At 69.2% G+C, this 55,144-nt stretch carries 57 protein-coding genes and 1 tRNA gene (1 of these 58 cut by a window edge); 35 read left to right on the top strand and 23 right to left on the bottom strand.

What is annotated here, in order from left to right; all coding sequences use genetic code 11:
- Both ABTU82_RS12460 and ABTU82_RS12455 read right to left on the bottom strand, forming a co-directional pair.
- Positions 1–15, bottom strand: the 5' portion of a protein-coding gene (locus ABTU82_RS12460; RefSeq protein ID WP_116646697.1) for a DUF3099 domain-containing protein. The gene continues 351 nt to the left of window position 1, outside the view; only the first 15 of its 366 coding nucleotides appear in the window; it begins with the start codon at positions 13–15; its stop codon lies off the left edge, out of view.
- Between the two features lie 57 nt (positions 16–72).
- The gene (locus ABTU82_RS12455) at positions 73–516 is read right to left on the bottom strand and encodes a DUF4190 domain-containing protein (RefSeq protein WP_407173697.1); all 444 of its coding nucleotides are present in this window, start codon (positions 514–516) and stop codon (positions 73–75) included.
- Between the two features lie 124 nt (positions 517–640).
- Here ABTU82_RS12455 and fabG point away from each other — a divergent pair, with 124 nt between their 5' ends.
- A complete protein-coding gene (gene fabG / locus ABTU82_RS12450; RefSeq protein WP_116646696.1) occupies positions 641–1,351 on the top strand; it encodes a 3-oxoacyl-ACP reductase FabG in 711 nt (236 codons plus the stop codon).
- 79 nt (positions 1,352–1,430) lie between these two features.
- Here the strand turns inward: fabG and serB are convergent, their stop codons facing one another.
- Positions 1,431–2,066: a phosphoserine phosphatase SerB gene (serB, locus tag ABTU82_RS12445; protein WP_116646695.1), complete on the bottom strand. Its 636-nt coding sequence runs from the start codon at positions 2,064–2,066 to the stop codon at positions 1,431–1,433.
- Between the two features lie 94 nt (positions 2,067–2,160).
- On the opposite strand from serB, the gene ABTU82_RS12440 reads away from it, so the two are divergent.
- Entirely contained in the window at positions 2,161–2,634 is a 474-nt protein-coding gene (locus tag ABTU82_RS12440; protein ID WP_116646694.1) for an S-ribosylhomocysteine lyase, read from the top strand.
- An 18-nt stretch (positions 2,635–2,652) separates the two neighbouring features.
- On the opposite strand, the gene glgC is transcribed toward ABTU82_RS12440, so the two are convergent.
- Entirely contained in the window at positions 2,653–3,897 is a 1,245-nt protein-coding gene (gene glgC / locus ABTU82_RS12435; RefSeq protein WP_116646693.1) for a glucose-1-phosphate adenylyltransferase, read from the bottom strand.
- Between the two features lie 75 nt (positions 3,898–3,972).
- On the opposite strand from glgC, the gene glgA reads away from it, so the two are divergent.
- The 3 genes from glgA to ABTU82_RS12420 all read left to right on the top strand — a co-directional run bounded on the left by glgA (position 3,973) and on the right by ABTU82_RS12420 (position 6,318).
- Positions 3,973–5,160 carry a glycogen synthase gene (gene glgA, locus ABTU82_RS12430; protein ID WP_407173696.1) on the top strand — a complete coding sequence of 396 codons (1,188 nt, stop codon included), beginning with the start codon at positions 3,973–3,975 and terminating at the stop codon, positions 5,158–5,160.
- 9 nt (positions 5,161–5,169) lie between these two features.
- Positions 5,170–5,955 (top strand): ABC transporter ATP-binding protein, encoded by a 786-nt coding sequence (locus tag ABTU82_RS12425; RefSeq protein WP_116646691.1) that lies wholly within the window; start codon positions 5,170–5,172, stop codon positions 5,953–5,955.
- A gap of 111 nt (positions 5,956–6,066) precedes the next feature.
- Positions 6,067–6,318 carry a type B 50S ribosomal protein L31 gene (locus ABTU82_RS12420; RefSeq protein WP_116646690.1) on the top strand — a complete coding sequence of 84 codons (252 nt, stop codon included), beginning with the start codon at positions 6,067–6,069 and terminating at the stop codon, positions 6,316–6,318.
- 48 nt (positions 6,319–6,366) lie between these two features.
- Here ABTU82_RS12420 and ABTU82_RS12415 read toward each other — a convergent pair whose 3' ends face one another.
- On the bottom strand, positions 6,367–7,089 hold the full coding sequence (locus ABTU82_RS12415) for a 3'-5' exonuclease (protein ID WP_407173695.1): 723 nt from the start codon (positions 7,087–7,089) through the stop codon (positions 6,367–6,369).
- A 75-nt stretch (positions 7,090–7,164) separates the two neighbouring features.
- Between ABTU82_RS12415 and ABTU82_RS12410 the strand changes: the two genes are divergently transcribed.
- Positions 7,165–8,058 (top strand): alpha/beta fold hydrolase, encoded by an 894-nt coding sequence (locus ABTU82_RS12410; protein WP_407173694.1) that lies wholly within the window; start codon positions 7,165–7,167, stop codon positions 8,056–8,058.
- Here ABTU82_RS12410 and ABTU82_RS12405 read toward each other — a convergent pair.
- Positions 8,018–8,581 carry a CGNR zinc finger domain-containing protein gene (locus tag ABTU82_RS12405; RefSeq protein ID WP_116646687.1) on the bottom strand — a complete coding sequence of 188 codons (564 nt, stop codon included), beginning with the start codon at positions 8,579–8,581 and terminating at the stop codon, positions 8,018–8,020. The genes ABTU82_RS12410 and ABTU82_RS12405 overlap by 41 nt on opposite strands.
- A 71-nt stretch (positions 8,582–8,652) precedes the next feature.
- Here ABTU82_RS12405 and ABTU82_RS12400 point away from each other — a divergent pair, with 71 nt between their 5' ends.
- Positions 8,653–9,639, top strand: coding sequence for an EamA family transporter (locus ABTU82_RS12400; RefSeq protein ID WP_407173693.1), 987 nt, complete (start codon positions 8,653–8,655; stop codon positions 9,637–9,639).
- On the opposite strand, the gene ABTU82_RS12395 is transcribed toward ABTU82_RS12400, so the two are convergent.
- Genes ABTU82_RS12395 through ABTU82_RS12385 form a run of 3 tightly spaced genes read right to left on the bottom strand, consistent with a single transcriptional unit; the run spans position 9,611 to position 11,603 of the window.
- Complete coding sequence (locus tag ABTU82_RS12395) at positions 9,611–10,084, bottom strand: Lrp/AsnC family transcriptional regulator (protein WP_116646685.1); 474 nt, start codon at positions 10,082–10,084, stop codon at positions 9,611–9,613. The two genes, ABTU82_RS12400 and ABTU82_RS12395, sit on opposite strands and share 29 nt — an antisense overlap.
- 49 nt (positions 10,085–10,133) lie before the next feature.
- Positions 10,134–10,739: a histidine phosphatase family protein gene (locus ABTU82_RS12390; protein ID WP_407173692.1), complete on the bottom strand. Its 606-nt coding sequence runs from the start codon at positions 10,737–10,739 to the stop codon at positions 10,134–10,136.
- Positions 10,740–10,748: 9 nt separating this feature from the next.
- A complete protein-coding gene (locus ABTU82_RS12385) occupies positions 10,749–11,603 on the bottom strand; it encodes a Sir2 family NAD-dependent protein deacetylase (RefSeq protein WP_116646683.1) in 855 nt (284 codons plus the stop codon).
- A 76-nt stretch (positions 11,604–11,679) separates the two neighbouring features.
- Between ABTU82_RS12385 and ABTU82_RS12380 the strand changes: the two genes are divergently transcribed.
- On the top strand, positions 11,680–12,480 hold the full coding sequence (locus tag ABTU82_RS12380; RefSeq protein ID WP_116646682.1) for a TrmH family RNA methyltransferase: 801 nt from the start codon (positions 11,680–11,682) through the stop codon (positions 12,478–12,480).
- Here the strand turns inward: ABTU82_RS12380 and ABTU82_RS12375 are convergent.
- Positions 12,477–13,325, bottom strand: a complete 849-nt coding sequence (locus ABTU82_RS12375) for an SGNH/GDSL hydrolase family protein (RefSeq protein WP_116646681.1) — start codon at positions 13,323–13,325, stop codon at positions 12,477–12,479. The two genes, ABTU82_RS12380 and ABTU82_RS12375, sit on opposite strands and share 4 nt — an antisense overlap.
- A gap of 125 nt (positions 13,326–13,450) precedes the next feature.
- Here ABTU82_RS12375 and ABTU82_RS12370 point away from each other — a divergent pair, with 125 nt between their 5' ends.
- Both ABTU82_RS12370 and ABTU82_RS12365 read left to right on the top strand, forming a co-directional pair.
- Positions 13,451–15,313: a DEAD/DEAH box helicase gene (locus ABTU82_RS12370; RefSeq protein WP_240606797.1), complete on the top strand. Its 1,863-nt coding sequence runs from the start codon at positions 13,451–13,453 to the stop codon at positions 15,311–15,313.
- 90 nt (positions 15,314–15,403) lie between these two features.
- A complete protein-coding gene (locus ABTU82_RS12365) occupies positions 15,404–16,504 on the top strand; it encodes a VIT1/CCC1 transporter family protein (protein WP_407173691.1) in 1,101 nt (366 codons plus the stop codon).
- Positions 16,505–16,616: 112 nt separating this feature from the next.
- Here ABTU82_RS12365 and ABTU82_RS12360 read toward each other — a convergent pair.
- Positions 16,617–16,702 (bottom strand) — tRNA-Leu (locus tag ABTU82_RS12360).
- Between the two features lie 222 nt (positions 16,703–16,924).
- Between ABTU82_RS12360 and ABTU82_RS12355 the strand changes: the two genes are divergently transcribed.
- The 3 genes from ABTU82_RS12355 (at position 16,925) to ABTU82_RS12345 (ending at position 20,651) form a co-directional block, all read left to right on the top strand.
- Positions 16,925–18,229: a M20/M25/M40 family metallo-hydrolase gene (locus ABTU82_RS12355; RefSeq protein ID WP_116646678.1), complete on the top strand. Its 1,305-nt coding sequence runs from the start codon at positions 16,925–16,927 to the stop codon at positions 18,227–18,229.
- Positions 18,230–18,237: 8 nt separating this feature from the next.
- Positions 18,238–19,068 carry an undecaprenyl-diphosphate phosphatase gene (locus ABTU82_RS12350; RefSeq protein ID WP_407173690.1) on the top strand — a complete coding sequence of 277 codons (831 nt, stop codon included), beginning with the start codon at positions 18,238–18,240 and terminating at the stop codon, positions 19,066–19,068.
- A 122-nt stretch (positions 19,069–19,190) separates the two neighbouring features.
- Positions 19,191–20,651, top strand: a complete 1,461-nt coding sequence (locus ABTU82_RS12345) for a serine/threonine-protein kinase (protein ID WP_407173689.1) — start codon at positions 19,191–19,193, stop codon at positions 20,649–20,651.
- A gap of 19 nt (positions 20,652–20,670) precedes the next feature.
- Here the strand turns inward: ABTU82_RS12345 and ABTU82_RS12340 are convergent, their stop codons facing one another.
- A complete protein-coding gene (locus tag ABTU82_RS12340) occupies positions 20,671–21,540 on the bottom strand; it encodes a PAC2 family protein (RefSeq protein WP_116646675.1) in 870 nt (289 codons plus the stop codon).
- Between the two features lie 103 nt (positions 21,541–21,643).
- Here ABTU82_RS12340 and ABTU82_RS12335 point away from each other — a divergent pair, with 103 nt between their 5' ends.
- From ABTU82_RS12335 to ABTU82_RS12325, 3 genes are read left to right on the top strand one after another with little or no spacing between them, the layout of a single operon-like run.
- Entirely contained in the window at positions 21,644–22,327 is a 684-nt protein-coding gene (locus ABTU82_RS12335; protein ID WP_116646674.1) for an HAD family hydrolase, read from the top strand.
- The gene (locus tag ABTU82_RS12330) at positions 22,324–23,331 is read left to right on the top strand and encodes a tRNA (adenine-N1)-methyltransferase (protein ID WP_407173688.1); all 1,008 of its coding nucleotides are present in this window, start codon (positions 22,324–22,326) and stop codon (positions 23,329–23,331) included. Before ABTU82_RS12335 ends, ABTU82_RS12330 begins: the two co-directional genes overlap by 4 nt.
- Positions 23,332–23,340: 9 nt before the next feature.
- Positions 23,341–24,273, top strand: a complete 933-nt coding sequence (locus tag ABTU82_RS12325) for an FKBP-type peptidyl-prolyl cis-trans isomerase (RefSeq protein WP_133241698.1) — start codon at positions 23,341–23,343, stop codon at positions 24,271–24,273.
- 26 nt (positions 24,274–24,299) lie between these two features.
- On the opposite strand, the gene ABTU82_RS12320 is transcribed toward ABTU82_RS12325, so the two are convergent.
- The gene (locus tag ABTU82_RS12320) at positions 24,300–25,310 is read right to left on the bottom strand and encodes a linear amide C-N hydrolase (protein WP_407173687.1); all 1,011 of its coding nucleotides are present in this window, start codon (positions 25,308–25,310) and stop codon (positions 24,300–24,302) included.
- Between the two features lie 97 nt (positions 25,311–25,407).
- Between ABTU82_RS12320 and ABTU82_RS12315 the strand changes: the two genes are divergently transcribed.
- The 6 genes from ABTU82_RS12315 to lnt all read left to right on the top strand — a co-directional run bounded on the left by ABTU82_RS12315 (position 25,408) and on the right by lnt (position 32,584).
- Positions 25,408–26,400 carry a helix-turn-helix transcriptional regulator gene (locus ABTU82_RS12315; RefSeq protein WP_116646836.1) on the top strand — a complete coding sequence of 331 codons (993 nt, stop codon included), beginning with the start codon at positions 25,408–25,410 and terminating at the stop codon, positions 26,398–26,400.
- Entirely contained in the window at positions 26,397–27,371 is a 975-nt protein-coding gene (locus ABTU82_RS12310) for a helix-turn-helix transcriptional regulator (RefSeq protein WP_407173686.1), read from the top strand. The genes ABTU82_RS12315 and ABTU82_RS12310 overlap by 4 nt, the downstream gene beginning before the upstream one ends.
- 75 nt (positions 27,372–27,446) lie before the next feature.
- Complete coding sequence (gene tatA / locus ABTU82_RS12305) at positions 27,447–27,704, top strand: Sec-independent protein translocase subunit TatA (RefSeq protein WP_407173859.1); 258 nt, start codon at positions 27,447–27,449, stop codon at positions 27,702–27,704.
- 63 nt (positions 27,705–27,767) lie between these two features.
- Positions 27,768–28,526: a twin-arginine translocase subunit TatC gene (gene tatC / locus ABTU82_RS12300; protein WP_407173685.1), complete on the top strand. Its 759-nt coding sequence runs from the start codon at positions 27,768–27,770 to the stop codon at positions 28,524–28,526.
- Complete coding sequence (locus tag ABTU82_RS12295; protein WP_407173684.1) at positions 28,523–31,006, top strand: DEAD/DEAH box helicase; 2,484 nt, start codon at positions 28,523–28,525, stop codon at positions 31,004–31,006. Before tatC ends, ABTU82_RS12295 begins: the two co-directional genes overlap by 4 nt.
- 45 nt (positions 31,007–31,051) lie before the next feature.
- Positions 31,052–32,584 (top strand): apolipoprotein N-acyltransferase, encoded by a 1,533-nt coding sequence (lnt, locus tag ABTU82_RS12290; protein WP_407173683.1) that lies wholly within the window; start codon positions 31,052–31,054, stop codon positions 32,582–32,584.
- A 44-nt stretch (positions 32,585–32,628) separates the two neighbouring features.
- Here the strand turns inward: lnt and ABTU82_RS12285 are convergent, their stop codons facing one another.
- The 4 genes from ABTU82_RS12285 to ABTU82_RS12270 all read right to left on the bottom strand — a co-directional run bounded on the left by ABTU82_RS12285 (position 32,629) and on the right by ABTU82_RS12270 (position 35,481).
- Complete coding sequence (locus ABTU82_RS12285; protein ID WP_116646666.1) at positions 32,629–33,003, bottom strand: RNA polymerase-binding protein RbpA; 375 nt, start codon at positions 33,001–33,003, stop codon at positions 32,629–32,631.
- A gap of 93 nt (positions 33,004–33,096) precedes the next feature.
- A complete protein-coding gene (locus ABTU82_RS12280; RefSeq protein WP_407173682.1) occupies positions 33,097–33,885 on the bottom strand; it encodes a glycerophosphodiester phosphodiesterase family protein in 789 nt (262 codons plus the stop codon).
- Positions 33,882–34,985 carry an SPFH domain-containing protein gene (locus ABTU82_RS12275; protein WP_116646664.1) on the bottom strand — a complete coding sequence of 368 codons (1,104 nt, stop codon included), beginning with the start codon at positions 34,983–34,985 and terminating at the stop codon, positions 33,882–33,884. Before ABTU82_RS12275 ends, ABTU82_RS12280 begins: the two co-directional genes overlap by 4 nt.
- Entirely contained in the window at positions 34,978–35,481 is a 504-nt protein-coding gene (locus ABTU82_RS12270; protein WP_116646663.1) for an NfeD family protein, read from the bottom strand. The genes ABTU82_RS12275 and ABTU82_RS12270 overlap by 8 nt, the downstream gene beginning before the upstream one ends.
- A gap of 121 nt (positions 35,482–35,602) precedes the next feature.
- Here ABTU82_RS12270 and ABTU82_RS12265 point away from each other — a divergent pair, with 121 nt between their 5' ends.
- Positions 35,603–36,367 carry an SDR family oxidoreductase gene (locus ABTU82_RS12265; RefSeq protein WP_407173681.1) on the top strand — a complete coding sequence of 255 codons (765 nt, stop codon included), beginning with the start codon at positions 35,603–35,605 and terminating at the stop codon, positions 36,365–36,367.
- A gap of 2 nt (positions 36,368–36,369) precedes the next feature.
- Positions 36,370–38,364, top strand: a complete 1,995-nt coding sequence (locus tag ABTU82_RS12260; protein WP_407173680.1) for a S9 family peptidase — start codon at positions 36,370–36,372, stop codon at positions 38,362–38,364.
- A gap of 49 nt (positions 38,365–38,413) precedes the next feature.
- Here the strand turns inward: ABTU82_RS12260 and ABTU82_RS12255 are convergent, their stop codons facing one another.
- The 4 genes from ABTU82_RS12255 to ABTU82_RS12240 form a co-directional block, all read right to left on the bottom strand.
- Positions 38,414–38,971 (bottom strand): HdeD family acid-resistance protein, encoded by a 558-nt coding sequence (locus tag ABTU82_RS12255; protein WP_116646661.1) that lies wholly within the window; start codon positions 38,969–38,971, stop codon positions 38,414–38,416.
- 102 nt (positions 38,972–39,073) lie between these two features.
- Positions 39,074–39,991: an AEC family transporter gene (locus tag ABTU82_RS12250; protein WP_407173679.1), complete on the bottom strand. Its 918-nt coding sequence runs from the start codon at positions 39,989–39,991 to the stop codon at positions 39,074–39,076.
- 4 nt (positions 39,992–39,995) lie between these two features.
- Entirely contained in the window at positions 39,996–40,463 is a 468-nt protein-coding gene (locus tag ABTU82_RS12245; RefSeq protein ID WP_407173678.1) for a hypothetical protein, read from the bottom strand.
- Complete coding sequence (locus ABTU82_RS12240) at positions 40,460–41,620, bottom strand: serine/threonine-protein kinase (protein ID WP_407173677.1); 1,161 nt, start codon at positions 41,618–41,620, stop codon at positions 40,460–40,462. The genes ABTU82_RS12245 and ABTU82_RS12240 overlap by 4 nt, the downstream gene beginning before the upstream one ends.
- Positions 41,621–41,876: 256 nt before the next feature.
- Between ABTU82_RS12240 and ABTU82_RS12235 the strand changes: the two genes are divergently transcribed.
- From ABTU82_RS12235 to ABTU82_RS12200, 8 genes are read left to right on the top strand one after another with little or no spacing between them, the layout of a single operon-like run.
- On the top strand, positions 41,877–42,779 hold the full coding sequence (locus ABTU82_RS12235) for a transporter substrate-binding domain-containing protein (RefSeq protein ID WP_407173676.1): 903 nt from the start codon (positions 41,877–41,879) through the stop codon (positions 42,777–42,779).
- A gap of 17 nt (positions 42,780–42,796) precedes the next feature.
- Positions 42,797–43,711: an amino acid ABC transporter permease gene (locus ABTU82_RS12230; RefSeq protein ID WP_407173675.1), complete on the top strand. Its 915-nt coding sequence runs from the start codon at positions 42,797–42,799 to the stop codon at positions 43,709–43,711.
- 8 nt (positions 43,712–43,719) lie between these two features.
- Positions 43,720–44,505, top strand: a complete 786-nt coding sequence (locus tag ABTU82_RS12225; protein WP_276308330.1) for an amino acid ABC transporter ATP-binding protein — start codon at positions 43,720–43,722, stop codon at positions 44,503–44,505.
- Positions 44,502–45,635, top strand: coding sequence for a CapA family protein (locus ABTU82_RS12220; RefSeq protein WP_407173674.1), 1,134 nt, complete (start codon positions 44,502–44,504; stop codon positions 45,633–45,635). Before ABTU82_RS12225 ends, ABTU82_RS12220 begins: the two co-directional genes overlap by 4 nt.
- Entirely contained in the window at positions 45,632–46,876 is a 1,245-nt protein-coding gene (locus tag ABTU82_RS12215) for a CaiB/BaiF CoA transferase family protein (RefSeq protein WP_116646653.1), read from the top strand. The genes ABTU82_RS12220 and ABTU82_RS12215 overlap by 4 nt, the downstream gene beginning before the upstream one ends.
- Positions 46,873–47,916 (top strand): 2-hydroxyacyl-CoA dehydratase, encoded by a 1,044-nt coding sequence (locus tag ABTU82_RS12210; protein ID WP_407173673.1) that lies wholly within the window; start codon positions 46,873–46,875, stop codon positions 47,914–47,916. The genes ABTU82_RS12215 and ABTU82_RS12210 overlap by 4 nt, the downstream gene beginning before the upstream one ends.
- Positions 47,913–49,163 (top strand): 2-hydroxyacyl-CoA dehydratase, encoded by a 1,251-nt coding sequence (locus ABTU82_RS12205; RefSeq protein ID WP_407173672.1) that lies wholly within the window; start codon positions 47,913–47,915, stop codon positions 49,161–49,163. The genes ABTU82_RS12210 and ABTU82_RS12205 overlap by 4 nt, the downstream gene beginning before the upstream one ends.
- 4 nt (positions 49,164–49,167) lie before the next feature.
- Positions 49,168–50,358 (top strand): MFS transporter, encoded by a 1,191-nt coding sequence (locus ABTU82_RS12200; protein WP_407173671.1) that lies wholly within the window; start codon positions 49,168–49,170, stop codon positions 50,356–50,358.
- A 1-nt stretch (position 50,359) separates the two neighbouring features.
- Here ABTU82_RS12200 and ABTU82_RS12195 read toward each other — a convergent pair whose 3' ends face one another.
- Entirely contained in the window at positions 50,360–50,896 is a 537-nt protein-coding gene (locus ABTU82_RS12195) for a MarR family winged helix-turn-helix transcriptional regulator (protein ID WP_407173670.1), read from the bottom strand.
- A gap of 173 nt (positions 50,897–51,069) precedes the next feature.
- On the opposite strand from ABTU82_RS12195, the gene ABTU82_RS12190 reads away from it, so the two are divergent.
- The 3 genes from ABTU82_RS12190 to ABTU82_RS12180 all read left to right on the top strand — a co-directional run bounded on the left by ABTU82_RS12190 (position 51,070) and on the right by ABTU82_RS12180 (position 54,051).
- Positions 51,070–52,440, top strand: a complete 1,371-nt coding sequence (locus ABTU82_RS12190) for a hypothetical protein (RefSeq protein WP_407173669.1) — start codon at positions 51,070–51,072, stop codon at positions 52,438–52,440.
- A 103-nt stretch (positions 52,441–52,543) separates the two neighbouring features.
- Positions 52,544–53,080 (top strand): transporter substrate-binding domain-containing protein, encoded by a 537-nt coding sequence (locus ABTU82_RS12185; protein WP_407173668.1) that lies wholly within the window; start codon positions 52,544–52,546, stop codon positions 53,078–53,080.
- Complete coding sequence (locus tag ABTU82_RS12180) at positions 53,077–54,051, top strand: cation diffusion facilitator family transporter (protein ID WP_407173667.1); 975 nt, start codon at positions 53,077–53,079, stop codon at positions 54,049–54,051. The genes ABTU82_RS12185 and ABTU82_RS12180 overlap by 4 nt, the downstream gene beginning before the upstream one ends.
- 259 nt (positions 54,052–54,310) lie before the next feature.
- Here the strand turns inward: ABTU82_RS12180 and ABTU82_RS12175 are convergent, their stop codons facing one another.
- A complete protein-coding gene (locus ABTU82_RS12175; RefSeq protein WP_407173666.1) occupies positions 54,311–55,078 on the bottom strand; it encodes a hypothetical protein in 768 nt (255 codons plus the stop codon).
- Positions 55,079–55,144 lie beyond the last annotated feature (66 nt).

Genomic DNA, 55,144 nt, shown 5'->3' with positions numbered 1-55,144 from the left:
AGTGGTCGTTTTCACGATCCCTCAAGATTACGCCTGCGAACCGCGCGCGGCGCCGGAACAACGTCAGATAGTTCAGGAGTAGTCGTAATACGACGTGCCGCTCGAGGCGACCCCGACGATGAACATGACCCAGATGACGAGCAAGATGATGCCGATCACGGCGAAGCCGATGCCGACCCAGCCGAGAATGGTGCCGGCGAGGGCCATGCCGCGACCGGCCTCGCCGTTGGTCTTCAGCTGCTTGAGCGACATGTGACCGGTGATCACGGCGACGATCGACGCGATCAGCGGCAGGACCACGAACGCGGCGATGCCCGAGACGAGGGAGACGATCGCGAGCGAGTTGGTCTTCGGGGCGTAGCCATAGGGCGCTCCGTAACCGTACGGCTGCTGCTGCTGCGGGGGGTACGCCGGCGCTCCGTAGGGAGCCTGCGGGGCGGCAGCCCCGGGATAACCGGGAGGCGGTGGGCTCGAGGGTGCACCTGCGGGGGAGCCGTTCGGGTTCTCGTCGCTCACGTCAAGCCTCTCTGTCGCTGAGACCAGAGTTCCAGCGGGCGGATGCGGTGTCAAACCCGCTCGGGCATGCGTGGCCCGGTCGCCTAGGCTGGGGCAGTTCCGTCCACCGGCCAGGGAGTGTGCCATGTCCACCGAACGCGTCGTCCTCGTCACCGGAGGCAACCGCGGCATCGGCCGCGCCATCGCCGAGAGGTTCGTGGCAGAGGGCTACCGGGTCGCCGTCACCGCCCGTTCGGGGGAGGGCCCCGAGGGCACCCTCACGGTGCGCGCGGACGTGACCGACGCCGCGGCCGTCGACGCGGCCTTCACCGAGGTCGAGGCGGCCCTCGGCCCCATCGAGATCGTCGTCGCCAACGCCGGCGTCACGAAGGACACCCTCCTCATGCGCATGACGGAGGACGACTTCGATTCGGTCGTCGCGACGAACCTCGGCGGCGCCTTCCGGGTCGTCAAGCGCGCGTCGAAGGGGATGCTGCGGGCCCGGTGGGGTCGCGTGATCCTCATCTCGAGTGTCGTCGGCCTCTACGGATCCGCCGGCCAGGTGAACTATGCAGCCTCCAAGAGCGGACTCGTCGGCTTCGCCCGATCGCTGACGCGCGAGCTCGGTGCCCGCGGCATCACGACGAATGTCGTGGCACCCGGCTTCATCGAGACCGACATGACCGCCGCTCTCCCCGAAGACACGCAGGCCGAGTACAAGCGCAGCATCCCGGCGGGCCGCTTCGCGACTCCCGACGAGGTCGCCGGCGTCGTCACCTGGGTGGCGTCGGATGCTGCCGCTTACATCTCCGGCGCAGTGATCCCCGTCGATGGCGGTCTCGGAATGGGGCACTGACGCCCGCGACCCACTCCGTGCGCGGCGACCACATCACCGCCCTCGACCGGATGACGGCCCTCTACCGGATGACGGTTCTCTAGGGGAGGAGAGGCAGCACCTCGCGCAGGTCGACGCGACCGATCACGAGATCGGCGTTCGCGCGCACCGTCGGCTTGGCGTTGAAGGCGAGGCCGAGACCAGCGTCGGCCAGCATGGGGAGGTCGTTCGCGCCATCGCCGATCGCGATGGTCGCCCCGCGCGGCAGGGCGGCCTCCGATGCCCATTCCCGCAGCGCTACGACCTTGGCCGCGCCGTCGACGATCGTGCCGTCGACTCTTCCGGTGAGCGTCCCGTCAGCCGTCTCGAGTCGGTTGGCGCGCCAGACGTCGACACCGAGTGCGGGCGCGATCACGTCGAGGATCTCGTGGAATCCGCCCGAGACCACGCCGACGCGTCCACCGCGATCGTGCACGCCGGCGATCAGTTCGCGGACCCCGGGGGTCGGCTCGATGCGCGCGACGACCCGTTCGAACGCCGCCGTGGGTACACCGGCCAGCGCGGCGACCCGGGTTCGCAGGCTCGTGGCGAAATCGACCTCGCCCCGCATGGCGGCCTCCGTCGCCGCGGCGACCTCGGCACCGCGGCCGGCTTCGTCGGCGAGGAGTTCGATGACCTCGTTGCGGATGAGCGTGGAATCGGCGTCGAGAACGACGAGGAACCGGGCGGCAGACACGCGCTCGACCCTAGCGTGACCTGTCGTGACGTGCGTCGCGCCAGGGCTCTGAGCGACGGTCCACAATGGGAGTGCACTCCGAGGAAGGAACCCCATGGCAGACGTCGAGAGCTTCACCCTGGACCACACCGCCGTCAAGGCGCCGTACGTGCGGCTGATCGGCACCGAAGTCGGACCGCGCGGCGACGTCATCGCGAATTTCGATGTGCGTTTCGTTCAGCCGAACGAGGGGGAGATCCCCACCGCCGGCCTCCACACCATCGAGCACATGCTCGCCAGCCTCCTGCGCGACCGGCTCGACGGGGTCATCGACATCTCGCCCTTCGGCTGCCGCACCGGTTTCCACCTCATCACGTGGGGAGAGCCGGCCGTCGCCGACGTCGTCACCGCGATCGGTGAGGGTCTGCGATTCATCGCCGAGGACGCCGAATGGTCCGACGTGCCGGGTGTGGACGCCTTCAGCTGCGGCAACTACCGCGACCACAGCCTGCACTCCGCGCGCGAGTGGTCGGCCGAGATCCTTCGTCAGGGCATCAGCCGGGACGCCTTCGAGCGCGTCGGCGTCTGAACGCCGCGTCGGCCCCGATCAGGGGTCGACGCGGGCGTTCTTGGCGACGATCGTGATGCCGGTGTCGGTGACGGTGAAGCCCCGGGCGAGATCGCGTTCGCGGTCGACCCCGACGGTCGCTCCATCGGCGAGAACCACGTTTTTATCGAGGATCGCGCGGTGGATGCGGGCACCGGCTCCGACGCGCACGTAGTCGAATAGCACCGAGTCGGTGATCGTCGACCCGCCCCCGGCGAGAGTCCACGGCCCGACGACGCTGCGCTCGAGGTGCGTGCCCGAGAGCACGGATCCGAGCGAGACGACCGAGTCGATCGCGTTGCCGATGCGCCCGACCGAGTCGCGCACGAACTTCGCCGGCGGCGAGTTGACGGTCTGCGAGAAGATCGGCCAGTCGGTGTTGTAGAGGTTGAACACCGGGAGCGTGGAGATCAGATCCATGTGCGCGTCGTAGAACGACTCGATCGTTCCCACGTCGCGCCAGTAATCGCGATCGCGATCGGTCGAGCCGGGGACGTCGTTGCGCTTGAAGTCGTAGACGGCCGCTTCGCCGCGATCGACGAAGTAGGGGACGATGTCGCCGCCCATGTCGTGGTTCGACGTGGGGAGTTCTCCGTCGTACTCCACCGCCTCGATGAGGGCATCGGCGTCGAAGATGTAGTTGCCCATCGACGCGAGCACCTCGTGCGGCGCATCGGCGAGCCCGGTCGGGGACTGCGGCTTCTCGAGGAACTGCCTGATGCGCGTCGGGTCGGTCGGATCGACGTCGATCACACCGAACTGGTTCGCCAGCTCGATGGGCTGCCGGATGCCGGCGACGGTCGCGCGCGCATCGGAGTTGATGTGCGCGTCGAGCATCTGCGTGAAGTCCATGCGGTAGACGTGGTCCGCGCCGATCACGGCGACGATGTCGGGCTTCTCGTCGAGGATCAGGTTCATGCTCTGCAGGATCGCGTCGGCCGAACCCGAGAACCAGCGCTTTCCGAGGCGCTGCTGAGCGGGCACCGACGCCACGTACGCGCCGAGCATCGGAGACATCCGCCATGTCTGGGAGACGTGGCGGTCGAGGCTGTGCGATTTGTACTGCGTCAGCACGACGAGCTGGCGCAGGCCGGAATTCACGAGGTTCGAGATCGCGAAATCGATCAGGCGGTACTGACCTCCGAACGGCACGGCGGGCTTGGCGCGATCGGCGGTGAGGGGCATGAGCCGCTTGCCCTCACCACCCGCGAGGATGATTCCGAAGACCTTCGGCGCTGCAGGCATGGCACCACACTAGGCCCGTCCGCGATGTGGGGACCACAGCTTTCCGCCCCTTGACAGCTGTACTAGCGTTCGAGCATGCGCGTGGACATCGTCACCAAGGAATATCCGCCCGAGATCTACGGGGGCGCGGGGGTGCACGTCACCGAGCTGGTTCGTGCCCTGCGCCGATCGATAGACGTCGAGGTGCGCGCCTTCGGCGCGCCTCGCGACGAGGCGCAGACCACGTCGTACGCGGTCCCCTCCGAGCTCGCATCGGCGAACGGGGCGATCCAGACGCTCGGCACCGACCTCGAGATCGTCGGCGATGTCGCCGGGGCGGACCTCGTGCACAGTCACACCTGGTACGCGAACTTCGCCGGTCACCTGGCGTCGCTCCTCCACGGCATCCCGCACGTCGTCAGCGCCCACAGCCTGGAGCCCCTTCGTCCGTGGAAGGCCGAGCAGCTCGGCGGCGGCTACGCCGTCTCGAGCTACATCGAGAAGACCGCCTACGAGGGCGCCGCCGCGATCATCGCCGTCAGCGACGGCATGCGCCGCGACATCCTGCGCAGCTATCCCGACCTCGACCCGGCGAAGGTGCGCGTCATCTACAACGGCATCGACGTCGATGCGTGGCGCCCCGTCGTCGACGCCGACTTCCTCGCCGCCAACGGGATCGATCCGGCTCGTCCGTCGGTCGTGTTCGTCGGCCGCATCACGCGGCAGAAGGGGCTCCCCTACCTCCTTCGCGCCGCCGAGCAGCTGCCCCCCGAGGTTCAGGTGATCCTGTGCGCCGGCGCTCCCGACACCCCCGAGATCATGGCCGAGGTGGAGGAGCTGGTGCGCGGTCTCCAGTCGACGCGGGAGGGCGTCGTCTGGATCGATCGGCACCTGTCGCGCCACGACCTCTGCGCCGTGCTCACCGCGGCGACCGCATTCGTCTGCCCGTCCGTCTACGAACCTCTCGGCATCGTGAACCTCGAGGCCATGGCGTGCGGCGCGGCCGTCGTCGGCACCGCCACCGGCGGAATTCCGGAGGTCGTGGCCGACGGGGTGACCGGTCGCCTCGTCCCGATCGAGCAGGCCCAGGACGGCACGGGCACGCCCGTCGATCCCGAACGCTTCGTGAACGATCTCGCGCGTGTGCTGATCGAGGTCGTCGGCGACCGCGAGAAGGCCGCGGAGTACGGTCGGGCCGGCCGGACGCGCGCGGCGGAGGAGTTCAGCTGGCAGAAGATCGCCGACACGACCGAGGAGCTCTACCGCGAGCTGACCGGCCGATAGGCTGGGGGGATGCCGCAAGTCTTGGAGTTCTCCGACGTCGTCGTCCGCCGGAACGCCCGAGAGATCGTGTCGCACCTCGACTGGTCGGTCGACGACGATCAACGCTGGGTGGTCCTCGGACCCAACGGAGCGGGGAAGACCACCCTGCTCCAGCTCGCCGACACGCTGCTGCACCCCACCTCGGGCACGGTCACGATCCTCGGCGAGCAGCTGGGGCGCACCGACGTCTTCGAGTTGCGCCCGCGGATCGGGTTCGCCTCGTCGGCGATGGCTCGCCGCATCCCGCCCGAGGAGTCGGTGCTGAACGTCGTGCTGACCGCGGCGTTCTCCGTGCTCGGGCGCTGGCGCGAGGACTACGAAGACATCGACGAGCGTCGGGCCCTACGCGTGCTGGCCGAGTGGAAGCTCGACCACCTCGCCGACCGCACGTTCGGAACGCTCTCGGATGGGGAGCAGAAGCGCGTCCAGATCGCCCGCGCGGTCATGACCGACCCCGAGCTGCTGCTGCTCGACGAACCGACGGCCAGCCTCGACCTCGGCGCGCGAGAAGAGCTGCTCACGCTGCTGTCCGAGTATGCGCAGGCGCCCACCACGCCCGCGATGGTCATGGTCACCCACCACGTCGAGGAGATCCCCGTCGGCTTCACCCACGTGATGCTGCTGCGCGACGGTGCTGTGGCGGCTGCGGGCCCCATCCCCGAGACGCTGACGTCGGCCAACCTCGAGGCCACATTCGGCGTGCCGATCGTGCTGACCGAAGACGCCGGCCGCTACGCGGCACGTGCCGCGTCCTGACAGTGTTTCGTCGCCCGCCCTCGGGCTGGTAGACTTGGTCGCTGGTGCATTCGCGCCGCCGACTTTGACGGTCCTGGCCAAATCCAGGGCACCTCATCTCAAAGGACCCCCATGAAGACTGACATCCACCCGGACTACCGCGCCGTCGTGTTCCGCGACCTCGGCTCCGGCGAGACCTTCCTCACCCGTTCGACGGTGACCAGCGACAAGACGATCGAGCTCGACGGTGTCGAGTACCCGGTCATCGACGTCGAGATCTCGTCCGCGTCGCACCCGTTCTACACGGGCAAGCAGCGCATCATGGACTCGGCCGGTCGCGTCGAGAAGTTCAACCAGCGCTTCAAGGGCTTCGGCGGCAGCTGAACCCGATCTCCGTGCAACGGCCTCGCTTCGGCGGGGCCGTTTCTCGTTTCACCGGATGGGCCACGACCCGTCGAGGGGCTCGTCGGGGTCGAGGCGGCCGATGCTGACGAAGTACTCGGTCAGGCTCGCCGCCTGCGCGCGTGCCCACGAGATCTGACGCGTGTGCAGTTCTTCGATCGTGGGCGGCAGCCAGGCGGCATAGCGCTCCGCGAGGGCCTGCGCGACACGCCCGGCGGCAACGGCGTCGGCGGATGCTTCGTGGGCGTCGTCGAGGCGCACGCGGTAGTGCTCGGCGACCACCGAGAGGGTGCGCTTGCCGCGACGCCAACGGTCGTAGGCCTTGTCGACCACCAGTGGGTCGATGACGGGTGAGGGGTTCTCGATCGGGGGGATGCCGTGGCGGACGGCTTCGTTCTTCAGGAGCGAGAAGTCGAACGGCGCGTTGTACGCGACGACCGGGATCCCCGCGGTGAACAGCGCGCGCAACGCGTCGACCACCTCGGTGACCACGAGGTGCGCGGGACGCCCGTCGGCGCGCGCCCGCGCCGTCGTGATGCCGTGGATCGCGGCCGCACCCGTGGGGATCTCGACGCCCGGGTCGGCCAGCCAGTCGCGCGCGGCGAGCACCCCGCCCTGCTGGTCGAGGAGGCCGACATGGGCCGTGACGATGCGGTCGGACGTCACGTCGACACCCGTCGTCTCCAGGTCGAAGACCCCGACGACCTGTGCCCATTCCGGAGACCGGAAGAGGGGGAGCGGATCCGGCTGCATGCCTCACACGGTATGCGGCGGCCCGGACATCGCCGCGACGGCACTCCGGGCGGGGGCTGCTCGTAGACTCGACGGGTGCCGAACCCGTATGCCGCCCTTCTCGACCGAGTACCCGCGCGGCGGCACGAGGTCGACGTGCTCGGTGCGACGACGGCCTACTGGGAGTACGGCGCGGCGGACGCTGCGACGACGATCGTCGCCGTCCACGGCTTCCGTGGCGAGCACCACGGCCTCGAGCCGGTCGTCGCCCACCTCGAGGGCTTCCGGGTGATCTCGCCCGACCTGCCCGGGTTCGGAGAGACGCCGCCGATCCCGGATCGTCGCCATGACCTCGTGCTCTACGTGGACTGGCTGTCGTCGTTCGTCGACCGCGTCGCCCCCGGTTCCGTGGTGCTCGGGCACTCGTTCGGTTCCATCGTCTCGGCCGCGGCCGTGGCCGACGGGCTCCAGACCCCGTCTCTCGTGCTGGTCAACCCGATCGGTGCTCCGGCGCTCGAGGGCCCCCGCGGCATCCTGACCCGCCTGGCCGTCTTCTACTACTGGGCCGGCGCACGTCTGCCCGCGCGGCTCGGTGACGCGCTGCTGCGCAACCGGCTGGTCGTTCGGGGGATGAGCCTCGCGATGGTCAAGACGCGCGACAAGGGGCTGCGCCGGTTCGTGCACGAGCAGCACGACGCCTACTTCTCGCGGTTCGCCGATCGCGACGTGCTGCACGATGCGTTCCTGACCTCGGTCTCGAACGATGTTCGGGCCTTCGCGCCGCGCATCGGGACCCGGACGCTCCTGGTGGCGGCCCAGAAGGACGACATCACGCCGATCGAAGCCGAGCGGACCCTGGCGACCCTCTTCGCAGATGCCCAGCTCGTCGAGATCGAGGACGTCGGTCACCTGATCCACTACGAGACGCCGGCGGTCGCCGCCGGCGCGATCACGCGTTTTCTTTCGCCTTCCGACGCCGGTACGCGTTGACGTTCATGCGATTGCCGCAGTTGCCGGTGTCGCAGTAGCGCTTGGACTTGTTCCGCGAGTAATCGATGAACACCGAGGCGCAGTCGTCTGCCTCGCAGACCTGCACCCGGTCGTACTCGTCGGCGCGGATGACGTCGACGAACGCCATCGCGGTCTCGACCAGCACGCGGGTCACGAGCGGCTCCTGGTCGTCGGTGGCGTGGATGTGCCATTGCTCGAACCCGTCGTGCGAGACGAGCTGCGGCAGCGCTCGGCCGTCGCTCAGCATCGCGTTCACGAGCGGCACGGCTCCGTCGCGACCGACGGTCCAGAGGGCGTGCAAACGGGGGCGGATGCTTCGCATGGCCGCGAGTTCCTCCGCGTCGCGCTGCAGGCGCCCCGAGTAGGGGCGCTCGTCGAGGAATCGGTCGAGATCCGTCAGATCGACCAGTCCGTCGATGCCCTCCGACGACCTTTCCGGGGCGGTGTTGACGAGGTCGACGGCGGCCTCGAGGGCGAGCTGGGTGTCATGGATGAAAACCATGTTGACTCCTGACATCGGCAAACGCTAGTGTCACCATCGTAATCACTCGACACTCCTGACAGTCGGAACCCATGACCGCTTCGCTCACCGCTCCCGTTCCGACCGTCCGCGCCACGGGCGCCGGCGGACTGCTCCTCGGCCTCATCTCCGCCGTCGCTTTCGCGTCGAGCGGAGCGGTCATGAAACCGCTGCTGGAGGCGGGCTGGTCGCTGGGAGCGGCGTTGCTCCTGCGTATATCGGGCGCCGCGCTCGTCCTCGCCTACCCGTTCCTTCGGGCGGTTCTCCGCGAGCGCGGCTTCCTCCGTCGCCACTGGCCGCTCATCGTCGGATTCGGACTGACCGGCGTCGCGGGGTGCCAGTTGTTCTACTTCGCGGCCATGCAGCGCATCCCGGTCGGTGTAGCGCTGCTCATCCAGTACTTCGCGCCGGTGCTCCTCGTCGGGCTCGCCTGGCTGCGTACCCGTCGCGCTCCGTCGCGCGTGGTCGTGATCGGGTCGGTCGCCTCGATCGTAGGGCTTCTGCTCATGGTCGACCTGACCGGTGGGTCCTTCGATCTGATCGGCACGCTGTGCGCGCTCGGGGCCGCGGTCTGTCTCGGCGCTTACTTCCTCATCGCGGAGCGCACGGGCGACTCCATCCCGCCCCTGGCCCTGGCCGGCGGCGGGCTCCTGACCGGTGCGCTCCTCCTCGCGATACTCGTCGTCACGGGTGTGCTGCCGTTCGTCGCGCCGCCCGTCGACGTCGTGCTGGCCGGTGTCACCGTGCCCTGGATCGTGCCGGTCGTCTGGGTCGTGCTCATCGCGACGGTGTGCGGATACGCGTTCGGTGTGATCGCCGTGTCGAAGATCGGGTCGCGCCTGGCGTCGTTCGTCGGGCTCACCGAGGCGCTTTTCGCCGGCGCGATCGCCTGGCTGCTCATCGGCGAGGCGCCGACGCTCGTGCAGGCGATCGGCGGCGCGCTGATCCTGGCGGGCGTGGTGTGCGTGAGGCTCGACGCGCGCGGTGCGGGAACGCCGAAGGGGGAGGCGGCTATCGTGCCGGTCGTGCCAGCCCCATGAGCGGCGCGACGCGGTAGGAGATGACCTCGCCCATCGCGAGCGAGGTCTCGGTGCGCTCGACGCCGTCGATCGCGAGGATGCGCGCATCCGTGTCGAAGAGGTGCTGCGCGTCGCGGCACGCGACGCGCACGAGCAGATCGACCTGTCCGCTCAGCCCGTGGGCCTGCAGGACTTCGGGGACGCGGGCGAGCTCGGCCTTGATGCGGGGGAGTTCTGCCTGGCGCACCGTCACGTTGATGAACGCGTCGATCGGGAAACCGAGCGCCTCGGTCGAGAACGTGCGTTCGAACGAGTGGAAGACGCCGGAGCGCTCGAGTCGGCTCATCCGCGTCTGCACGGTGTTGCGCGACAGTCCGAGCCGATCGGCCAGGGCGACGACCGTCGCGCGGGGGTCGTCGACGAGGGCACGGAGCAGCTCGAGATCGACGGAGTCGAGAGCGGTCATGAGCGAAAACGGTAGCAGGGAACGCGGACCCCGCGATCCGCGGGGCGCGTCAGACCGGTGCGGCGACGTAGGACAGCAGCTGCAATCGGTCGCGCTCCACGAGGAACGTGTGCGCGGATCCGTTGGGCAGCCGCTCTCCGGGGATGGGCAGCTCGCCCCCGGTCGCGTGGCGGATCACTTCGCGGATCAGAGCGCCGTGGGCCACCGCGACGAGGGCGGGAGCGGCGGGGGACGTTGCGCGACGCGCATCCTGGACGGCGCGGCGGAGCGTCTCGAGTGCGCGCACGCGCAGGTCGTCCCAGGTCTCGGCTCCGGGGACGTCGGCCGTGTACCAGTCGCCCCACCGGATGCGGAAGTCGGTCGCCGTCATCCCCTCGGCCTCGCCGTAGGCCCGCTCGCGCAGACCGCGGTAGCGCCGGGGCTCGTCGGCGCCGAGCTCTTGGGCGATGAGGTCTGCGGTCTCCGCGGCGCGGAGGAGGTCGCTGGAGGCGACCACGGTCGCAGCATCCGCGTCGATGACCTCTCGGAGGGCCCGTCCTGCCTCCCGGGCCTGCTGCCGTCCGGTGTCGTTGAGGGGGATGTCGGTCGATCCCTGGACGCGTCCGTCGCGGTTCCAGTCGGTCTCGCCGTGGCGCACAAGGGTGAGGATCGTCACCCTTCGAGCCTACCGAGCCGGCGGCCGCAGCAGCTCCGCGAGGGTCGTGAGCACCTCGCTCGCGCCGGCATCGATCTTCACCGTGGCGCGCGCGTCGACCTTGGTCTCGCCGCGGTTGACGATCACCACGGGCAGGCGCCGGCGCCGCGCGCGCTCGACCAGCCGGATACCGGAGTTCACGACCAGCGACGAGCCGGCCACGACCAGGGCGTCGCTCTGCGCGACCAACTGCTCGGCCTCTCGGAACTTCGCCGGCGGGATGTACTCACCGAAGAAGACGACGTCGGGTTTCAGGACCCCGCCGCACACGCTGCAGGAGGGCACGCGGAATCCCTCGACGCTCTCGGGGCGGACGTCGCCGTCAGGGCCGAGGAGGACGTCTTCGTCGATCGTGAGCCAGGGGTTCTCGGCCTCGACCCGCTCGGCCAGATCGCGGCGGTCGAAGACCTGCCCGCACTGCAGGCAGAACACCCGCCGCATCGTCCCGTGCAGCTCGACGACGCGCCTGCTGCCGGCGCGCAGGTGCAGGCCGTCGACGTTCTGGGTGATGACCCCGGCGGCGACGCCGTCATCTTCGAGCTTGGCGAGTGCCCGGTGACCGTCGTTCGGCCTGGCCGCCGCGAACGTCCGCCACCCGAGATGGCTGCCCACCCAGTAGCGGCGGCGTGCGTCCTCGCTCGAGAGGAAGTGCGTGACGGTCATGGGCGTGCGCACGGGTGCGCCCTTGCCGCGGTAGTCGGGGATGCCGGAATCGGTCGAGACGCCGGCCCCGGTGAGCACCGCGATCCTACGGCCGGACAGGGCCTTCACGGCCGCCTCGATCGCCGCGGTCGTCGCCGCATCCGCCTGCGTCTCCGCCGTCATGCGCCCACCTCCGTCACCGATTCGAGTGTAGGCCGCGCGGGCGGGTGTCCGGTCGGTGGCAGAGTGGGGAGGAATCATGCCCATCATCCCCGTCGACGACCCGCGCGATCCGCGCCTGTCGGACTATCGAGACCTGACCGACGTCGCCCTACGGCGAGTGATCGAACCGCAGGGCGGGTTGTACATCGCCGAGTCGGCGAAGGTGCTCGCCCGCGCGTTGCGTGCCGGGCACCGCCCCCGCTCCGTCTTAGTGCAGGAGAAGTGGGTCGCCGAGACCGTCGACATCGTCGACACCGATGCGGTCGACGTCTTCGTGGTGCCGGCCGCCCTCGCCGAGGACGTCACGGGGTACGCCGTTCATCGCGGCGTGCTGGCGGCCATGCACCGCCCGCCCGAACGCCCCGTCGCCGAGGTCGTGCGCGACGCACGGCTCGTCGTCGTGCTCGAGGACATCGTCGATCACACGAACGTCGGCGCGGTGTTCCGCAGCGTCGCCGCGCTCGGCGCGGACGCCGTGCTGGTGTCGGCGCGCTGCGCCGATCCGCTCTACCGACGCAGCGTGCGCGTGAGCATGGGCACGGTGTTCCAGGTGCCGTGGACGCGGCTGCCGGAAGGACCGGCGGCAACGGCCGCCCTCCACGACGCCGGGCTGCACATCGCCGCGCTGGCGCTGTCCGACGGTGCGGTCACGCTCGACGCGTTCGCCGCCGATCGTCCCGAGCGCATCGCGCTGATGCTCGGCGCCGAGGGCGACGGGCTGAGCCGGCGCGCACTGGCCGGGGCCGATACGGTCGTCACCATCCCGATGGGCGGGGGAGTGGACTCCCTCAACGTCGCCGCCGCATCGGCCGTCGCGATCTGGGCGCTGCGCCGTTAGAGCTGGCCGGGCTGTGCGCCGCTGTTCGCGGCATCCGACTCCACCGCGCGGACGAAGATCGGCGTCGGCTCCGGGCGTTTGGCCTGGATCAGATCGCCCGACGACTGGTGCCGCAGCCGCCGCAGCACCCACGGCACGAGGTGCGTGCGGGCCCAGACGAAGTCCTTCTCGCGCGCTTCACGCCAGGTCGTCACGCCCAGCGGATCGGGCTGCATGGGTTGAAGGTCGTTCGGGACGTTCAACGCGCGCAGCACCATCCGGGCCACCTCGTGGTGGCCGAGCGGGTTCATGTGCAGACGGTCGTCGTCGAAGAACCGCATGTCCTGGATCTCCTTGAGACCCCACTGGTCGGCGACGACGCAGTCGTACCTGTCGGCGATGGCGCGGATGTTCTCGTTGTAAATCGCGACCTTTCCGCGGATGTTGCGGAACACCGGGGTGAAGTGCGTGTCGATCCCGGTGAAGACGACGATCGTGGCTCCGCCCGCGGAGAGCCGCACGATGGCGTCTTCGAACTGCTGCGCGACCTGGTCGGGGTCGGTGCCCGGGCGGATCACGTCGTTGCCACCCGCCGAGATCGTGATGAGGTCGGGCTGGAGCGCGAGGGCCGGTTCGATCTGGTCGGCGACGATCTGCGCGATCAGCTTTCCGCGCACCGCGAGGTTGGCGTAGGCGAAGTCATCGACCTGGGTGGCGAGCACCTCCGCGACCCGGTCGGCCCAGCCGCGGTGTCCGCCCGGCACGGGGTCTCCGATGCCCTCGGTGAACGAGTCGCCGAGGGCGACGTACCGGCGCCACGGGTGGGGGCCGGCGTTGTCTTGGTGCAGTTTCTCGGACTCGATCATCAGCAGGACCTCCGTTTCCAGGCTAGCGGGGAGGCCGCACTCCCTCCATCGTCGTCGGCGGAGTCGGATGTCGGCGCGACGACCTATCGTTGATGTTTGCGCTCGACGCATCGGAAAGGAGGAACGTGGAAGACGGAACGCTCACGAACCCTCCCGGAACAGACGAGAACGACCCGCATTTCGGCAGCTTCGCCGCCGAGCACCTCTCTCCCACCTACCCGCAACGCGCCCCCTGGGGCACCGCCCAGCGCCTTCGCGCCTGGCAGGCCGAAGCCCTCGACATCTACTTCGGCGCCGACGGTCCCGACGGGGTCGGAAAGGGACCGCGCGACTTCCTCGCGGCGGCCACCCCCGGCGCCGGCAAGACGACGTTCGCACTGAGGCTCGCCAGTGAGCTGCTGCGTCGCAACGTCGTCGACCGCATCGTCGTCGTCGCGCCCACGGAGCACCTGAAGACGCAGTGGGCGGATGCTGCGGCCCGCGTCTCGATCCGCCTCGACCCGTTCTTCAGCAACCGCCACTCGGTGCCGTCCAGGCAGTACCACGGCGTCGCCGTCACCTACGCGCAGGTCGCGACGAAAGCATCCGTCCATCACGACCTCATCATGAACGCCCGCACCCTCGTCATCCTCGACGAGGTGCACCACGGCGGCGACGCGCTCAGCTGGGGCGATGCGCTTCGCGAGGCCTACGGTCGCGCGACCCGCCGCCTGCTGCTGTCGGGAACACCGTTCCGCAGCGATACCGCGCCGATCCCGTTCGTCGAGTACCACCCCGACGCCAACAACATCCGCATCTCGCGCACCGATTACAGCTACGGCTACAAGCGCGCGCTCGAGGACGGCGTCGTCCGACCGGTGCTCTTCCTGGTCTACGCCGGCTCGATGCGCTGGCGCACGAAGGCCGGCGAAGAGATGGAGGCCCAGCTCGGGCAGGACAACACCAAAGACATCACGTCGCAGGCGTGGCGCACCGCGCTCGACCCCAACGGCGAGTGGATCCCGGCCGTGCTGCGCTCGGCCGATCGCCGACTCACCGAGGTGCGCGAGCAGGTGCCCGACGCGGGCGGGCTCGTCATCGCCACCGACCAGACCGCCGCGCGCGCGTACGCCGCCATCCTCGAGGGGCTGACGGGCGAGGCGCCGACCGTCGTGCTCTCGGACGAGGCGGAGGCGTCATCGCGCATCGAGAGGTTCTCGAACGACGACAGCCGGTGGATGGTCGCCGTGCGCATGGTGTCGGAGGGTGTCGACGTGCCACGTCTGGCGGTGGGCGTCTACGCGACCTCGGCATCGACGCCGCTGTTCTTCGCCCAGGCGATCGGCCGTTTCGTGCGAGCCCGGCGTCGCGGCGAGACGGCGAGCGTGTTCCTGCCCCACGTGCCGAACCTGCTCGCCCTCGCCGGCGAGATGGAGCGCCAGCGCGACCACGCCCTCGACCGCGACAGCGACGGCGACGACTGGAACGCCGAAGAAGACATGATGAACGCCGCCGAGCGCGAGGACAAAGCCTCCGACGCGCTCGAGCAGGAGTTCCAGTTCCAGGCCATGGGCTCGCTCGCGCACTTCGACCGAGTGCTGTTCGACGGCAAGGAGTTCGGCCAGCTGGCTGTTCCCGGAACCCTGGAGGAGGAGGAGTTCCTCGGTATTCCAGGACTGCTCGAACCCGAGCATGTGCACGAGGTGCTGATGGCGCGGCAGGCCAAGCAGGGGCGCCACCGCTCGGCTCGCGAGGCGAAGGAGCGCGAGGCGCCCGCGGGTGACGCGGCCCCCGTCGACGCACCTCCTGCGGCACTTCATCGCACGCTCAAAGAACAGCGGCAACTGCTCAACAGCCTGGTCGGGCTGTACGCGCGCCAGAGCGGCGAGGCCCACGGACTCGTTCACGCGGAGCTGCGGCGCATCTGCGGCGGCCCGGCGGTCTCGCACGCGACCGTGGCGCAGTTGCAGGCGCGCATCGAGGTACTGCGCAAGCGCGTGCACTCCTGAGCCCCCGGTTCGGAGCCCCGAAATGCTGGCAATCCCGGGCTTTCGAGGAGGCGCCGTCGTGCGCGCCGTTAGCGTGAGGTGAGTTTCCGGATGAATGAAGAGGACCGAACGACCGTGACGGCTGCGCCCACTCCCCGAGACCGACGGCGGTGGGCGAGATACCTCGTCGAAGAGCGTGCCGAGGCGAAGATCTACCGACGGCTCGCCGCCCGCCGCTCGGGAGAGGAGCGCGCAATCCTGCTCGCTCTCGCCGATGCCGAGGGGCGTCACGAGGCGCACTGGCTCGAGCTCATCGGCGGCGAACCGGCACGCGTGCCGCGGCCCGGGCTGGGCGGGCGGATGCTGGGATGGATGGCGCAGCGATTCGGTTCGATCTTCGTGCTCGCCCTGGCCCAGAACGCCGAGGCGCGGTCGCCCTACGACGACGAGCCGTACGCGACCGCGGCGATGGCCGCCGACGAGAAGGTGCACCACGAGGTGGTGCGGGGCCTGGCCGCGCGCGGGCGTCGACGGCTCTCGGGCACTTTCCGGGCCGCCGTCTTCGGCGCGAACGACGGACTCGTCTCCAACCTCGCGCTGGTGATGGGGATCGGGGCGACCGGGGTCGCGCCCGGGTTCGTGCTCTTCAGCGGCATCGCGGGTCTTCTCGCCGGCGCCCTGTCGATGGGCGCGGGGGAGTTCGTCTCGGTCCGCTCGCAGCGCGAGCTGCTCGCCTCGACCGAGCCGAGCGATTTCGCCGACGCGGCGATCCCGCACCTCGACATCGACGCGAACGAGCTGGCACTCGTCTACCGCGCACGGGGGATGGATCCCGAGGAGGCTCTCGAGAACGCCCGCCGCGTCGTCGAGGATTCGCGCCGGCCCGGGCTCCCGAACCCGCGCGCCCACGAAGCATCCGGCGAGCACGAGATCGTGGGCGGCGCCTGGGGTGCGTCGATCTCGAGCTTCCTGTTCTTCGCCTCGGGCGCGATCATCCCGGTGCTGCCGTGGATCTTCGGGCTCTCCGGCCTCGCGGCCGTCGTGCTCGCCCTCGCCCTCGTCGGCATCGCGCTGTTCGTCACGGGCGCGATGGTCGGGCTGCTCTCGGGCGGACCACCCCTGCGCCGCGCCCTCCGGCAGCTGCTCATCGGCTACGGCGCCGCCGCCGTCACCTACGCGCTCGGTCTGCTCTTCGGCGTCTCCGCCGGCTGACACACCCACGATCGGCCGAGACGCGCCGCCTGGCGCGATGTCTCGGCCGGTCGTGATGTCTGGGCGCACAACGACGAACGGCCCCCCTGTCGGGGAGCCGTTCGTCATTCTGTGCGCGAGGGGGGACTTGAACCCCCACGCCCTAATACGGGCACTAGCACCTCAAGCTAGCGCGTCTACCTATTCCGCCACCCGCGCAGTGGGTGTTTTTCGGTTTCGCAACCGAGGAACGACACTACCATGCACCGGAACGCACGGCGAACCACGCCGGGCTCCCACGCGCGAATCCACACCCGGGCGGGCGAACCCGCACGGCGGATCGACCCGTCGATGTCGATTCGAGCGGGCCCGTGCGGATTCGCGACGCGCACGCATTGCGCCGAAACAAGACCGACGCGGCGGCGCGATAACCTAGCCCTCATGCCCACGCCTGACGACGGCCTTCCCGAGGTCGCCCGGATCGCCGCGGACCTCATCCGGTTCGACACCTCGAACTTCGGCGGGGGGACGGCGCACGGCGAGCGCGAAGCCGCCGAGTACGTCGGGGCCTACCTCGAGGGGCTCGGGCTGACCACCGAGTACTACGAACCCATTCCGCGACGCACCAACGTCGTCGCGCGGGTGGCGGGGCGCAACCAGGACAAGCCCGCGCTGATCCTGCACGGCCACCTCGACGTCGTTCCGGCGATCGCCGAAGACTGGAGCGTCGACCCGTTCGCGGGCGAGATCCGCGACGGGATGCTGTGGGGCCGGGGCGCCGTCGACATGAAGAACATGAACGCCATGATCCTCACCGCCGTCGCCGACCTGCTGCGCGCGGGCGAGCAGCCCGAACGCGACCTCATCCTGGCGTTCTTCGCCGACGAGGAGAACGGGGGAGTGGAGGGCTCGGCTCTCGTGGTCCGCGATCGTCCCGAGTGGTTCGCCGGCGCCACCGAGGCCATCAGCGAGGTCGGCGGCTACTCGATCTCGTTCGACGACCGCCGCGCCTACCTGCTCCAGGTGGGCGAGAAGGCCCTCATCTGGATGAAGCTCGTCGCCCGGGGTCGTGCCGGCCACGGCAGCAGGCTCCACCCCGACAACGCCGTCACGAAGCTCGCCGAGGCCGTCGCACGTCTGGGCCGGGCCGCCTGGCCGGTGCGCCTCACCGACACGACCACCGAGTTCCTGGATGCGGTCACCCGCCTCACGGGCGATTCCGCCGGGGGCGACCCCGATGCCCTCGCCGAGCGGGCGGGAGCAGCATCCGCCTTCCTCCGCTCGACACTGCGGACGACGACCAACCCGACCGGCCTGACCGCGGGGTACAAGCACAACGTGATCCCCGATCGTGCCGAAGCGCTCATCGACGTGCGTGTGCTCCCGGGCACCGAGGCGGAGTCGCTCGAGGAGATCCGCCACATCGTCGGCGACGAGGTCGACATCGAGATCGTGCACCAGGACATCGGCCTCGAGGTGCCGTTCCGGGGTGACCTGGTGGAGGCGATGGTGTCGTCGCTCGGCCGCCACGACCCCGGCGTCCCCGTGATCCCGTACCTGCTGGGCGCCGGCACCGACAACAAGGCGCTGGCCGCCCTCGGCATCGCCGGCTACGGATTCGCTCCGCTGCGCCTGCCGGCCGACCTCGACTTCACCGGCATGTTCCACGGCGTCGACGAGCGCGTGCCCGTCGACGCACTCGTGTTCGGCCAGCGGGTGCTGACCGACCTCATCCGGACCTACTAGGAGCGCACATGCAGTTCATCGAGGCCATCGTCCTCGGTCTGGTCCAGGGACTGACCGAGTTCTTGCCGATCTCCTCCAGCGCGCACCTGCGCATCGTGGGGGAGTTCCTGCCGTCGGCCACCGATCCGGGGGCGACCTTCACCGCGATCACCCAGATCGGCACCGAACTGGCGGTGTTGCTCTACTTCTGGAAGACGATCGTGCGCATCATCACGCGATGGGCGCAGTCGCTGACGGGGAAGGTGCCGCGCAACGACCCCGATGCGCGCCTGGGCTGGCTGATCATCGTCGGAACGCTGCCGATCGGTGTGCTGGGTTTCGCGTTCCAGAGCGTGATCCGCGACACGTTCCGCAACCTCTGGCTGGTCGCGATCGTGCTCATCGTGTTCGGCCTGCTTCTCGGAGCCGCCGACCGCTGGGGCGCTCGGCGCCGCGAGATGGAGCAGATGACCTTCCCGCACGGCCTCGGCCTCGGCTTCGCGCAGGCTCTCGCACTCGTCCCTGGCGTGTCGCGGTCGGGCGCCACCACCACCCTCGGGCTGGCGCTGGGCTACACACGCCCGGCCGCGGCGGAGTACGCGTTCCTCCTCGCCGTACCCGCCGTGTTCGGCAGCGGCTTCTATGAGCTGTACCAGAGCTTCGAAGCGCCCGGCGGGCCCTACGGTGCCGGTGAGACGGCCATCGCGACGGTGGTCGCCTTCGCCGTCGGACTCGCGGTGATCGCCTTCCTCATGCAGTACATCAAGAAGCGCAGCTTCCTGCCCTTCGTGGTCTACCGCGTGGTGCTCGGCGTGGTGCTGATCGTGCTGCTGTCGACCGGGGTGCTCCAGGCCTACTGATCGTCGAGCTCGGGCACAAGCGTATTCCGGCCGGTTCGTCAAGAGCGGATGTCGTCGGCTTTCGTACGGATAGGTTCGGCGATGGCGCGTGCCACCCGTCGCGACGCCGTGAAGGGCCATCGATGACACCCGACGACGACGCCCCGACCGAGGCGCTGCTGGATGCTCGCTACCAACTGCAGGAGTGCATCGGCGAGGGCGGTATGGCGCGCGTTCATCGCGGCTTCGACCACGCGCTCGGTCGCTCGGTCGCGATCAAGGTCATGCGAGACGGCACCGAGAACGCGTCTGCGCTCGAGCGTGCGCGCGGTGAGATGGGGCTGCTCGCCTCTCTGAGTCATCCCTCACTCGTGACGTTGTTCGATGCGCGGATCGCGCCGGGACGCGTGAGCTACCTCGTCATGGAGCTCGTCGACGGGCCCACCCTCAGCGGCGTGCTGCACGACGGACCACTCGCCCCGCGCGACGCCGCGCGGCTCGTCGTCGAGCTCGCCGATGCTCTCCATGTCGTGCACGCGGCCGGGATCGTGCACCGCGACGTCAAGCCCTCGAACGTGCTCCTTTCGCCTCCCACCCTGCCGGGGCGGCCGCGCCGGGCGCGCCTGGCGGACTTCGGCATCGCCTACCTCGCCGACAGCTCGCGACTGACGACGCCCGGGGTCGTGGTGGGAACCATGGCCTACCTCGCCCCGGAGCAGGTGAAAGGCGAGCCCCCGGCTCCCCCCGCCGACATCTACGCGCTCGGGCTGCTCGTGATCGAAGCGCTCACCGGCCAACGCCCCTTCGGCGCGATCGGCGGCGTCGAGTCCCTCGTCACCCGGGTGACCTCCGCGCCCGAGGTCCCGAGCTCGCTCGGCGACGAATGGGGCGGGCTGCTGCGACGGATGACCGCCCTCGACCCCGCGCAGAGGCCGACCGCATCGGAAGTCGCAACGGCGGCCGCAGCTCTCGAGCTCGTCGAGAATCAGCCGTCGACGGCGGTCACCGCCGTCACGCCGGTCGACACGTCCGTCCCGGCATCCGCGGCGCGGACAACAGAGCTCGAACCGCCTGTCTCTCGCGCTGCGCGTCGACGATCCCGCCGCCCGTTGCACCGGCACGGCCTCGCCATCGCCGGGGGAGCGACCGCGGCCGCCGCGGTGATCGTTCTCGGGGCTTGGCTCTTCGGGGGCCCCGGGGCCGCGGTCCCTTCGCCCGCCGAGACGGTCGCGGTCGATGGCGTCCCCTCCGATGCGCCCACGGCGGAGCCCGATCTGGACGTCGAGACGGTCGAAGCCGAGACGGGTAACGTCCCGGCGGCTCCTGTCGAGAGCGTCGTGGTCGAGCCGCAGCCGAACGAGCCGGAGGCCCCGAGCGGCGATCAGGAGGGCGTCGAGCAACCACCCGGTCCGGACGATGCCGCTCCGGTAGACGCGCCGGGCACCGCACCCGGTGTGTCGAACGGAGCCGACCGTTCGACGGAGGTCGCGGCCGACAACGACCGCAAGGCCGAGCAGCGCGACGCGGCCAAAGCCGCGGCCGAGGCTCAGCGGGCCGCCGAGAAAGCAGCCAAGGAAGAAAGCAGACCCGGGGCGAAGCCGTAACGGCGGGGCGACCCCCGGCTCAGCGTCGGGGTGTGTCGTCCCTGCCGGGTTTCGTCGGTCCGTCGCCGCCTCGGCGCAGGTAGCGCTCGAACTCCTGCGCGATGGCGTCTCCCGACGCCTCGGGCGAGTCCCATGTGTCGCGGGTCTGCTCGAGCTGCCGGATGTAGTCGGTCATCTCCTCGTCGTCGGCCGCGGCCGCGTCGATGGACGCCTCCCACGCGGCGGCGTCGGCGGCGAGGGTTGCGCGCGGCACCTCGGCGCCGGTGACGTCTTCGAGTCGGTCGAGGAGCGCGAGGGTCGCCTTCGGCGAGGGGGTGTGTCCGGCGACGTAGTGGGGGATGCTGGCCCACAGGCTCGCCGACGGGATGCCCGCGGCATCCGCGGCGCTGCCGAGCACCGACAGGATTCCGACGGGCCCCTCGTAGGTGCTGCGCTCGAGACCCAGCTGATCGCGGACGCTCTCGTTGTCGCTGCCCGCGAAGATCGAGATCGGCCGCGTGTGCGGAACGTCCGACATCATCGAGCCCAGCGAGACGAAGCCCGTGATGTCCTCGCGCAGGGCGACGTCGACGAACTCGCTGGCGAACGCCTGCCACGCGCGGGCGGGCTCGACGCCGGTGAGCACCCAGAGCTGCGTCGCGCCGCGCTGGGTGCGGGTGGGCCGGTAGAGCGTGGCCTCGGGCCAGCGCAGGCTCCGCCCGCCGTCGCCGTCGGCGACCATGTGGGGGCGGGTGTACTGGTAATCGAAGTACAGCTCGGGGTCGGCGGAGAAGACGGGCTCGTACTCGCCCTGTTCGCGCAGGAGCGAGACGGCGGCGGATGCCGCTTCGCCCGCGTCGTTCCATCCGTCGAACGCGCAGACGATGATTCGGCGACCCAGTGCTTCCACGCAACCTCCTCTGCCGGGACGGGATGCATCAAGGATAGGTGCTTCTCCCGTCGGAGCGGCCCGCGGACCCGAGTGCGAGGGTCGTCACGGTTACGATGGACGGATGACCAGAACCATGCCCGCGGCCGTCCTGTGGGACATGGACGGCACGCTCGTCGATACCGAGCCGTACTGGATGGCGGCCGAGACGCCGCTTGTGGAGAGCTACGGCGGAACCTGGTCGCACGAGCAGGCGCTGGGCCTCGTCGGCCTGGGCCTCGAAGACTCCGCGCGGATCTTCCAGGCCGCCGGGGTACGTATGAGCGTCACGGAGATCATCGATCACCTGACCGACTCGGTCATGGCGCGCCTCGCCGAGACCGGTGTGCCCTTCCGCCCGGGCGCGCGCGAGTTGCTCGCCGACCTCAAGGCGCAGGGCGTGAAGACCGCCCTCGTGACCATGTCCATGCGGCGGATGGCCGATACGGTCGTCGACCTGATCGACTTCGATGCCTTCGACGTCGTCATCGCGGGCGATGACGCCCGCCGCCCGAAGCCCTTCCCCGACCCCTACCTCCAGGCGTGCGAAGCGCTCGGAGTCGACGTCGCCGACGCGGTCGCGATCGAGGACTCCCCGAACGGCCTGCGATCGGCCGTGGCGAGCGGAGCCGTCAGCCTGGGCGTTCCCCTGATGCTGCCGCTCGAGGGCGTGGGTGCGCACGAGCTGTGGCCGAGTCTCGAGGGCCGCACCGCGGCCGATCTCGCCGCCCTGCACACCGCCCACGCGCGAGCGGTGGACGCACGATGAGCGAGATTCCCCGGCTGAGCGGCCCCTTCCGCGTCGGTGATCGTGTGCAGCTGACGGGCCCCAAGGGCCGACTGTCGACCATCACCCTCCGCGACGGCGGAGAACTCCACACGCACCACGGCGTGCTCCGTCACGAGGCGCTCGTCGGGCAGCCCGACGGGAGCGTGGTGGTGAACAGCTCCGGTCACGAGTACCTCGCGCTCCGGCCGCTCCTGCGCGACTTCGTGATGTCGATGCCCCGCGGTGCCGCGATCGTCTACCCGAAGGATGCCGCGCAGATCCTCTCCCAGGCCGATATCTTCCCCGGCGCCGTCGTCGTCGAGGCGGGCGTCGGTTCGGGGGCGCTCTCGCTCTGGCTCCTGCGGGCGATCGGAGCGACCGGCCGGCTCGTCTCGTTCGAACGCCGCGAGGAGTTCGCCGAGGTCGCCCGGGCCAACGTCGAAACTTACGTCGGAGAGTCTCCGGCGACGTGGGACGTCGTCGTCGGCGATCTCGTCGAGGCCCTCCCCGAGGCCGTCGCCCCCGCGTCGGTCGACCGCGTGGTGCTCGACATGCTCGCGCCGTGGGAGTGCATCGACGTCGTCGCCGATGCCCTGACACCGGGCGGCGTCGTGCTCTGCTACGTCGCGACCGCGACCCAGCTCAGCCGCGTGGCCGAGTTCATCCGCGCGACGGGCCTGTTCACCGAGCCCGACGCGAACGAGACGATGGTGCGCGGGTGGCACGTCGAGGGCCTCGCGGTTCGTCCAGACCACCGCATGATCGCCCACACCGGATTCCTCCTCACCGCGCGCCGCTTGGCGCCGGGCGCCGTAGCTCCCGAGCAGAAGCGGCGGGCGTCGAAGTCGCGCTACGGCGACGAAGACGTCGAACTGTGGACCCCGGGCGCGGTCGGCGACCGCCAGATCACCGACAAGAATCTCCGCAAGCGGGTGCGCGAGGCGCAGAAGGCGGCCGACGGTGTGCGGCAGGCGGGGCAGGATGCTGCGGAGTCGAACCCGTAGACTGTCCCGGTGCGCAGAATCCCGGTAATCGTCGCTGTGACCGCCCTCGCTGCGGCGGGTCTCGTCGGCTGTGCGTCGACCTCTGTCGACGACTCGTGCCCGCGTCCGTCCTCGTCGTCGACGACGTCCGACCTGATCGACGTCTCGGGTGCCGTCGACACCGCGCCCGACATCGAGGTCCGCACCCCCTTCCACGTCGCCGAGACGACGTCGTACGACCTCGAGACCGGTGACGGGCCGCAGATCACGACCGACTCCCAGCTCGTGGTGCTCGATCTCTCCCTCGTCAGCGGCGAGACCGGTCAGCCGCTCGTGGCGACCTCGTACAACGGTGACACCAGCCGTCCGTTGAGCCTGACGCAGTGGGCGCAGACGTTCCCGCAGTTCGGTGACGCGTTGATGTGCGCGAGCGAAGGCTCGCGTGTCGTCGTCGCGCTGTCGGCGGACGGCATCTCGCCCGACGCCGTGGCGGGCCTCGGACTCGAGGACGGGGAGTCGGCGGTCGCCGTGGTGGACGTCCGCAAGGTGTACCTGCCCAAGGCCGACGGCGCCGACCAGTACAACGACGCCCGCGGCCTTCCCACCGTCGTCCGCGCGCCCGACGGCCGCCCGGGCATCATCGTCCCCGACGCCGATGCGCCGACCGAGCCCGTCGTCCAGGTGCTGAAGAAGGGCGACGGCGCCGAGGTCAACGACGACGACAGTGTGCTGTTCGCTTTCACCTCGGTCGACTGGGACGACCCGAAGACGACCGTCAACACCACCTGGGATTCCGAGCCGCTGCGCCAGACGCTCGACGCGCTGCCGCCGGTGATCGCCGATGCGCTGCGCGGTCAGCCGGCCGGTTCGCAGCTGATGGTGGTCCAGCCCGCGGGCGATGCAGACGCCGCGCAGGCTCAGCCTGCGATCGTCTACGTGATCGACGTCCTCGGAGTGGGCTAGAGCCCCCGCCGGTCCGACCGCTCCGGTCAGACCGTCAGCGACGTGAAACCACCCGCGACGAGTTCGACCTGCCGCGGGGCGTCGCCGGTGAAGTCGGTCGTGCCGAGGTCGACCGCCATCGGAGTCGGGTTCGCCTGCGTGCGCACGATGTAGCGACGCGCGGTGAGACTCGAGATGCTCGACCACTTCGTCTGGTCGTCCTGCTCGATACCGGTGCCGCTGATGCCGCTCATCATGCCGACGGGGATGTCGAAGTTGTTGAGTGCGTGCAGGCTGAGCTGTTCCAGGGCGTCGGCGTCGTCGGGTGACTGCAGCGTCATGACGTAGGCGGTGGCGCGCAGGAACCGTCCGGCGCTGCCGGAGTCACCCGGCAGCCCGATGAAGCCCTGCCCCTGGGAGAGGGGAGCGAACTCCACGCCGCGGATGGCCACCGGCGCAGGATTGGCCGCGGTGAGGCGGGGGAGCCAGTTGCGCACGTTCTCGTGGTGCCAATCGAGGTACGGGGCGTTCGTCGCGACGCCGAGGGGATTGTCGCGACGCTGCTGCGCTCCGTCCTCGAACTCGATGACCCCGGCGGCGCCCGTGGCGTCGTGCAGCACGAGGTGCAGCGGCGGCACGCCCTGAATCAGGGGGTTGTCGCGCCCCCACACGCGGATACCGGCGAAGGCGTCGAAGACCTCTGCGACCGTCGCACACGTCGTGAGAGCGAAGACGACGGCGTCCAGCACGTCGAGCGTCGTCGACGCATCATCGCCCGGCTCCTCGTACGAGGCGAATCCGGGCATGTAGAGGGCCCCGGCGTACAGGCCCTTCTCGTTCATGCCGTCGGTCAGCAGCTGCGGTGTGCCGACGGCGTCCATCCCGACGACGCCGTACCGGCTGGTCCACGAGACACCGTCCGCGGCAGGAGCCGTCGACGTCAGTGCGAGCCCGCGGGGGATCACGGTCAGCCGGGCCCCGAGCATGTCGGGGAACTCCATCGTCCTCGCCACGCAGACGCTGCCGTCCGTGGCCCGCAGTTGGAAACTCGTGCACATGTCCCGACCCCTCCCCGCGCGCACCCGCCTGGTGCATTCGGGCGTCAGGCTACACCTCGGCGGCCACCGGAAACCCTCCCGCCCGTAGGATGAAGACGTGCCCTCGCCCGCCTCGAAGAACGCCCCGGAAGAGCGCCTCGTCAATCTCGTGGTCGCTCTCATGGCCACCGAGCAGGGGCTGACCAAAGACACCATCCTGTCTTCGGTCGCGGGCTATCGGGAGCAGTCCGAGGCAGGCGCGTCGCGTGACGCGCTCGAGAAGATGTTCGAACGAGACAAAGAGAACCTCCGCGGGCTCGGGGTGCCCATCGAGACGATCGGCGACTACGCCGATCCCGACGACCTCCGCGAGGCCCGGTACCGCGTTCCGACGGCGGAGTACGAGCTGCCGGACGATATCGAGTTCACCCCCGCCGAGGTCGCTCTGCTCAATCTCGCCGGGGGCGTGTGGGGTTCGGAGTCGCTCTCGGCCGACGCCCGCAGCGGCCTGCGGAAGATCCGGGCGCTGGGCATCGAGGTCGACGAGCCGATCATCGGCTACGCGCCGCGGATCAGTCTGCGCGACGCCTCGTTCCCACCCCTGCAGCGCGCGATCGAGCTGAGCCGCGCGGTGGAGTTCTCCTACCTGCGTCCCGGTGAGGAGACCGCCCGGGTTCGCCGCATCCGTCCTCTCGCCCTCGTCGAGTACGAGGCGCGCTGGCACGTGTTCGGAATCGATCTGGGCGTGGAGGCCGAGCGCACGTTCCTTCTCTCGCGCATCGTCGGCGATGTCGTCGTCACGAAGGAGTCGTTCGACCCCACGCTTCGCGCCGACGCGGGGGAGCGTGGTCTGGCCGGACTCCGCGAGCTCGCTTCGCGCCAGAGCGCGCTGCTGGCCGTGCACCCCGGAACCGAGGCCGCGCTGCGGCTGCGCCGTCGCGCGAGCACGGAGGGGCAGGAGATCCGCGTTCCCTACGTCGACGTGCACGTCTTCGCCGATGAGATCGCGTCGTACGGACCCGAGGTGCGCGTGGTCGAGCCCGCCGAGCTGCGCGACGAGGTCATCCGGCGGCTCGAAGCGACACTCGCGCTGCACGGAGGACCATCATGAGCGCGCGCCCGCTGGTCGCGACCGATAGGGCCGCCCTCATTCTGCAGCTCGTTCCCTACCTCGTGGGCAAGGGCGAGGTGTCGATCGCCGAGGCGGCGGACGAGTTCGACGTCACCCCCGACCAGATGCGGGGGATGGTCGAGAAGCTCACCGTCATCGGTCTCCCGGGCGACGGCGGCTTCTGGCAGCTGCCCCACGACCTCTTCGACATCAACTGGGACCTGCTCGACGAACGCGACCTCATCGTCATCACCAACACGGTCGGACTCGAGCGCTCTCCGAAGCTCAGCGCGCGAGAGGCGGCTGCGCTCCTCGCCGGACTCCAGCTCGCCCGCACTCTGCCGGGTGTGGGCGACAGCCCCCTCGTCACGGAGCTGCTCGCCAAGTTGTCCCGCGGTGCGGCGACGGCCCCCGCCGACGTGATCGTTGCGCCCGGCCCCGTCGACGGGGTGCGCGACGTGGTCGCCGACGCCCTGCGCCGGGGCGTCGCGGTCTCGTTCACGTATCGCGCTCCGGATGCTGCGGCCACCACGCGCACGGTCGACCCCGTGAAGGTGCACATCGCGAGTGGCCAGTGGTATCTGCAGGGGTGGTGCCATCTTCGCGAGGCGGTGCGCACCTTCCACCTGGAGCGGGTGAGCGATGTGGCTCTGACCAACATCCCCATCACGCACGGCGGTGAGCCGGTGCCGGCGCTGTTCGAACCCGGCGAGAACGACCCGGTCGCGCGCGTGCGGTACGACCCGGCCGTCGCGCCCCTGCTCGGCGTCTACCTGGAGCGCGCCGTCGTCGACGAGTCGGGCGAGAAGCCGGTCGCCACGGTTCGCGTTGCCGACGAGCACAGCCTGAAGCGTCTCGCCGCCCGCCGGGGCGGCCAGGTCGAGATCCTCGAACCCCTCGCCGCCCGACGGGCGGCCGCCGCATGGGCGCAGGCCGCGCTGACGCAGTATCGTGACGCGCACGACGCATAGGCGACCCACAGTCGCGCCATCGGCCTGAGCGCGGTCGGCGGGGTTAGACTGGCCACGCACCTCGAGAAGGGAACAATCATGGCCGGTCTTACAGGATGGCACCTCCTGATCGTTCTCGCGGTCATCCTCCTCCTCTTCGGAGCCGCGAAGCTCCCCGCCCTGGCGAAGAGCATGGGCCAGTCTGCCCGCGTCTTCCGCAGCGAGATCAAAGAGATGAAGAAGGAAGACGCCGCCGACCCGACCACCGCCTCGCCGGTCGTCGCACCGGAGGTTCGCGATGCGTCCCACATCGCGGCCGATCCCGCGCGCGGTACCGCCGACCCCAAGCCCTGACCCGTCGTGGTGACGACCGAGCCCCCTCGCGTGGGAGGGCGTGAGCCGCGGCGCGATCGACGCATGTCGCTCGGCCAGCACCTGGTCGAGTTGCGCAGGCGGCTGATGATCGCCGCTCTCGCCCTCGTCATCGGGATGGTCGTCGCCTTCTTCATCACCGGACCGGTGATCGACGTGCTCACCGAGCCCATCCGCATCGTGGCGGAGCAGCGGGGCACAGATCTCGTAGCGCTCAACTTCGCGGGCGTGACCTCCGGTTTCGATCTGCGCATGCGGATCGCCTTCGCGCTGGGCCTCCTGCTGTCGGCGCCCATCTGGCTCTGGCAGATCTGGGCGTTCATCATGCCCGGGCTCACCCGCTCCGAGGTGCGCTACACGATCGGCTTCGTCGCCGCCGCCGTGCCGCTGTTCTTCGGCGGCTGCGTGGTGGGGGTGTTCATCATGCCCCACATCATCGAGCTGATGGCCACGTTCGTGCCCGAGCAGGGGGCGCAGCTGTTCGAGGCGGCGAACTACTACGACTTCGTCTTCAAGCTGCTCATCTTCATCGGGGTCGCGTTCGTGCTCCCCGTCTTCCTCGTCGCGCTCAACTTCGCCGGCGTGATGAGTGGAATGGCGATCCTGAAGGGATGGCGCGTCGCCATCCTCGTCGCGACGATCTTCTCGGCCCTGGCCACGCCCGCGGCCGACGTCGTCAGCATGCTCGGCCTCGCCGGCATCCTCATCGTGCTCTACCTCGCCGCGGCGGGTCTGACCCTGTTGCTCGACCGTCGCCGCAGGAAGCGCCAGGAGACCCTGCTCCCTCCGGAAGCCACCGCGTGAGTTCGCTCAGCCCGGCCGAGCGATTCGCTCGGGCGTCCGAGCGCGTGAGCCACCCGCGGACGGCGGACTTCGCCGCATCCCAGCGGTTCGACCTCGACGGCTTCCAGATCGCCGGGTGCCAAGCGTTGGAGGAGGGGCGGAGCGTGCTGGTGGCCGCCCCTACCGGCGCCGGCAAGACGATCGTCGGCGAGTTCGCGATCCATCTCGCGATGCTCGAGCCGGGTGAGAAGGCGTTCTACACGACGCCGATGAAGGCGCTGTCGAACCAGAAGTTCCGTGAGCTCGTCGACGTCTACGGGGCCGATGAGGTCGGCCTCCTCACCGGCGACACCAACATCAACGGGTCGGCGCGCATCGTCGTGATGACGACCGAGGTGCTGCGCAACATGCTCTACGCCGACTCGGGCGCGCTCCGGGGCCTGCGCTACGTGATCATGGACGAGGTCCACTACCTCGCCGACCGGTTCCGCGGCGCGGTGTGGGAGGAAGTCATCATCCACCTCCCGCCGAGCGTGCGACTGGTGTCGCTGTCGGCGACGGTGTCGAACGCCGAGGAGTTCGGCGACTGGCTCGACACGGTGCGCGGCGACACGGCGGTCATCGTCTCCGAGACGCGTCCCGTGCCGCTCGAGCAGCACGTGCTCGTGCGGGGCGATCTGCTGCCGCTCTTCGACGATCGAGCCGGGGTCGCGACCGCGCAGGTGAATCAGGAGCTGCTGCGCATGCGCTCCGCGGGGGGAACGACGTACGAGAACAACCGGCGCTCCCAGGCCGGTCGCAGCTCGGGCCGCGCGGGCTACGCGGCGCAGCGCGGACGTTCGTCACAGCGCGGCGCGCGCCCGATCGGAAACACCCACGCGCAGCGCATCGAGAGACTCGACCGTCCGGACGTGGTCGCTCTCCTCGAGCGCGCCAACCTCCTCCCCGCGATCTTCTTCATCTTCAGTCGCGTCGGCTGCGACGCCGCGGTGCAGCAGGTGCGCCGCTCGGGTCTGCGATTGACCACTCCCGAGGAGCGCGACGAGATCCGCCGTGTGGTCGAGGAACGCACCCGCAGTCTCCTCGAGGAAGACCTGGCCGTGCTCGGCTTCTGGGACTGGCGCGAGAACCTCGAGCGCGGCGTCGCCGCCCACCACGCGGGCCTCCTCCCGGCGTTCAAGGAGGTCGTGGAGGAGCTCTTCCAGCGCAAGCTCGTCAAGGCCGTCTTCGCCACCGAGACGCTCGCGCTCGGCATCAACATGCCCGCACGCACCGTCGTGCTCGAGAAGCTCGAGAAGTTCAACGGCGAGGCACGTGTCGCCATCACGTCGGGGGAGTACACGCAGCTGACCGGGCGCGCCGGTCGCCGCGGCATCGACGTGGAGGGTCACGCCGTCATCCAGTGGACCGCGGCGTTGGAGCCGCAGTCGGTGGCGGCGCTCGCCTCACGTCGCACCTACCCGCTGAACTCGAGCTTCCGGCCGACGTACAACATGGCCGTGAATCTCATCGACCAGTTCGGACGTGCGCGATCGCGCGAGATCCTCGAGTCCTCGTTCGCTCAGTTCCAGGCCGATCGCGCGGTCGTCGGGCTCGCCCGCCAGGTGCGCGACGCCGACGAATCGCTCGCCGGGTACGAGAAGGCGATGACCTGCGATCGGGGCGACTTCCGCGAATACTCCGAGATCCGGCGCCAGCTCGCCGACCTCGAGAAGCTCAACCGTCGCGACGCGACCGCCTCGCGCGCGACGCGCGAACAACGGCAGCGGGAGCTGTCGAGCCTGCGCAAGCGCATGCAGCGCCACCCCGCGCATTCCTGTCCCGACCGCGAGAATCACGCCCGGTGGGCGGAGCGGTACTGGAAGCTGAAGCGCAGCACCGACAAGATCCGACGCCAGATCGAGCAGCGCACCGGCACGGTCGCGCGCATCTTCGACCGCGTCGTCGACGTGCTCGGCGCCCTCGATTACGTCGCCGAGCGCGACGGGGTTACGACCCTGACGCCGGCCGGCCGGACGATGCGACGCATCTACGGCGAACGCGACCTGCTGATCGCGGAGTGCTTGCGTCGAGGTCTGTGGAAGGAGCTGGATGCGGCGGCTCTGGCGGCGCTGGCATGCAGCCTGGTCTATGAACCCCGCCGAGACGACGCCGGGCCAGGCGAACACGGCCTGCCGCGGGGGGCGTTCCGGGCGGTGCTGTCCGACACCGAGACGCTCTGGCAGCAGCTCGACGATCTCGAACGCGATCACCATCTTCCGGGTACCGAGCCGATCTCGGCGGGCCTCGCCTCCGCGATGCACTCCTGGGCTCGCGGTCTTCCGTTGGATCGCGTTCTGGCCGACGCCGACATGGCGGCGGGGGACTTCGTACGCTGGTCGAAGCAGACCATCGATCTGCTCGACCAGATCTCGCTCGTCGCCGAGCCCGGCCTCGCGGGAACGGCCCGCAAGGCCCTCGACGCGGTGCGCCGCGGCATCGTCGCGTATGCGACGGTGTGACGCGCCGCAGCGAGCGCTCAGGTGCGGAGATCTAGGGTGAGATCCGTGCCCCGAACTCCGGCCGTCCGCCCCGTCCTCCCGCTCTGGGCCGCATCGCTCACCGCTGTGGTCGGCGGCTTCGCTCTCGACCTGTCCTTCCCCGACGTGGGGTGGTGGCCGCTCGCGTTCGTCGGCGTCGGTTTCTCGCTCGTGTCGTTGATCGGGCGACGCGTGGGAGGAGCGCTCCTCGTCGGGCTGCTCTTCGGTGCCTCGTTCTGGTTCACTCACGTCGACTGGACCTCGCGGTACCTCGGCGTCGTGCCGTGGTTCGCGCTGGCCGGTCTCGAGACGGTCATCATGGGGGCCTTGGCGGTCCCGATCGCCCTGGCCTACCGGTGGATGCCGGGGGTGCTTCCGGGTCCTGTCGCGCGCCTTGTGGTGCTTCCTGCGCTCGTCGGGGGCCTTTGGACGATGCGCGAGCTCGTCCTCGGCTCGTGGCCGTACACCGGCTTCCCCTGGGGGCGGATCGGGATGAGCCAGTCAGAGAGTCCGCTCGCCCATCTGTCTTCGTGGGTCGGGGTCACGGGGCTGACCTTCCTGATGGTCGTCTTCGTCGCCGCGGTGATCCAGTGGATCCGCGAGGCGCGGTGGCGCGCCCTCGTCACCGCGGTGCCCGCGACCGCGCTCGCGATCCTCCTCCTGGTCGTCCCCGCTTTCCCGACGACGGATGCGGGGTCGCTCACCGTCGGCAGCGTGCAGGGGAACGGCCCGAGCGGGTACTTCGACCGCCGCGAGCGCGGGGCGATCCTGAACGCTCAGCTCGCCGCATCCGCCCCGCTCTTCGGCGAGGAACTCGACGTGCTCCTGTGGCCGGAGGGTGGGATCGACTCCGACCCACTGTCGAACGCCGCGACGGCGGCCACCCTCGACGCGCTGTCCGAGCGCGTGGACGCGCCACTGATCGTCAACGCGGCGACCGCGCGCGGGGACGACATCTTCAACACGTCGATGCTCTGGAAGTCCGGGGAGGGCGGGACCGACCTGCACGACAAGACACATCCCGTGCCGTTCGGCGAGTACGTGCCCGATCGGGACTTCTTCGCCATGCTCGCCCCCGACCTCATCGGCCTCATCGGACGCGAGTACACCCCGGGCACGAACGCGCCGTTCTTCGACCTGGACGGCGTAGGGGTCGGCCTCGCCATCTGCTTCGACGTCATCTACGACGACGTCGTCTGGGACGGCGTCCGCGACGGTGCCGAGGTCTACATGTTCCAGACGAACAACGCCGACTTCCGCAACACCGACGAGAACCTGCAGCAACTCGCGTTCGCCCGCATGCGAGCGATCGAGACCGGTCGAGCGGTGGTGAACATCTCCACCGTGGGAACGAGTCAGGTGATCGCGCCCGACGGTTCGACGATCGACTCGCTGCCGTCCGACACCGCCGGGGCGATGCTCACCGACGTGCCGTTGCGCGAGGGGCTCACCCCCGCCGCGATCATCGGCTCGGGCGTGCAGGCCGTGGTCGGATGGGGGAGCTTGCTTGCGCTCGTGGTCTTGGGCGGTTTCGCGTTCGCGCGCCGGGAAAAGAACTGACGCCGACCCCCGAGGGGATCGGCGTCAGGAGACGAAACGGAACGTCAGGCGCTGATGCGCTCCACGTCGCCGCCGCCGCGACGAGCACGGACGAAGGCGAGACGCTCTTCCAGAAGCTCTTCGAGCTCGGGGAGCGAGCGGCGCTCGAGCAGCATGTCCCAGTGGGAGCGGGCCGCCTTGTCGTCGCTGTGGTCGACCGTCGCGGTCGTGTCGCCGACGCGGCGCAGCGCTTCGCCACCGCAGGTGCGGCATTCCCAGCTGTCGGGAACCTCCGCGTCGGCGGCGAACGTCAGGGTGCTGTCACGTCCACAGGACGTGCAATTGTAGGTGTGCTTTGTACGGTCATGGAAAACGACGCCCTCTTCGCTCTGTAAGCTCTGGGCGCCGAGTCGGATGCCGCGCAGGCTGCGGTCTGCCATTGTGTGGTCCTCTCGTCGCTGATCAGGTATAACGTCTCGGCCTGGGCGATCCATCCGAACACCGGGTGAACGGTTCGCATTCACAGTCGATGCTCAGAGTGACGCGGGGCCCAGGATCCTCAGCGCGACGTCAGCGCAATCTGTCACCATACCGTCGCAGCCGATGTCGGCGAGCCGGCGCATGTCGGCGGCATCGTTCACGGTCCAGACATGCACCTCGACGCCGTAACGGTGGGCGGTCTCGATCAGGCGCGGACTGAGGACACGGACCGCTCCCTGGCGCTCCGGGATCTGCAGCGCATCGACGCCGCGCAGCGCCCGCTCCGCCAGCGGACGGGAGTGCAGCGACACGGCCAGGAGCACCTTGGCGATCGTCTCGCGCCCCGCCGAGGTGGCCGGCCGCACGGTCGCGCCCGCCTCGGCCGCGGCACGCAGAGCCGTCAGGCGGCGTGCGTCGGAGAAGCTCGTGAGCAGGACGCGCGTGGCCGCCGGCGCGACGAGGTGTCCGACGGGCTCGGCCGCGGCTGCGGCTTTCACGTCGAGATTGAACCGCACGTCGGGGAACGTCTCCAACGCCTGCTCGAGCGTGATCAGGCCGCCGCGCCCGGACATGAGGTCTTCGAGTTCGCGGACCGTGACGTCGGAGACCTTCCGAGGATCCCCGACCGTGCGGGAGAGATCCTCGTCGTGGAAGAGCACGACTGTTCCATCCTTCGTCAGATGGCAGTCCGATTCCACGTAGAGGGCACCTGCGGCGTGGGCCGCGGCAACGGCGGCGAAGGAATTGTCGACGACGCCGTGGCTCGCAGCATCCGTCGTGACGAGACCGCGGTGCGCCAGAACGCGGGGGACCGATGCCCCCGCGAACCAGGGGTGCGTCACGCCGCCGGGTCCGCGGGCGCAGCGGCGTCGGCGTCGGCGACCGTCGACTGGCCGGCGCCGCCGGGCATGCTGCTGCGCACCTGCACGGCGATGTCGTCGGCCTCGCTCGCCGCCTTTCGTGCGGCGTCGACGGCCTCCTGGGCTGTGCTGCTGCTCGCGGTGGTGGCGCGGACGCCCTCCTTCGCCGAGGACGGCGTCGCCGCGGCGCGCCCGCCGAAGGCGTCGCCGATGCCCTTGAGCGCCTCGGTGAACTCGCTCGGAATGATCCACATCTTGCTCGAGGCGCTGTCGGCGATCTTGGGGAGGGTCTGCAGGTACTGGTACGCCAGCAGCTTGTCGTCGGGGTCGCCGACGTGGATGGCGTTGAAGACCATCTCGATGGCCTCCGCCTCACCCTGTGCGCGCAGGACTGCTGCCTGCTTGTCGCCCTCGGCGCGGAGGATCTCGGCCTGTCGGCGGCCCTCCGCCTCGAGGATCTGCGATTGCTTCGAGCCCTCCGAGGTCAGGATGACCGCTCGACGGTCGCGCTCGGCCCGCATCTGCTTCTCCATGGAGTCCTGGATCGACAGCGGCGGATCGATCGCCTTCAGCTCGACGCGCGAGACCCGAAGGCCCCACTTGCCGGTTGCCTCGTCGAGGACGACGCGGAGCTGCCCGTTGATGTTGTCGCGGCTCGTCAGCGCCTCTTCGAGGTTCAAGCCGCCGACGACGTTGCGGAGCGTGGTGGTGGTCAGCTGCTCGACCGCGCTCAGGTAGTTCGCGATCTCGTAGGTCGCCGCCCGGGCATCGGTCACCTGGAAGTAGACGACCGTGTCGATCGAGACGACGAGGTTGTCCTCGGTGATCACCGGCTGCGGCGGGAAGGAGACGACCTGTTCGCGCATGTCGACGAGGGGGCGTACGCGGTCGACGAACGGGACGAGGAGGTTGAGCCCGGGGCTCAGCGTGCGCTGGTAGCGACCGAGCCGCTCGACCACGCCGGAGTATGCCTGGGGGATGATGCGGATCGCTCGGAAGAGCACCACGACCACGAAGATCGCCAGCACCACCAGAAGAACGATCACGAAGATCTGGCCGATGAAGGCCCCTACGTCAACCATCGTTGGTCTCACTCTCTGTCGGGGGGATCGTTCGGGGAGCAGGCGTGACCTCGACGGTGGCACCGTGCACCGCGTCGACGATCACCCGGTCGCCGGCCGCGAGGACGGGATGGGGGAGGGCGTCGGAGAGCCGGGCCGTCCAGGTCTCGCCGTTGTCGAGGCGGACGGAGCCGGCACCGTCGAGGAAGGGAGCGACCACGCGACCGCCGATTCCGTACAACGCATCCACATTGGTTCGGGCGGGCGGCTCGCCGCGATGGAGCGCACGCAGGAGAAGAGGTCTGATCGTGAAGAGAAGCAGCGCCGAGACGGCGGCAGCGATCGCAACCTGCAGCCACCACGGCCCGCCGAGGAGGAAGACTCCGAGGCCGCCGATCAGAGACCCGGCGGCGAGCATGAGGAAGGTGAATTCGAGGGTCAGCAGCTCGATGATCACGAAGAGCAGGACCAGCACCAGCCAGGCGATCCAGATGTACTGCGTCAGATCCGGCAACATCGGGCATCCTCTCCCGCTCGTGTTCGAACCCTAACATCCGGGGGTCCGACCGGGCCCGTTGATAGGCTGATGACAGGTCGAATCCCCGCGGCCGCGCCTCGATTCGACCAGGAGTTCTCGCATGTCCCAGCCTCTCGCCGCCGGTTCGCTCCAGGGTAAGACCGCCCTCGTGACGGGGTCGTCACGCGGCATCGGAGCCGACACCGTCCGCTACCTGGCCGAGGCCGGAGCCGATGTCGTGATCAACTTCCGCAACAAGGCGCCTCGCGCCGAGAAGCTCGCCGCTGAACTGCGCGAGCTCGGCGCGCGGGTGCTCGTGGTGGGCGCCGATCTCACCGACCCGACGTCCGTGCAGGCCATGTTCTCCGAGGTCGAGCGCACGTTCGGCAGCCTCGACGTGCTCGTGCTGAACGCGTCGGGCGGCATGGAGTCCGGCATGGCCGAGGACTACGCGCTGAAGCTCAACCGCGACGCGCAGGTGGGCGTCCTCGAGTCGGCCCTTCCCCTCCTCGGGCGCGGCGCGCGAGTGGTGTTCGTCACCAGCCACCAGGCGCACTTCATCCGCACGACGCCGACGATGCCGGAGTACGAGCCCGTCGCGCGCTCCAAGCGCGCCGGTGAGGATGCCCTCCGCGAGCACATCCCCGCGCTCGAAGAGCGAGGCATCGATTTCGTCGTCGTCTCGGGCGACATGATCGAGGGCACGATCACGGCGACCCTGCTCGAGCGCGCCAACCCCGGCGCGATCTCGGCTCGCCGCGAGTCGGCCGGACGCCTCTACAACGTGTCGGAGTTCGCCGCGGAGGTCGCTCTCGCCGCGGTGGAGCCGATCCCCGAGGATCACACCCGTCTGGTGGGCGACACCGACTCGTTCCAGGGGGAGTGACGGTGCGCGCCCGCGACATCGAGTCGCTCATCTCGGTCGGGCGCCCCTCGATCGCTCCCGACGGGTCGTTCGCTGTCTTCGCGACCTCGAGACCCGACCTCGGCGCGAACCGGGCCGTCGGCCAGGTGTGGCGCGTGGACCTGCCCGACGGCGAGCCCCGCAGGCTCACCCGCGGTACGGCCGACTCCGGCCCGGAGCTCTCACCCGATGGGAAGCGGATCGCGTTCCTCCGTGCGGACGCGGCGCGGCACGCGCAGGTGTTCGTCATGCCCGTCGACGGCGGCGAAGCACTGCAGGCGACCGATGCCGAGACAGGCGTGCTGGCCTTCTCCTGGTCACCGGACGGTGCCGACCTCGCGTACACGGCCCGCGTCGCCGAGCGCGGGCGCTACGGCACGGTCGACGGACTGGATGCTTCCGACGAGGCGCCCCGGCGCATCACCGGCATCCGTTGGCACGCGAACGGACTCGGATACATCGCCGACCGACCGGCGCACCTGTTCCGGATCGCCGCACCCGACCCGACCAGCGAACCCGTCTACGACGCCGCCCCGCGGGTTCTCGCCGAGGGCGAGGAGGCCGCCGAGACGCCTCGCGTAGCCGCATCCGCCGTCCAGCTCACCGACGGCCCCGCAAGCTGGTCGGGTACGACGTGGACCGCGGACGGCACCGAGATCCTCGTCATCCCCGACATGATCGAGACCGATTCTGCCGACCTGCGCGATCGTCTCGTCGCCGTGGCCGCCGACGGATCGGGCTCGCGCGAGCTCGTGGGCGCGGAGCGCTCGCTCTCGATCGACGACGTCGCCGTCGCGCCCGACGGTGTGGTGTGGCTGATCGCCAGCGACGTCGGCCAGAGCCGCGTCGACTTCGTCGCACCGGGAAGCGCGCTGTGGGTCCTCGAAAATGACGGCGAGCCGCGCCGCCTCACCGATCCCGAGACGATCGACCTGGGCGAACCGGGTAGCCGGATCACGGTCGACGGTGACGACGCCGTCGTCCAGGACCGCACCCGCGGTCGGGTCCGACTGCTGCGCGTGACGCGCGACGCGACGGTGACCGAGGTGCTCGGCGGCGACGTCGATGTGTCGGGTCACGCAGCATCCGGCGACACCCTCGTCGTCGCGGTCGGCACGGCCGATTCGTTCTCCGAGCTCGCCGTCGTGAGCGACGGCGAAGCGCGGCCCGTGACGAGCTTCGGCTCGGCGCTTCGCGAAGCGGGACTGGTCGAGCCGCGTGAGATCGAGATCACCGCGCGCGACGGCTATCCGGTGCACGGGTGGGTCGCCGCACCGGAGGGCGAGGGGCCGTTCCCCGTGCTCCTGCAGATCCACGGCGGGCCGTACTCGTCGTACGGCGTGCGCGTGTTCGACGAGACCCAGGTGCTCGTCGACGCGGGCTATGCCGTCGTCTACTGCAACCCGCGGGGGAGCGCCGGTTACGGACGGGCGCACGGTCGGGCCATTCGCCAGGCGATGGGCACGGTGGACTACACCGACATCCAGGACTTCCTCGACGGTGTGCTCGCCGCGGACTCCCGTCTCGACGGTTCACGCACCGGTGTCATGGGCGGCTCCTACGGCGGCTACATGACGGCGTGGACGATCGCCCACGATCACCGGTTCGCCGGTGCGATCGTCGAGCGCGGGATGCTCGACCCCGCCACGTTCGACGGCACCAGCGACATCGGCAGCTTCTTCGGGCACGAGTACGTCGGTACCGACCCGGCGGCGATCGCGCGACAGAGTCCGATGGCGGTCGTCGGGCAGGTCACCACACCGACGTTCGTCATCCACTCCGAGCTCGACTTCCGGTGCCCGCTCGAGCAGGCCACGCGCTATTACAGTGCACTGAAGCGTCAGGGCACGGAAGCAGAGATGCTCATCTTCCCCGGGGAGGACCACGAGCTGACCCGGGCGGGACGCCCCCGGCACCGTGTCGAACGGTTCGAGGCGATCCTCGACTGGTGGGATCGCCACCTTCCCGTCGCCCAGTGAACGACGAACGCCCCGCGACCAGGTCGCGGGGCGTTCGTCGTTCACCGGATCAGCGGACGGTCTTGCCGAACGTGAAGGCGCGTGCCACCTGGAAGATGCCGAGTACGACCAGCGAGATGCCGACGAAGAGCCACAGGATCGCGACGTACAGCGGCGAGAAGAGCAGCGTGACGCCGGCGATGATGCTGACGATCGCGAAGAAGATCGTCCAGCCCTTCGATCCCGAGTCGCCGAGGGTCGACAGCGAGACGACGCCCTCGATCAGCCAGAGGATGCCGATCAGCACACCGATGAAGACGGCGAGACCGACGGTGGCCGCGGCGAGGTTCACCAAGGCGACGATTCCCGCGATCACGAAGAGGATGCCCAGCACGATGTGCCCGATTCGCGACCACCCCTGACGGGTGCGCGAGAAGACGCCCAGACCGGCGTAGACGAGGCCGGCGACGATGACGTAGACGGCGATGATCGCGGTCACTGCCTCCGCGGCGTGACCCGGCCAGACGAGGATCACGATGCCGGCGATGATCGAGATCACGCCACCGATCCCGAGGGCGGTGCGGATGGCCGTCACCGCAGACTTGTCGAACGAGATGGTCGCAGACATGCGCTGCCTTTCTGAGAGAACGCTGAGAACACCCTTACTGTAGACCCACCGGGCGGGGAGTGGGGGACGTGCCGACGCACGACGACGTCTGCCTCCGGCTCGTCAGCCGAGCAGCAGCGTCGCGAGGAACAGAACGGGCACGCAGCCGAGCGTGGTGATGAAGATCGTGTCGCGCGCGATGATCTCGCCGATGTCGTAGCGCTGGGCGTAGTTGAAGACGTTCTGGGCGGTCGGGAGCGCTGCGAGCACGACGACGATGAGTACCTGCTCAGACGGGAGAGAAAACGCGAGCGCGAGCAGCCACGCCGCGACCGGCATGACGAGCAGCTTCAGAGCGGAGGCGACCAGCACGTCGGCGCGGCGCCCGCCGGTGGCGAGCACGCGCTGCCCGTGCAACGAGATGCCGAACGAGATCAGCATGATCGGCACGCAGGCGTTGGCTACGAGCATCAGCGGGTCGAAGACGATCGGGGGGAGGTCGATGTCGAGCAGGGCGACGAGCACACCGAGAGCGGAGCCGATGAGCATGGGGTTTCGCGCCGTTTGTCGAAGGATGCGTCCGGCCGACCGGGCGCCGGAGGTGGCGGCGTCCAGGAGGGCAAGGGCGATCGGCATCACGATGAGCAGCTGGAAGAGGATCACCGGCGCCGAGTACGCAGCGTTCCCCAGCATGTAGAGCGAGATCGGGATGCCGATGTTGTTGGAGTTGACCAGGCCGCCGGAAAGGGCGCCGATCACCGATTCGCCCACTCCGCGTCGCAGCACGAATCGCGCGACCACCGTGTAGATCGCGAAGATCACCGCCGCCGCGAGCATCGAGACGGGCAGGAGTGCGGAGAACAGGGTCGCAACGTCGGCCCGGGCAAGCACGACGAAGAGCAGGAAAGGCGAGAGGACGAAGAATGTCAGCCGGCTGAGCACGTACCGCGCGTGGGGCCCGAGCAGGTCGATCCGGCCGACGATGTAGCCGACGACGATCGCCACGGCGACGACCAGGAAGCCGGTCAAGACGCTCAGCACGAGCTCACTCGTCGTCTCCCTTGTCGGCGGGACCCTTGACCTTGTCGTCTTTCGGCCCCGGCTTGCCGTTGCCGTTGCCGGGACCGGTATCGGGTTCGGTCGGCTCGTCCTCGTCCGCCTCTTCGGGCGTGGGAGTGGATGCAGGGGTGGTGCTCTCGACCGCCGGCGTCGACGCCGACGGCGCGGGAGACGGCGTCGCCAGCGTCGACAGATCGGCACGTACGATCGCGACTGCGGCGAGGATCTCTTCGGCACGTGCGGCGTCGATCCGCGCGTCGTCGCGAGCGGCCGCCACCGCCTGTTCGACGGTCGCCAGCGTCGCGTCGGCGGCGGCGTAGTCGCCCGACGAGGCCTGCTCGGCCGCCTGGGAGACCTGATCGCGCCAGCCGTCCTCGGGAGCGGGTGAGCACCCCGCGAGCACGATCGCCGCGGCGACCGCGACGGCGGAGAGCAGCCCCGCGCGGCGGATCACAGCGCGCTCCAGAGGTCGCGGAAGTGCGAGCCGAGCGGATCGGGGAGAGGGGGGAAGGCAGGATCCGTCGGGGAAGAAGCGGCCGTGGACAGGAGGATCCCGACCGTGACAGCGATCGCTACCACGACCACGAGGACACCGAGCGCCCACCAGAGCCAGCGCGGGGGTGTGCTTCTCGCGGGCGCATCGGCCGCCGGTTCGAGCACGCGGGTGCGGGGATCGAGCACTGCGGTCGCGCCGGGATCGAGCACGGCCGTCGCGCCGGTGGGTTCCGCGTTCCGGGCGGCAGGGGAGAGCGCGGCAGGGGAGAGCGCAGCATCCTCGCTCTCGATCCGTCGCGCGGCACGGGTGACCGCCGCCGCGTCGGGACGGTGGGAGGGGTCGAGAGCGGTCATCGCGCTCAGGAGCGCGCGCCAGTCGGCGGGCAGGTGCGGCGGGATCTCGGGAGTGCGGGCGATGCGTGCAGCCAGTGCCTCGTGCGGCGTCTGCTGGGCGAAGGCGCGCTCGGACGTGAGGGCCTCGAGCAGCAGGAGTCCGAGCGAGTAGACGTCGGATGCTGCGCCCGCCCGGTCTCCGCGAGCCTGCTCGGGACTCAGGTAGGCCGCGGTGCCGACCAGCGTGCCGGTGCCGGTGAGTCTCGTGGAGTCGACGAGAGACGCGATGCCGAAATCGGCGAGCATTGCCCGGTCTTCACCGAACTCGGTGCGCGCGGGGCGGAGGAGCACGTTGGAGGGCTTGATGTCGCGATGGACGACCCCCGCCGCGTGGATGACCTGCAGGGCTTCGCTGAGCTCGATCGCCAGCCGCGCCGCCTTCCGCGGAGGGAGCGGGCCGTCGGCGATGGCGGTGCGCAGAGTCGGGCCGTCGACGAACTCCATGACGAGATAGGACGGATCGGTCTCGAGGCTCGCGTCGAAGAGCGTCACGAGTGATTCGTGGCTCAGGCCGGCGAGAAGTCGCGTCTCGGACTCGCGTCGCCTGCGATCGCGCTCGTCGGCCGCCTCGACGGTGAAGATCTTGACGGCGACCTGTCGACCGAGAGATGTGTCTGTCGCGCGGTGCACCCGCGCGTAACCGCCCTGACCGACGATCGTCTCGAGGCGGTAGCGGCCGTCGAGCAGCTCGGCGGCGTCCGCGGGGGAGTCGGGCGCTGTCACACGTCCACTCTAGACAGCGCTGGAGGGGCGTCCGACGCCTGAGCTCAGAGCGTCCGTGCCACGGTGGCGCGGCCCGGCCGAGGGTGGGCGACGATCTCGCAGCCACTCTCGTCGACGCCTGAGAGCACCCCACCGAAGCAGCGGTGTTCCACGGGCATCCTCAAACCGTTGAGCTTCACAATTATCAATGTTTATGAGATTATGGCGAAGACCTCCTCGTCGGAGGACCGCCCTCACAACGATGTGGAGATTAGACATGCGCGCAAGATTTGCGATCGTGCCGCTGGCCGCACTTGCCCTCGCACTGGCGGGTTGCGCCGCGGGCACGACCCCCGCCGACACGGAGTCGGCGTCAGGACCCGTCGGGGCGGATGCGCCGCTCTACGACGGACTGCCCGACGCGATCAAGGACGCCGGCAAGATCACTCTCGCCGGCGACACCCACCCTCCGTACCGCACCATCGAAGCGGACGGCCAGTTCACCGGCATCGATCCCGACCTGCAGAAGGCACTCGCTGCGCAGTTGGGTGTGCCCTTCGAGATCGAAACCGCTTCGGGGCTCGACGCGATGCTGACCGGTATGCTCTCCGGCCGCTACGACGGCTTCAATGGGCCGGTCCGCTCGACGCCCGAGCGTGAGGCTGATTTCGACGCGATCGTATGGATGACCACGCGCACGTCATACGTGTATCTGAACGACCGCGCTGACGATTTCCCTGACAGCGAAGCCGTCTGCGGCGTGCGGGTGGCGGGTGTCACAGGGTCTGTCACCGAAAGCCAGATCGCGCTTCTCAACGAGTGGTGCGTCGACGAGGGCCTGGAGCCGGCCGAGTTCATCGGCCTCGAAGACACCAACTCCACGATCCTCGCGGTCAATTCCGATCGCGCCGACCTGGTGGGCACCACTCAGGCGTCGGCCATCGATCTGCTCGCCGCGCAGCCCGACAAGTACGGGTATGTCATGCAGACCGACGAGCAGGGTGCCGGAGTCGACCAGCTCGCCATGTTCCTGCCGAAAGACAGCGGGCTTGCAGAGCCGATGCTCGCGGCCTTCCAAGCGGTCTTCGACAGCGGTGAGTACGAAGCGATCATGGCGGAATACGGCATCGAGGATGCCGCGGTTCCCGCTCCGGTCCTGAACCCGTTCACCGCAGGCTGACGCACGAGGAGCACGTCGTGACCACCCCCATCATCACCCCGCCCCGCACCGGCGGCCGCGTCGACGTCGCCGACTCTCGTCGTCGGTTCCATCCTTGGCGATTGGTCGTCGGCGTGCTCCTCGCGCTCGCCCTGCTGCAACTCGGTGCCTTCCTCGTCACCAATCCCCGTTTCGAGTGGAGCGTGGTCGGAACATACCTTTTCGACCCCACCGTGCTGCTCGGTCTGACGGTCTCGATCTTCCTCACCGTGGTCGCCATGCTGCTGGGCTCCGCGTTGGGAACGCTGCTCGCGGCCGGACAACTCACCGAGTTCGCGCCGCTGCGCTGGGCGAGCATCGCGTTCGTCGCCGTCTTCCGCGGCGTCCCGCCGCTGGTGCAGCTGATCTTCTGGTACAACCTGGCCTATTTGCTGCCGAGGATCGCCGTCGGCGTCCCGTTCGGGCCCGAACTGTTCTCGTGGCCGACCAACGACATCATCACTCCGCTCACCGCGGCCATCATCGGGCTGTCGCTTCATGAGGCCGCGTACATGGCGGAGATCGTCCGCGCCGGCATCCTCTCCGTCGATCAAGGCCAGCGCGACGCGGCGAAAGCCATGGGGTTCTCCCGTTGGCACACCTTCTCACGCGTGGTGTTGCCGCAGGCGATGCGCGTCATCATCCCGCCCGCAGGTTCTCAGGTGATCGCGCTGTTGAAGGGCACGTCGCTGGTGAGCGTGATCGCGATGGGAGATCTGTTGCATTCGGTGCAGGTCATCTACAACCGCACCTACGAAGTGGTGCCCATGCTGCTGGTGGCCGTGATCTGGTATCTCGTCGTCGTGACTCTGCTCACGATGCTCCAGCGGCGCGTCGAACAGCGCTTCAGCCGCGGATTATCACGTGCCACAGCGACGAAACGAACCGTACAGAAGCTGGAGGTCGCGCAATGAGCGAACAGGTGGATATCCCCGTCCTCGAGGTCAGCGGCGTCCGCAAGGCCTTCGGAGACCACGTCGCCCTCGACGGCGTGGACTTCCGCGTCGGTGAGTCCGAGGTCGTCGCGATCCTCGGCCCGTCGGGCTCGGGTAAGTCCACCCTCGTTCGTTGCGTGGATCTCCTGGAGCCCATCGACGGCGGTGCGATGTATCTGGACGGGAGGCTCCTCGGTCACGAGAGCCACAACGGACACCTCCGACCGATGTCCGACGCCGACATCCAGCGCCAGCGTCGCCGGATGGGCATGGTCTTCCAACAGTTCAACCTCTTCCCGCACTGGAGCGTGCTGCGGAACGTGACCGAGGCGCCGATCAAGGTGCACGGCGTCCCGGCAGCGCAGGCGCGGAAGCAGGCACTCGAATTGCTCGACCGTGTCGGGCTCGCCGACAAGGCGAGCGCGCACCCTCGGCAGCTCTCCGGTGGGCAGCAGCAGCGTGTCGCGATCGCTCGCGCCGTCGCCGCGAACCCGCGCATCCTGTTGTTCGACGAGCCAACCAGCTCGCTCGACCCCGAGCTCGTCGACGAGGTGCTGCAGGTCATCAAGGATCTGGCGACCACGGGCATGACGATGATCGTCGTCACGCATGAGCTGGCGTTCGCGCGCAATGTCGCAGACCGGTGCGTGTTCATGGCGGAGGGACGTGTGGTCGAAGACCGCCCCGCGGAGGAGTTCTTCACCTCCCCCCGTTCGACGAGGCTCAAGACCTTCCTCACCCGCACGGCGCCGCCGGTATCGGCCGAGCAATGACGACTGTTCTCGCAACCGGCGACCTCGTGCTGGAGACGACCGATGCGGCCGGGCTCCTCGCGCCGTCGATCGATGTTCTGCGCGGTGCCGATGTGTTGATAGGACACCTCGAGATCCCGCACGTCGTGAGCGGCACGGTGCTGACGACCGACGTGCCCGCGCTACCCGGGCCGCCCGAGGCGTTGGATGCGGTGGGGTCGGCCGGTTTCGACGTTCTCACTCTCGCGGGCAACCACGTCTACGATTTCGGACCGGCCGGCATCGCCGAAACGGTTGCGCATTGCGCAGACCGGGGGATCGCGACGACGGGCACGGGGGTCGACATCGACGAGGCCTTCCGCCCCGCCGTCGTCCGCCGCGGCGATACCGAGGTGGCCGTGCTGAGCGTCAACTGCGTCGGGCCGCGCGAATCCTGGGCCACGTCACTCAAGCCGGGCGCGGCATACGTCGAGGTCATCACGCACTACGAGCCGCGCAACGCCAACCCGGGTGGGCCGCCTCGCGTCTTCACCTTCGCCGAGAAGCGTTCGCTCGCGCGCGCCGTCGCCGCCGTCCGAGAGACGGCCGCCACCGGCGCGGTCGTGATCGTCGCGCTGCACAAGGGGCTCGTGCACGTTCCGGTCGAGGTCGCCGACTACGAGAGGCAGATCGCCCACGCGATGGTCGATGCGGGGGCGCACGCCGTCATCGGACACCACGCGCACATCCTCCGCGGTGTCGAGGTCTACCGCGGTCGCCCGATCTTCCACGGCCTCGGCAACTTCGCCACCGCCACCCGGGCGCTGTCCGCGTCGCCGGGAGACGCCGTCGAGCGCGCGTCATGGGCGCGTGATCGCGTGCGTCTGTTCGGCTTCACCCCCGACCCCGGGATGCCGGACTACCCATTCCACCCCGAGAGCCGCAGCACGGCGATCGCGCGGATCGACATCGACGGCGGCGAGGTCGTCGCCGCATCCGTCATTCCGTTCTGGATCGACGATGCAGCTCGACCCGTTCCCGTAGCGGGGGCCGACCGAGGCCGCGACGTCATGACCTACATCCGACGCATCACCGCTGACGCGGGGTTCGACACCGATTTCGACGAGACCGCAGATGGTCTGTCGATTCATCTGGAAGGAGCGACAGCATGAGCGAAGCACGGGGGCCTCTGGAGGGCAAGACCGTACTCGACCTGACAACGGCGCTGGCAGGGCCGTATGCGACCCTGCTTCTCGCCAGCCTCGGGGCTCGGGTGATCAAGATCGAGAACCCGACGCGCGGTGGCGACTCGTCGCGCAACAACTCGCCCTACGTCACCTCCGATGGACTGAGCAAGAAGCGCACCGCACCCGACGACATGTCGGTGTCGATGATGCTGCGCGGCCGCAATAAGGAGAGCATCACTCTCAACCTGAAGCACCCCGAGAGTCGAGAGGTCTTCCTCGATCTCGCCCGCACCGCCGACATCATCGTGGAGAACTACAGTGCGGGCGTCACGGGGCGCTTGGGTATCGATTACGCCGCCGTCCGCGCGGTCAACCCGGGTCTCGTGTACACATCGATCAGCGGATTCGGTGCGCAAGGAGTCTCGGGCGACGGGAAGGCGATGGACACGATCATCCAGGCGCTGAGCGGCGTCATGATGACGGCGGGGGAGCCGGGCGACGCGCCGGTTCGCTTCGGACTGCCCGTAGGCGACCTCGTCGCCCCGCTGTTCGCGGTCATCGGAACGCTTTCCGCAGTCCTTCACGCCGAGCGCACCGGGGAGGGGCAGCACGTCGATGTGTCGATGCTCGGCAGCCTCACGTCGCTCGTAGCGTGCGAGCCCTTCGACGCTCTCGAAGCCATCGGCATTCCGCTGCGCACCGGCGCGTATGTGCCGCGCCTCGCGCCCTTCGGAACGTTCCGAGCCGACGACGGCTGGTTCGCCATCTGCGCGCCCACCGACGCCTTCGCCGACGGCGTCCTTCGCGCGCTGGATCGGGACGACCTCCTCGATTCAGAGAAGTACGCCACCCGTGACGCGCGCGTGCATCACGCCGACGAGCTGCACGCGATGATCGCGGCATGGGGCGAGGACAAGCTGCTCGTGGACATCCTCACGGCGTTCGAGCTCAACGGGGTGCCCGCCGCCCCGGTTCGCGACACCGCGCAGGCCGTGCGCGACGAGGTCGTGCTCAAGCGCAAGGAGGTCGTTCCTCTCGTGCATCCCGAGTACGGGCACATCGACGGGTTGTACGGGGCGGGCCTTCCCATCGTGTTCTCTCGCAGTCACGCCGACCTCTCCCGGCCCGCTCCGGGCCTCGGTGAGCAGACCGAGTCGGTGCTTCTCGGTCTGCTCGACTACGACGCGGAGCGCGTTCAGAGACTCCGTGCCGACGGAGTGCTGTGAGCGCCGACGTCGTCGTCGGTGTCGTCGGAAATGACGTCCCGCGTCAACTGCTGCTGGCCGCGGGAGCCGTCCCGCGACGGCTCATGGGCTCATGGAGCGGCAGCATCGATGAGACGGCGGCCGAGATGCTCGGTGCCACGGACCCGGTGGTCGCGCGCATCCTGACCGACCTGCTCGCCGGTGCGGCGGACGATCTCGGAGCGATCGTGATCTGCAACGATTCCCAGGCGCACCTGCGGTTGTTCTACGTGTTGAGGATGCTGTCCGGCACAACCCTGCCGCCGGTGCACCTCGTCGATCTCCCACGTCGGGACAGCGCGGCCGCACGCGCCTTCACCGCCGAGCAGTTCCGCGCCACCGTCGACGTGGTATCGACCATCACCGGGCGTCGACCCGACGCCGCGTCACTGCTCGCTGCCGCGGAGTCTGAAGCGCGCGTCGGTGGCGCCGCAGCTCTCATGCGGGATCGCCGCCGCCAGTCGCCCGCGGCCGTATCGGGGACCACGGCGCTCGCCGCGAACCTGCGCGCGATGGCCTCGTCGCCGGATGACGCCGTGGCGGCGTTCGACAGCGCCGTCGCCGAACAGCCCGTCGCCCGTCGCCTCTTCATGACCGGGAGCACTCATCCCGACGCGTCTTTCTACGATGCGATCGAGAGGGAGGGGTTCACGATCGTTGCGGAGGACCACGACAGCGGCGATCTCGCGTGGATCGGCGTTGGCGTGACATCGGGCGATCTCGAGGTGGTCTGCGCGGAGCTCGCCGATCACCATTTCGCGCGCGACCTCGCCTCGCCGGTCGCGCTCATCGCCGATCGAGCCCGATCTGCGCGAGATCGTGCGGGCGCGGCGCAGGCGGAAGTGGCCGTCGCGCTTCTTCGGGCCGGTGACGACGCCCCGGCGTGGGACGCCGCATCCGTCCGCGATGCTCTCGCCGACATGGGCATTCCGCTGCTGGTTCGCACCGTGGATGTCGGCGATGACCCCGCCGCCATCGCCCGATCGATCGCGGTGGATGCCGCCGAGGGGGTAGCGGCATGAGCGACGATCGTCTGCACAGCGCGGTGATGGCAACCGGCTACCAACGCGAGTGGTTCCAGCACGTGCGGGCACGCGGTGCCGCAGGGGAGCAGATCGCGCTCGTCAACGCGGATGCGCCGCATGAGATCTTCCGGGCGATGGGAATCCCGTATGTCGTGAATCAGTGGTGGGCGTCGGTGATTGCCGCGAAGCGCGCAGCCCCCGCGAGCCTGGCACGCCTGCGCGCCCTGGGCCTTCCCGACACGAACCGCCAGTACGACGCGCTCGCCCTCGGCGCGCAAGACCTTCCCACGGAAGATGCGCCGTGGGGCGGACTGCCGACACCGGCGTTCGCCGTCGCGGAGCGCAGTGGCGATGTCACGGCCAAGATCTTCGAGCTGTGGGGCCGCCGAGCCGAGACCGACACGTTCCTGCTGTCGCGGACGGCAGCAGTCCCCGCACTCGAGGGCTGGTGGGACCGAGTGCCGCACGACTGGGAGTCTGTTTTCGGAGCCGCCCGCGTCGACCTCCTGGCAGCAGAGATCCGCGAGCTGATCACCTGGCTCGAGGAGCGCACCGGGCGTTCCCTCGATCTCGACGTGCTCGCCGAGGTGATGGACCTCGCGAACCGTCAGGCCGAATGGAACCGCCGCACGAGAGACATGCTCGCAGCGGCCCGTCCCGCGCCCGTCGCGGTGACCGATTCGATCCCGAGCGTCATGATCCCGCAGTGGCACCGCGGCACTGCGTGGGCCGTCGAAGCTGCAGAGCGACTGCACGACGAGGTAGCGGCGCGCATCGAGGCGGGGTCGTCGGTAGCGCCGCGCGAACGTCGGCGGCTCATGTGGATCGGACGCGGGCTCTGGTCGAACCTCGAGATGTACCGCTCGTTCCAAGAGGAGTTCGGCGCCGTGTTCGTGTGGTCGATGTACCTCGCCATCGCCGCGGACGGCTACGCGCGATACGGCGGCGACCCGATCCGGGCACTCGCGGGCCGGTTCGTCGGACTCACCGACCTGCTGTACGTGCCCCCCATGTCGTCGAGCTGGTATGCGAAGGAAGCCGTCGCGCACGGCGTCGACGGCGTCGTGCATCTCGTGGCGGACGATACGCCCGGGAGCGCCTTCATCAGTGCGGCGCTCGAGGAACGCGGCATCCCGGTGTTGGAGATCCGGGCGAACAACGCCGACTCGCGCTCCACCGACGAGGCGCGGGTGCAGGAACGGATCGCGGAGTTCATCCGAGCACGCGTGCCCGAACGCGTGTGAGCCCGTGCCGGGACTCGCCGCTTTCACGCCGTTCCAGAACCCGCGCTTCTCTCTGTACTTCACCGGCCAGGTCATCTCCAATACCGGCACCTGGTTTCAGAACCTCGCCCTGTCGCTGGTCGTACTGCAAGCCACCGGCAGCGCATCCGCATTGAGCGGCGTCACGGTCGCGCAATTCTTGCCGCTTCTCGTGCTCGGCATCCCCGCGGGCCGGCTCGCCGACCGTGTGCGACCGCGCACGATCCTGTTGGTCACCGCCGGGGCGCAGGCGATCATCGTCGCAGTTCTGGCGATCGTGCTGGCGGGCCCCACCGTCGAGGTGTGGACGATCTACGCCCTCGTGCTCGTTCTCGGAACCGCGAACACCTTCGATCGTGTCGCGGCGCAGGCGATCATCTTCGAGCTCGTCGGGCCCGGCGCCCTGAGTCGCGCCGTCTCGATCAGCACCATCGCGCTGGCTACGGCCCGTTCGATCGGTCCGGGTCTGGCCGGTCTCGCGTTCGCGGGGTGGGGCGCCTCCGCGTGCATGGTGGTCAACGCCGCGTCATTTCTCATCGTGTTCGTGTCTCTTCTCCTTATTCGACCGTCGCGCCTGCATCGACGCCCGCGCGCGGACCGGAGCGACCCGCGGACGAGCGCCTCACCATTGCGAAGTCGCCCGTTCGTGATTCTGGCGATCGTCAACGTCGTCGTGGCGCTCTTCGGACTCAACCTCATGCTCGTTCTCACGTCGACGGTGACGCTCGATTTCGCGGGCGACGCGACCGCGGTCGGTGCTGTGCACGCGATGAACGCCGTCGGCGCGATCGTCGGCGGGCTCCTCGCTGCGATTCCCGCGTCGGTCTCGCTGCGCTCTCTGATCGGCGGGTGCGCCGCGCTCGGCTTCGCCCTGATGGTGAGTGCCCTTGCCCCGACCCTCCCGCTGCTGTTGCTCGCGGGGCCGCTCCTCGGTCTCGGTGTCGGCTACTACCACGGAACCATCAACGCCGCCGCGCAATCGAGCGTGGCTCCGGCGCAGCTCGGGCGTGCGATGTCACTCGTGACGCTGGGGAACTACGGCATGGCGCCTCTCGGCGCGCTGCTCATGGGGTGGGTGACGGATGCCCTTTCCGGCCGAACGGCGCTCGCCATCGGCGGGGCGGCAGCGCTGCTCAGCGCGGCCTTCGTCGCGATCGCGACCAGGCTGCGCAGCTGAGTCAGGACCCCGGGTTCACTCGGCCCTGCGCCGGCCGTCGACGCGCGGCGACGGCAACGGCCTCCGCCTCCGCGTCGCCGAAATAGCCGCCGGCGAGGATCTCGGCCGCCCGGTCGAGGAGTTCGGTGAGCGAGTCGCCGAGGTCAGCGCCGAGTACGGTCCTGAGGCGTTCCTCGCGCGCGAGGAGGTCAGCGGTGCAGTCGGCCAGTACCGACCAGCCCACCTCGGTCAGCTGCACGAGCCGAACCCGCCGGTTGCTGGGGTGCTCGACCTTCTGGATCAGGCCCGCGTCGAGGAGATCTTCGGAGGCGACGTGCGCTGCTTGTGCGCTGACGAAGGTCCGTCGCGCGACCTGAGCGTTGGAGAGGGGGGTGCCCTCGCCGAGCACCTGCATGATCAGGAGCTGCGGCATGGTGACCCCGCGTGCGAGGGCCGTATTCTCTGCGGCTCGGCTCAACGCCCGGGCGAAACGGTAGGCGGTGTAGTTCAGCCGACTCGTTGCTGGCGCGCCTCGGGGGTCTCGGGGCGTGTCATCCACGGTGCCACCATACTCGGAGCGCGAGCCGTCGCTGGGGAGGTGAAGGGTGGGCGCGGGAAGGTCTGGAGTCATTGCCTCCGTCGTTGACGGGGGTCCACTCGGGCGGTATCGTCGACGGCATAATATCAACTTAATTGATATACCTGCAGAACCCGAGTCGATGGAGACCCGAGATGACACGCAGCATCCACGTCCGCACGGCGTTTGTGGCGATCACGGCGGCGGCTCTCCTGGCCACGGGGATGACCGCGGGGTCGGCGCCCGCGTCCGCCTCCACGCCCACCGAGGTCTCCGGAACGCTCGCCGACGCGACGCCCTACCGCTTCGTCGTTCCCGAGCGGTGGAACGGCACCGTTTTCGTAGAGTTGGACTTCGCCGCATCGACGAGCGTGTCCGGCTACGTCGAGCACCTTCTCGCCTCCGGAGCTGCCTACGGGGGAACGACGCGGACCGTCACCGGGTGGGACATCGCCGGAGCCATCGACAACCAGATCGAGGCGCTCGAGAGGTTCGAGGCCGCAGTGGGGCCGGCGACGCGCCGGATCGCTACCGGTACGTCGATGGGCGGGTTCGTCGCGGCGGGAGTGGCGCAGCGCCGACCAGGGTCTATCGACGGTGTTGCGTCGTTCTGCGGAGGTCTCTCCGGCGCGGTGTCGCAGTGGAATCAGAAGCTGGACACCGTTTACACGCTTTCGCGGCTTCTCGACCCCGACGGTGCGCTGCCGGTCACCGGAATCCCCGCCGATGTCGCCGGCAGCGTGTCCGCCTGGCGTGCCGTGCTCTCCGAGGCGCAGGGGACACCTGAGGGGCGGGCACGCATCGCGCTGGCCGCGGCCATCGGCCAGCTCCCCGCGTGGGCCGAATCGCAGCCGCGCCCCTCGCCGCGTGACCCCGACGCTTACCAGGCCGGGTGGTACGGCGCGCTTGCCGGAGGCGGCCTGCCCTACATCGGCCAGGCGATGAGCAGCCGTCGCAGTCTGGAGACGATCACCGGCGGTAACCCGTCGTGGAACCTCGGCGTCGACTATCGCGCCCAGTTCGCGGCGGCGTCGAAGCAAGACCGCAAGGTCGTCGAACGCCTCTATCGGGCCGCGGGTCTGTCGCTCGAGGAAGACCTCGGAATCGTGGATGCCGGTGAGCGGATCGCGGCCGACGAGGCTGCCGTTCGGCAGCTCGAGCAGGGCATCGAGTTCGACGGCGCGCTGTCGGTGCCGGTCCTCACGATGAGCAACATCGGTGACCAGATCTCCACCGTCGCCCAGCAGGACGAATACGGCGATCTCGTCAAGGCGGCCGGTAATGGGGGACTGCTCCGCCAGATCTACGTCGAGAGCGTGGGGCACTGCGCGTTCTCCGATGCCGAGAAGGTGGCAGCGGTCGACGTGCTGCTGGGCCGCCTCGATTCCGGACGGTGGAGGTCGACGTCGGCCGCAACGCTGAACCGGGCGGCAGAGGTCACCGGACTGGGGGAGGGCCGTTTCCTTCGCTTCACCCCCGACGATTTCACTCGCCCGTACGCTCCGTCGGTGCCGCCGCAGGTGTGAGATGGGCGTCGCCAGTCGGCTCGGCAGCGGCTGCGCTCATCCTGGTGCGGCCACGATGTCAAGGCCGACGCGTGCACGCGGCGGATGATCATAGATTCGGGCTATGAACGGTGTTGCCGCCTCTGCGCCCGGGCGAACTTCCCTCGTGGGGTTTTGGTCGCGCTTCGCGGGGGCAACGGTTCTTGCAGCGTTGATCACGGTCCTCGCCGGGTGCGGCCTCACGATCCCGAGCGATCCCTCCGGCACTCTCGACGACGTGCGCGGTGGCGTCCTCCACGCGGGGGTGTCACCCCACGACGGGTTCGTGAGCGTCGACGGGGATGAACCCGCGGGAACCGAGATCGAGGCGATCCGCGCATTCGCGGAGTCGTTGGACGCGCGGGTCGAGTGGACGGTCGGTTCGGAGGAGGCTTTGGTGAGGGGTCTCGAGAACGAAGAACTCGACCTCGTCGCGGGCGGCCTCACTGACGAGACGCCGTGGGTCGATATGGCAGGCGTCACCCGGCCCTACACCGAGATCACGGATGCTGACGGGACCACCCGCAAGCTGGTCATGCTGGTGCCGATGGGGGAGAACGCCTTCATCTCGGAACTGGAAACCTTCCTCAGCGGCTACGTGGACGATGGGGGAGAGCGATGAGCCGGGAAGTGGTGCGCTTCGGACACACCGAGCTCCCCGAACGTCAACGTGAGGTGCTCCGGCGCGCCGTGCGCCTGGAATGGGTCACCCTCGGCGTTCTCACCGTCACCGTGATCCTGATGTTCTTCGTCGTCGGCAACTCGCAGGCGATGAGAGCGGCGTGGATCGAAGACATGCTGTCCTTCATCCCGCCGATTGCCTTCCTTGTCGCGGTTCGCATCAACCGTCGTCTGCCGACGAAACGTCACCCCTACGGCTTCCACCGATCGGTGGGCGTGGGGCACCTCGTGGCTGCCGTTGCGCTGTGCTCGATGGGCATCTTCCTCATCGTCGAGTCCGGCTCGGCCCTGCTGCGCGGAGAGCACCCCACGATCGGCACCATCGAGTTGTTCGGCGTTTCGATCTGGCTGGGGTGGCTCATGATCGCCGTCATGGCGGTGACGTCGGTCCCGCCCGTCATCATCGGGCGCGCGAAGATCACGTTGGCGAAGGAGTTGCACAACAAGGTGCTCTACGCCGACGCCGATATGAACAAGGCGGATTGGATGACCGGGATCGGTTCGATCGTCGGGGTCTCGGGCATAGGCCTGGGGCTGTGGTGGCTGGATTCCGCGGCCGCGCTCTTCATCGCCGCCAGTATTCTCACCGATGGCGTGCGCAACCTCCGCGGCGCCGTCGCCGACCTCATGGACGAGCGGGCGACCACCTTCGATGACCGCAAGCCCGAGCCCTTGGCTGTCCGCATCGACGACTACCTTCGGGGGCTTCCCTGGGTAGCCGACGCGGGAAGTCGCATGCGCGACGAGGGGCACGTCTTCCATGTCGAGGCATTCGTCGTGCCGATCGACGGCACGGTGCCCTCGTTGGAGATGCTCGAGTCCGCTCGTGAGGCGTGCATCGCCCTCGATTGGAAGGTGCAGGACATCGTGCTCGTGCTCACCCGCGAACTGCCCGAGGTCGTCGGAGCGTGACGCTCTGTGAACCCCTCGAGGCGCGCGATCTCTGCATGCCGAGGAGTCGACGCCGAGGTATGCAGTTGGACGTCGAGCGCCATCGCGATCGCCGGCACCGAGCACAAAGCCTGGGTCTGGGCCTCTGCGGTCCCGCCGACGCGGCCCACCAATCCCTCGGCGTGGGCACGCCGCACAACCGCCGAAGATGAATTCCTTGCCGAGAAGCTGGGAATCCGAGATCAACGATGAAGATTGCCGACCAGTTGCAGCCCGTCAGTCATTCGAGATCGTGGAACGACCGTTCGTTAATGGGAACCTCCGGCATCGCGGCTTCACGGTCGGGCCGGTCGAATCCGCCGTAGTTGCGTTGTAACTCTTCGAGTAGTTCGATCGGCACCTCAAGGTCTGTGAACGCCAGCGACCAAAGCTCCGCGGCGCCGGTAATCGAATACGCCCACGGCCGGTACCTGAGCTCCCAAGCGCTCAGCTCTGGGTCGTCGTCGGGAAGGTTGGACCACCACGCCGCGAGGTCGCGTTCCCCGAACATTCCCCACCGGCCTGACGGACCGAACATCACCCAGGTATCACCGAACGCGACACCAGTATCTGCGGTCCGTAGCGCCTCGAAAGCCTCCGTTGACGCGTCCACTGAAATGGTGAACCCAGCGCGAGGCTGCCCTGTCGTGCTGCGGAGAGAGCCCGGTGCGTAGCGAGGAACGAGGAGATTGACCTCGGTGTCGTGATGTACTCGAGCAAAGTCTCGGATGGGAGCCCACCCGCGGTACTCGACATCGGTCCAGCGCAGCGAACCCAACGGATGCTGTAAAACCTGCTCGGGAAACTCCCGACCAAGCTGCAGGACGGCGCCCGCCTGCGAACTCAGAATGGCAAGCTCGGCACTGGTCGCGTAACCCGCGGGCCGGCCGTCGCTCATGTTCCATAAGGTACCGGGTGGTGCGGTCGTCGCGCAGGCGGCCTGACCTGGCAACGATGCGTTCTCGTCGTCGGTGTAATCCGCGATTGAGTGCTCGCCGATAATGCACATTATGTCAGTATGAAGACGACATCTTCGCGTCTGATGCGAATTGGCCGCTCCCCTCGACCTCCGTTG

This window comes from Microbacterium deferens, assembly GCF_045517775.1.
Classification (GTDB): Bacteria; Actinomycetota; Actinomycetes; order Actinomycetales; family Microbacteriaceae; genus Microbacterium.
This window is presented reverse-complemented; position numbering and strand designations above follow the sequence as displayed.

Excerpts from the sequence above, each read along its gene's own strand:
- fabG (WP_116646696.1), top strand. The coding sequence starts at position 641 with ATGTCCACCGAACGCGTCGTCCTCGTCACCGGAGGCAACCGCGGCATC.
- ABTU82_RS12440 (WP_116646694.1), top strand. The coding sequence starts at position 2,161 with ATGGCAGACGTCGAGAGCTTCACCCTGGACCACACCGCCGTCAAGGCG.
- glgC (WP_116646693.1), bottom strand. The coding sequence starts at position 3,897 with ATGCCTGCAGCGCCGAAGGTCTTCGGAATCATCCTCGCGGGTGGTGAG.
- glgA (WP_407173696.1), top strand. The coding sequence starts at position 3,973 with ATGCGCGTGGACATCGTCACCAAGGAATATCCGCCCGAGATCTACGGG.
- ABTU82_RS12425 (WP_116646691.1), top strand. The coding sequence starts at position 5,170 with ATGCCGCAAGTCTTGGAGTTCTCCGACGTCGTCGTCCGCCGGAACGCC.
- ABTU82_RS12420 (WP_116646690.1), top strand. The coding sequence starts at position 6,067 with ATGAAGACTGACATCCACCCGGACTACCGCGCCGTCGTGTTCCGCGAC.
- ABTU82_RS12415 (WP_407173695.1), bottom strand. The coding sequence starts at position 7,089 with ATGCAGCCGGATCCGCTCCCCCTCTTCCGGTCTCCGGAATGGGCACAG.
- ABTU82_RS12405 (WP_116646687.1), bottom strand. The coding sequence starts at position 8,581 with ATGGTTTTCATCCATGACACCCAGCTCGCCCTCGAGGCCGCCGTCGAC.
- ABTU82_RS12400 (WP_407173693.1), top strand. The coding sequence starts at position 8,653 with ATGACCGCTTCGCTCACCGCTCCCGTTCCGACCGTCCGCGCCACGGGC.
- ABTU82_RS12395 (WP_116646685.1), bottom strand. The coding sequence starts at position 10,084 with ATGACCGCTCTCGACTCCGTCGATCTCGAGCTGCTCCGTGCCCTCGTC.
- ABTU82_RS12385 (WP_116646683.1), bottom strand. The coding sequence starts at position 11,603 with ATGACGGCGGAGACGCAGGCGGATGCGGCGACGACCGCGGCGATCGAG.
- ABTU82_RS12380 (WP_116646682.1), top strand. The coding sequence starts at position 11,680 with ATGCCCATCATCCCCGTCGACGACCCGCGCGATCCGCGCCTGTCGGAC.
- ABTU82_RS12375 (WP_116646681.1), bottom strand. The coding sequence starts at position 13,325 with ATGATCGAGTCCGAGAAACTGCACCAAGACAACGCCGGCCCCCACCCG.
- ABTU82_RS12365 (WP_407173691.1), top strand. The coding sequence starts at position 15,404 with ATGAATGAAGAGGACCGAACGACCGTGACGGCTGCGCCCACTCCCCGA.
- ABTU82_RS12355 (WP_116646678.1), top strand. The coding sequence starts at position 16,925 with ATGCCCACGCCTGACGACGGCCTTCCCGAGGTCGCCCGGATCGCCGCG.
- ABTU82_RS12350 (WP_407173690.1), top strand. The coding sequence starts at position 18,238 with ATGCAGTTCATCGAGGCCATCGTCCTCGGTCTGGTCCAGGGACTGACC.
- ABTU82_RS12345 (WP_407173689.1), top strand. The coding sequence starts at position 19,191 with ATGACACCCGACGACGACGCCCCGACCGAGGCGCTGCTGGATGCTCGC.
- ABTU82_RS12335 (WP_116646674.1), top strand. The coding sequence starts at position 21,644 with ATGACCAGAACCATGCCCGCGGCCGTCCTGTGGGACATGGACGGCACG.
- ABTU82_RS12330 (WP_407173688.1), top strand. The coding sequence starts at position 22,324 with ATGAGCGAGATTCCCCGGCTGAGCGGCCCCTTCCGCGTCGGTGATCGT.
- ABTU82_RS12320 (WP_407173687.1), bottom strand. The coding sequence starts at position 25,310 with ATGTGCACGAGTTTCCAACTGCGGGCCACGGACGGCAGCGTCTGCGTG.
- ABTU82_RS12310 (WP_407173686.1), top strand. The coding sequence starts at position 26,397 with ATGAGCGCGCGCCCGCTGGTCGCGACCGATAGGGCCGCCCTCATTCTG.
- tatC (WP_407173685.1), top strand. The coding sequence starts at position 27,768 with ATGTCGCTCGGCCAGCACCTGGTCGAGTTGCGCAGGCGGCTGATGATC.
- ABTU82_RS12285 (WP_116646666.1), bottom strand. The coding sequence starts at position 33,003 with ATGGCAGACCGCAGCCTGCGCGGCATCCGACTCGGCGCCCAGAGCTTA.
- ABTU82_RS12275 (WP_116646664.1), bottom strand. The coding sequence starts at position 34,985 with ATGGTTGACGTAGGGGCCTTCATCGGCCAGATCTTCGTGATCGTTCTT.
- ABTU82_RS12270 (WP_116646663.1), bottom strand. The coding sequence starts at position 35,481 with ATGTTGCCGGATCTGACGCAGTACATCTGGATCGCCTGGCTGGTGCTG.
- ABTU82_RS12265 (WP_407173681.1), top strand. The coding sequence starts at position 35,603 with ATGTCCCAGCCTCTCGCCGCCGGTTCGCTCCAGGGTAAGACCGCCCTC.
- ABTU82_RS12255 (WP_116646661.1), bottom strand. The coding sequence starts at position 38,971 with ATGTCTGCGACCATCTCGTTCGACAAGTCTGCGGTGACGGCCATCCGC.
- ABTU82_RS12235 (WP_407173676.1), top strand. The coding sequence starts at position 41,877 with ATGCGCGCAAGATTTGCGATCGTGCCGCTGGCCGCACTTGCCCTCGCA.
- ABTU82_RS12220 (WP_407173674.1), top strand. The coding sequence starts at position 44,502 with ATGACGACTGTTCTCGCAACCGGCGACCTCGTGCTGGAGACGACCGAT.
- ABTU82_RS12215 (WP_116646653.1), top strand. The coding sequence starts at position 45,632 with ATGAGCGAAGCACGGGGGCCTCTGGAGGGCAAGACCGTACTCGACCTG.
- ABTU82_RS12205 (WP_407173672.1), top strand. The coding sequence starts at position 47,913 with ATGAGCGACGATCGTCTGCACAGCGCGGTGATGGCAACCGGCTACCAA.
- ABTU82_RS12190 (WP_407173669.1), top strand. The coding sequence starts at position 51,070 with ATGACACGCAGCATCCACGTCCGCACGGCGTTTGTGGCGATCACGGCG.
- ABTU82_RS12185 (WP_407173668.1), top strand. The coding sequence starts at position 52,544 with ATGAACGGTGTTGCCGCCTCTGCGCCCGGGCGAACTTCCCTCGTGGGG.
- ABTU82_RS12180 (WP_407173667.1), top strand. The coding sequence starts at position 53,077 with ATGAGCCGGGAAGTGGTGCGCTTCGGACACACCGAGCTCCCCGAACGT.
- ABTU82_RS12175 (WP_407173666.1), bottom strand. The coding sequence starts at position 55,078 with ATGTGCATTATCGGCGAGCACTCAATCGCGGATTACACCGACGACGAG.